49 protein-coding genes and 1 riboswitch (1 of these 50 running past the window's edge) are annotated in these 57,671 nt (G+C 64.7%); of the genes, 22 read left to right on the forward strand and 27 right to left on the reverse strand.

Annotation, left to right across the window (positions count from 1 at the left end; translation table 11 throughout):
* Positions 1-85: 85 nt before the first annotated feature.
* Positions 86-607, reverse strand: a complete 522-nt coding sequence (locus JHC57_RS02115; RefSeq protein ID WP_294028250.1) for a sigma-70 family RNA polymerase sigma factor — start codon at positions 605-607, stop codon at positions 86-88.
* A gap of 16 nt (positions 608-623) precedes the next feature.
* On the opposite strand from JHC57_RS02115, the gene JHC57_RS02120 reads away from it, so the two are divergent.
* Positions 624-764: a hypothetical protein gene (locus JHC57_RS02120; protein ID WP_294028251.1), complete on the forward strand. Its 141-nt coding sequence runs from the start codon at positions 624-626 to the stop codon at positions 762-764.
* Between the two features lie 69 nt (positions 765-833).
* Positions 834-1,850: a UDP-glucose 4-epimerase GalE gene (gene galE, locus JHC57_RS02125; protein ID WP_294028253.1), complete on the forward strand. Its 1,017-nt coding sequence runs from the start codon at positions 834-836 to the stop codon at positions 1,848-1,850.
* On the opposite strand, the gene JHC57_RS02130 is transcribed toward galE, so the two are convergent.
* The 6 genes from JHC57_RS02130 to JHC57_RS02155 all read right to left on the reverse strand — a co-directional run bounded on the left by JHC57_RS02130 (position 1,847) and on the right by JHC57_RS02155 (position 12,309).
* A complete protein-coding gene (locus JHC57_RS02130; RefSeq protein WP_294028254.1) occupies positions 1,847-2,419 on the reverse strand; it encodes a TMEM165/GDT1 family protein in 573 nt (190 codons plus the stop codon). The two genes, galE and JHC57_RS02130, sit on opposite strands and share 4 nt — an antisense overlap.
* 21 nt (positions 2,420-2,440) lie before the next feature.
* Positions 2,441-2,614: riboswitch (yybP-ykoY riboswitch) on the reverse strand.
* Positions 2,593-2,814: a hypothetical protein gene (locus JHC57_RS02135; RefSeq protein WP_294028256.1), complete on the reverse strand. Its 222-nt coding sequence runs from the start codon at positions 2,812-2,814 to the stop codon at positions 2,593-2,595. It overlaps the preceding riboswitch by 22 nt.
* The gene (locus tag JHC57_RS02140) at positions 2,814-7,055 is read right to left on the reverse strand and encodes a translocation/assembly module TamB domain-containing protein (protein ID WP_294028257.1); all 4,242 of its coding nucleotides are present in this window, start codon (positions 7,053-7,055) and stop codon (positions 2,814-2,816) included. Before JHC57_RS02140 ends, JHC57_RS02135 begins: the two co-directional genes overlap by 1 nt.
* Entirely contained in the window at positions 7,055-9,394 is a 2,340-nt protein-coding gene (locus tag JHC57_RS02145; RefSeq protein ID WP_294028259.1) for a BamA/TamA family outer membrane protein, read from the reverse strand. Before JHC57_RS02145 ends, JHC57_RS02140 begins: the two co-directional genes overlap by 1 nt.
* A 160-nt stretch (positions 9,395-9,554) precedes the next feature.
* Entirely contained in the window at positions 9,555-10,769 is a 1,215-nt protein-coding gene (locus JHC57_RS02150; protein WP_294028260.1) for a nucleotide sugar dehydrogenase, read from the reverse strand.
* A 76-nt stretch (positions 10,770-10,845) separates the two neighbouring features.
* The gene (locus tag JHC57_RS02155; RefSeq protein WP_294028261.1) at positions 10,846-12,309 is read right to left on the reverse strand and encodes a YdiU family protein; all 1,464 of its coding nucleotides are present in this window, start codon (positions 12,307-12,309) and stop codon (positions 10,846-10,848) included.
* Between the two features lie 180 nt (positions 12,310-12,489).
* Between JHC57_RS02155 and JHC57_RS02160 the strand changes: the two genes are divergently transcribed.
* The gene (locus JHC57_RS02160) at positions 12,490-13,494 is read left to right on the forward strand and encodes an NAD-dependent epimerase/dehydratase family protein (RefSeq protein ID WP_294028263.1); all 1,005 of its coding nucleotides are present in this window, start codon (positions 12,490-12,492) and stop codon (positions 13,492-13,494) included.
* 15 nt (positions 13,495-13,509) lie between these two features.
* On the opposite strand, the gene JHC57_RS02165 is transcribed toward JHC57_RS02160, so the two are convergent.
* From JHC57_RS02165 to JHC57_RS02180, 4 genes are all read right to left on the reverse strand, one after another.
* The gene (locus JHC57_RS02165; RefSeq protein WP_294028265.1) at positions 13,510-14,448 is read right to left on the reverse strand and encodes a GDP-L-fucose synthase; all 939 of its coding nucleotides are present in this window, start codon (positions 14,446-14,448) and stop codon (positions 13,510-13,512) included.
* 4 nt (positions 14,449-14,452) lie between these two features.
* Positions 14,453-15,550 (reverse strand): GDP-mannose 4,6-dehydratase, encoded by a 1,098-nt coding sequence (gmd, locus tag JHC57_RS02170; protein WP_294028267.1) that lies wholly within the window; start codon positions 15,548-15,550, stop codon positions 14,453-14,455.
* Positions 15,551-15,626: 76 nt separating this feature from the next.
* A complete protein-coding gene (locus JHC57_RS02175; RefSeq protein ID WP_294028269.1) occupies positions 15,627-17,552 on the reverse strand; it encodes a nucleoside-diphosphate sugar epimerase/dehydratase in 1,926 nt (641 codons plus the stop codon).
* Between the two features lie 74 nt (positions 17,553-17,626).
* On the reverse strand, positions 17,627-18,187 hold the full coding sequence (locus tag JHC57_RS02180; RefSeq protein WP_294028270.1) for a sugar transferase: 561 nt from the start codon (positions 18,185-18,187) through the stop codon (positions 17,627-17,629).
* Positions 18,188-18,289: 102 nt separating this feature from the next.
* Between JHC57_RS02180 and JHC57_RS02185 the strand changes: the two genes are divergently transcribed.
* Positions 18,290-19,153: an NAD-dependent epimerase/dehydratase family protein gene (locus JHC57_RS02185; RefSeq protein ID WP_294028272.1), complete on the forward strand. Its 864-nt coding sequence runs from the start codon at positions 18,290-18,292 to the stop codon at positions 19,151-19,153.
* Positions 19,154-19,168: 15 nt separating this feature from the next.
* Positions 19,169-20,401: a glycosyltransferase family 4 protein gene (locus JHC57_RS02190; protein ID WP_294028273.1), complete on the forward strand. Its 1,233-nt coding sequence runs from the start codon at positions 19,169-19,171 to the stop codon at positions 20,399-20,401.
* Positions 20,402-20,405: 4 nt separating this feature from the next.
* On the opposite strand, the gene JHC57_RS02195 is transcribed toward JHC57_RS02190, so the two are convergent.
* Positions 20,406-22,238, reverse strand: coding sequence for a hypothetical protein (locus JHC57_RS02195; RefSeq protein ID WP_294028275.1), 1,833 nt, complete (start codon positions 22,236-22,238; stop codon positions 20,406-20,408).
* Between the two features lie 338 nt (positions 22,239-22,576).
* On the opposite strand from JHC57_RS02195, the gene JHC57_RS02200 reads away from it, so the two are divergent.
* Genes JHC57_RS02200 through JHC57_RS02215 form a run of 4 tightly spaced genes read left to right on the forward strand, consistent with a single transcriptional unit; the run spans position 22,577 to position 26,691 of the window.
* Positions 22,577-23,521, forward strand: a complete 945-nt coding sequence (locus tag JHC57_RS02200) for an NAD(P)-dependent oxidoreductase (RefSeq protein ID WP_294028276.1) — start codon at positions 22,577-22,579, stop codon at positions 23,519-23,521.
* Between the two features lie 7 nt (positions 23,522-23,528).
* Complete coding sequence (locus JHC57_RS02205; protein ID WP_294028278.1) at positions 23,529-24,761, forward strand: glycosyltransferase family 4 protein; 1,233 nt, start codon at positions 23,529-23,531, stop codon at positions 24,759-24,761.
* Positions 24,762-24,783: 22 nt separating this feature from the next.
* The gene (locus tag JHC57_RS02210) at positions 24,784-25,476 is read left to right on the forward strand and encodes a bifunctional 2-polyprenyl-6-hydroxyphenol methylase/3-demethylubiquinol 3-O-methyltransferase UbiG (protein ID WP_294028279.1); all 693 of its coding nucleotides are present in this window, start codon (positions 24,784-24,786) and stop codon (positions 25,474-25,476) included.
* 54 nt (positions 25,477-25,530) lie between these two features.
* On the forward strand, positions 25,531-26,691 hold the full coding sequence (locus tag JHC57_RS02215) for an acyltransferase (protein WP_294028281.1): 1,161 nt from the start codon (positions 25,531-25,533) through the stop codon (positions 26,689-26,691).
* 44 nt (positions 26,692-26,735) lie between these two features.
* On the opposite strand, the gene JHC57_RS02220 is transcribed toward JHC57_RS02215, so the two are convergent.
* The 14 genes from JHC57_RS02220 to JHC57_RS02285 all read right to left on the reverse strand — a co-directional run bounded on the left by JHC57_RS02220 (position 26,736) and on the right by JHC57_RS02285 (position 43,829).
* The gene (locus JHC57_RS02220; RefSeq protein ID WP_294028283.1) at positions 26,736-27,647 is read right to left on the reverse strand and encodes a hypothetical protein; all 912 of its coding nucleotides are present in this window, start codon (positions 27,645-27,647) and stop codon (positions 26,736-26,738) included.
* On the reverse strand, positions 27,641-28,138 hold the full coding sequence (locus tag JHC57_RS02225) for a DapH/DapD/GlmU-related protein (RefSeq protein ID WP_294028285.1): 498 nt from the start codon (positions 28,136-28,138) through the stop codon (positions 27,641-27,643). Before JHC57_RS02225 ends, JHC57_RS02220 begins: the two co-directional genes overlap by 7 nt.
* A 128-nt stretch (positions 28,139-28,266) precedes the next feature.
* Entirely contained in the window at positions 28,267-29,352 is a 1,086-nt protein-coding gene (locus JHC57_RS02230; protein ID WP_294028286.1) for a glycosyltransferase, read from the reverse strand.
* 6 nt (positions 29,353-29,358) lie between these two features.
* On the reverse strand, positions 29,359-30,711 hold the full coding sequence (locus tag JHC57_RS02235; protein WP_294028288.1) for a hypothetical protein: 1,353 nt from the start codon (positions 30,709-30,711) through the stop codon (positions 29,359-29,361).
* The gene (asnB, locus tag JHC57_RS02240) at positions 30,708-32,549 is read right to left on the reverse strand and encodes an asparagine synthase (glutamine-hydrolyzing) (RefSeq protein ID WP_294028290.1); all 1,842 of its coding nucleotides are present in this window, start codon (positions 32,547-32,549) and stop codon (positions 30,708-30,710) included. Before asnB ends, JHC57_RS02235 begins: the two co-directional genes overlap by 4 nt.
* 2 nt (positions 32,550-32,551) lie before the next feature.
* The gene (locus JHC57_RS02245; RefSeq protein WP_294028292.1) at positions 32,552-33,826 is read right to left on the reverse strand and encodes an oligosaccharide flippase family protein; all 1,275 of its coding nucleotides are present in this window, start codon (positions 33,824-33,826) and stop codon (positions 32,552-32,554) included.
* Positions 33,827-33,838: 12 nt separating this feature from the next.
* Positions 33,839-34,945 (reverse strand): DegT/DnrJ/EryC1/StrS aminotransferase family protein, encoded by a 1,107-nt coding sequence (locus JHC57_RS02250; RefSeq protein ID WP_294028294.1) that lies wholly within the window; start codon positions 34,943-34,945, stop codon positions 33,839-33,841.
* 52 nt (positions 34,946-34,997) lie between these two features.
* Positions 34,998-35,711 carry a formyltransferase family protein gene (locus JHC57_RS02255; RefSeq protein ID WP_294028295.1) on the reverse strand — a complete coding sequence of 238 codons (714 nt, stop codon included), beginning with the start codon at positions 35,709-35,711 and terminating at the stop codon, positions 34,998-35,000.
* 25 nt (positions 35,712-35,736) lie between these two features.
* Complete coding sequence (locus JHC57_RS02260; protein WP_294028297.1) at positions 35,737-36,795, reverse strand: Gfo/Idh/MocA family oxidoreductase; 1,059 nt, start codon at positions 36,793-36,795, stop codon at positions 35,737-35,739.
* 70 nt (positions 36,796-36,865) lie between these two features.
* The gene (locus JHC57_RS02265) at positions 36,866-39,040 is read right to left on the reverse strand and encodes a polysaccharide biosynthesis tyrosine autokinase (RefSeq protein ID WP_294028298.1); all 2,175 of its coding nucleotides are present in this window, start codon (positions 39,038-39,040) and stop codon (positions 36,866-36,868) included.
* Positions 39,041-39,298: 258 nt separating this feature from the next.
* A complete protein-coding gene (locus JHC57_RS02270; RefSeq protein ID WP_294028299.1) occupies positions 39,299-40,621 on the reverse strand; it encodes a hypothetical protein in 1,323 nt (440 codons plus the stop codon).
* Position 40,622: 1 nt separating this feature from the next.
* Positions 40,623-42,023 carry an O-antigen ligase family protein gene (locus tag JHC57_RS02275; protein ID WP_294028301.1) on the reverse strand — a complete coding sequence of 467 codons (1,401 nt, stop codon included), beginning with the start codon at positions 42,021-42,023 and terminating at the stop codon, positions 40,623-40,625.
* A gap of 108 nt (positions 42,024-42,131) precedes the next feature.
* Positions 42,132-42,833: a polysaccharide biosynthesis/export family protein gene (locus JHC57_RS02280; RefSeq protein ID WP_294028302.1), complete on the reverse strand. Its 702-nt coding sequence runs from the start codon at positions 42,831-42,833 to the stop codon at positions 42,132-42,134.
* A gap of 222 nt (positions 42,834-43,055) precedes the next feature.
* The gene (locus JHC57_RS02285; RefSeq protein ID WP_294028304.1) at positions 43,056-43,829 is read right to left on the reverse strand and encodes a metallophosphoesterase family protein; all 774 of its coding nucleotides are present in this window, start codon (positions 43,827-43,829) and stop codon (positions 43,056-43,058) included.
* A 330-nt stretch (positions 43,830-44,159) separates the two neighbouring features.
* Here JHC57_RS02285 and wecB point away from each other — a divergent pair, with 330 nt between their 5' ends.
* The 12 genes from wecB to JHC57_RS02345 all read left to right on the forward strand — a co-directional run bounded on the left by wecB (position 44,160) and on the right by JHC57_RS02345 (position 55,947).
* Positions 44,160-45,230, forward strand: coding sequence for a non-hydrolyzing UDP-N-acetylglucosamine 2-epimerase (gene wecB / locus JHC57_RS02290; RefSeq protein WP_294028397.1), 1,071 nt, complete (start codon positions 44,160-44,162; stop codon positions 45,228-45,230).
* Complete coding sequence (gene wecC, locus JHC57_RS02295) at positions 45,220-46,515, forward strand: UDP-N-acetyl-D-mannosamine dehydrogenase (protein ID WP_294028306.1); 1,296 nt, start codon at positions 45,220-45,222, stop codon at positions 46,513-46,515. The genes wecB and wecC overlap by 11 nt, the downstream gene beginning before the upstream one ends.
* Before the next feature lie 45 nt (positions 46,516-46,560).
* Entirely contained in the window at positions 46,561-47,367 is an 807-nt protein-coding gene (locus JHC57_RS02300; protein ID WP_294028308.1) for a class I mannose-6-phosphate isomerase, read from the forward strand.
* Positions 47,368-47,423: 56 nt separating this feature from the next.
* Positions 47,424-47,990 carry an ATP-dependent protease subunit HslV gene (hslV, locus tag JHC57_RS02305; RefSeq protein ID WP_294028309.1) on the forward strand — a complete coding sequence of 189 codons (567 nt, stop codon included), beginning with the start codon at positions 47,424-47,426 and terminating at the stop codon, positions 47,988-47,990.
* Positions 47,991-47,992: 2 nt separating this feature from the next.
* On the forward strand, positions 47,993-49,294 hold the full coding sequence (gene hslU, locus JHC57_RS02310) for an ATP-dependent protease ATPase subunit HslU (protein WP_294028311.1): 1,302 nt from the start codon (positions 47,993-47,995) through the stop codon (positions 49,292-49,294).
* Between the two features lie 175 nt (positions 49,295-49,469).
* Complete coding sequence (locus JHC57_RS02315) at positions 49,470-50,318, forward strand: helix-turn-helix domain-containing protein (RefSeq protein ID WP_294028313.1); 849 nt, start codon at positions 49,470-49,472, stop codon at positions 50,316-50,318.
* A gap of 120 nt (positions 50,319-50,438) precedes the next feature.
* Positions 50,439-51,380, forward strand: coding sequence for a tetratricopeptide repeat protein (locus JHC57_RS02320; RefSeq protein WP_294028315.1), 942 nt, complete (start codon positions 50,439-50,441; stop codon positions 51,378-51,380).
* Complete coding sequence (tilS, locus tag JHC57_RS02325) at positions 51,334-52,338, forward strand: tRNA lysidine(34) synthetase TilS (protein ID WP_294028317.1); 1,005 nt, start codon at positions 51,334-51,336, stop codon at positions 52,336-52,338. The genes JHC57_RS02320 and tilS overlap by 47 nt, the downstream gene beginning before the upstream one ends.
* Positions 52,339-52,420: 82 nt before the next feature.
* Complete coding sequence (gene ftsH / locus JHC57_RS02330) at positions 52,421-54,364, forward strand: ATP-dependent zinc metalloprotease FtsH (protein ID WP_294028319.1); 1,944 nt, start codon at positions 52,421-52,423, stop codon at positions 54,362-54,364.
* Positions 54,365-54,503: 139 nt separating this feature from the next.
* Positions 54,504-54,812 carry a hypothetical protein gene (locus JHC57_RS02335; RefSeq protein WP_294028320.1) on the forward strand — a complete coding sequence of 103 codons (309 nt, stop codon included), beginning with the start codon at positions 54,504-54,506 and terminating at the stop codon, positions 54,810-54,812.
* Between the two features lie 37 nt (positions 54,813-54,849).
* Entirely contained in the window at positions 54,850-55,332 is a 483-nt protein-coding gene (locus JHC57_RS02340) for a hypothetical protein (protein ID WP_294028322.1), read from the forward strand.
* 9 nt (positions 55,333-55,341) lie between these two features.
* Positions 55,342-55,947: a DUF3800 domain-containing protein gene (locus tag JHC57_RS02345; RefSeq protein ID WP_294028323.1), complete on the forward strand. Its 606-nt coding sequence runs from the start codon at positions 55,342-55,344 to the stop codon at positions 55,945-55,947.
* 53 nt (positions 55,948-56,000) lie between these two features.
* Here the strand turns inward: JHC57_RS02345 and rpoZ are convergent, their stop codons facing one another.
* Positions 56,001-56,345 (reverse strand): DNA-directed RNA polymerase subunit omega, encoded by a 345-nt coding sequence (gene rpoZ / locus JHC57_RS02350; RefSeq protein ID WP_294028325.1) that lies wholly within the window; start codon positions 56,343-56,345, stop codon positions 56,001-56,003.
* A 140-nt stretch (positions 56,346-56,485) separates the two neighbouring features.
* On the opposite strand from rpoZ, the gene JHC57_RS02355 reads away from it, so the two are divergent.
* Positions 56,486-57,671: the 5' portion of a phosphatidylserine/phosphatidylglycerophosphate/cardiolipin synthase family protein gene (locus JHC57_RS02355; RefSeq protein ID WP_294028327.1), read on the forward strand. 5 nt of this gene lie beyond the right edge of the window; 1,186 of the gene's 1,191 nt are visible here — the first part of the coding sequence; the start codon lies at positions 56,486-56,488; its stop codon lies off the right edge, out of view.

The following is a 57,671-nucleotide window of genomic DNA, read 5'->3' on the forward strand; positions in this document are numbered from 1 at the left end:
CCCCGCGCCACACGCCGCGGGCGTATGGGCGTCAGATCCCCGGCAAGGTCGTCGATCAGATCGTCGATCGATGCGTCCTTCATCGTCATTCACTTTCAATCAGTTCGGCGAGCTTCTTGAGCCCGCGATGGATATTCACCTTAACGAGGGATTCGCTCTGGCCACAGATTTGCGAGGCTTCGGCGATCGAGGCCCCCTCGATCTTGACCAGCATGATCGCCTGCGCCTGCCCGGGGGGCAACAGGGTCAGCAGATGATCGATGCTCAGCCGCGCGTGGACCGCCTCGTCGTCGGCGCCGACCGCGGCGTCATTGTCGCCCAGTTCGGCCTCGTCGCGCTGGCGGCGCAGCATATCGATCCAGCGATAGCGCGCAATGGCGGCGAGCCAGGGCAGAAAGGCGCGCCCCGCATCCCATGTCGCGAGCTTGCGGTGCATCGACACCAGGGTTTCCTGCACCAGGTCGTCGATATGGTGCGGCGCGATGCGGCGGGCGAAATAGCGTTCGAGCCATTTGCGGCAGGCAGTCAACAGCGCGCGATAGGCCGCCCGGTCGCCGCGCTGCGACGCCGTCATCAGGCGCGCCAACGACGGTTCGTCGATGCTCATGGCATATGCGTGCCGCATGAGCGCGCCGGGAACGGCAAGGACAAGCGCGGTTGCAAACAACGATCCCTTCATGAAGCGGGTGATGGCGTTTCATGACCTGTTCGCCGATATCACCGCAAAGGTTACATCGAAACCGGCCATTGGCGGCGGACAATGATTTGGCAGTCCGTCGCGGATGGAATAGGGCCGCGAACAAGGCTGCGGACGAACGGAGGCAGGTCGACGCATGAACATTCTTCTGACGGGCGGCGCGGGGTATATCGGCAGCCATGTCGCGGCGCCGCTGGTATCGGCCGGCCACAATGTCGTGTGCTTCGACAATCTGTCGAACAGCGATCCTTCGGTCATGGAGCGGCTCGAAGCCATCACCGGCCGCGCCGTCCCGCTCGTCACGGGCGATATCCGCGACGGCGACGCGCTGCGCCAGACAATCCGCGACCATGCGATCGAGGCCGTGATCCATTTCGCCGGCCTGAAAGCCGTCGGCGAATCGGTCGCCGAGCCGATGAAATATTACGACAACAATGTGCGTGGCACGCTGTCGCTGCTCGAAGCGATGGCCGATTGCGGTGCAAAGACGCTCGTCTTCTCGTCGAGCGCGACCGTCTATGGCCATCCGCAATATCTGCCGCTCGACGAAAATCACCCGACCTCGGCGACCAATCCCTATGGCCGCACCAAGCTGATGATCGAGGAAATGCTTGCCGACGTCGCCGCCGCCGACCCCGAATGGCGCATTGCGATCCTGCGCTATTTCAATCCCGTCGGCGCGCATGACAGCGGGCTGATCGGCGAGAATCCGAACGGCGTCCCGAACAATCTGATGCCCTTCATCAGCCGCGTTGCCGCAGGGCGGCTGGGTGAGCTGTCGGTGTTCGGCAACGATTACGACACGCCCGACGGCACCGGCGTGCGCGACTATATCCATGTCGTCGATTTGGCCGACGGCCATGTCGCCGCGCTCGACGCGATTGCGAAAAGCGACCGGCCGCTGTCGACCTGGAACCTCGGCACCGGCCAGGGCTATTCGGTACTCGACATGCTCAAGGCCTTCGAGCGCGTGAACGGGGTCTCTATCCCCTATCGCATCGCCCCGCGCCGCGACGGCGACGTCGCGAGCTGCTTCGCCAGCCCCGAACTCGCCGCGAACGAGCTCGGCTGGACGGCCGAGCGCGATCTCGACGCCATGTGTTCGTCGAGCTGGCGCTTCGAACGCATGCTCGCGACGCGCAACGCCGACTAGCCCAGCCAGCCTGCCGTCTGCACGAGCACCCACAGGCCGATCACGAAAAACAGCCCCGCCGCGACGAGGCGTACCTTTGCGAGGTCGACCCGCTTGAGCAGCTCGTGACCAAGGAAGATCGCGGGCACATTGGCGATCATCATCCCGAGCGTCGTGCCCGCGGTGACCAGAAGAACATTATGATATTGCGCGCCGAGCGCGATCGTCGCGACCTGCGTCTTGTCGCCCATCTCGACGAGGAAGAAGGCGACGAGCGTGGTCAGGAAGGCCCCGAACCGGGGCTTCGGCGCCTCATCGTCGTCGAACTTGTCGGGGATCAACGTCCACGCCGCCATCGCGATAAACGACGCGCCGATCACATAACGGAAGATGTCGCTGTCGAGAAACGCGGCCGCCGACGCACCGAGCAGCGCCGCGAGCGCATGATTGGCGAGCGTCGCGACCAATATGCCGAGAATGATCGGCATCGGCCGGTTGAAGCGCGTCGCGAGCAGGATCGCAAGCAACTGCGTCTTGTCGCCGATTTCGGCGAGCGCGACGACGGCGGTCGAGGTGAACAGGGCTTCCATTAATAGACTCCGGGGCCGGACGGCTTCGCGATACCAAGTGACATCGAACCCGCCGCCCGGCCCGGACGTAGGTCGACGCCATTGGTCTCGCCCAAGCGGTATCCCGCTTCCACCGCGCCACGACCTCTCGGCCGAGTATGTTGACACGGTGGCCCGCCCCGAAGGACGGCTGGCTACTCCCCAGATGACGGAGGCGCGTTAGACGGCCTGGCGTCCGGAGGCAAGCCCTCCGATGCCGACGCTGCTGCCCGGTCGGATTCAGCGATGTCGGCATCCATCGCCTTCGCGCGCGCCTCGATCTCCTTCGCCGCCTTCTCGTAGCGCTCCTCGAAGCGCGGCTCGTCCTTGCACGCCGCAAGCAGCAACAACGGCACGAGCAGGATCGCAGCGCGCATCAATAATCCTTGCGGTAACGGACGCTGAGATTCGATCCACCCGATCCGCCCGCCTGACTCAGCAGCGACAGCGCCGGGGTCAGGCTGATTTCGAGCTGGGTCGCGGTATAGCCGCGCGCGTCGGTTATCACCTCCAGATAGATATCCTTGGTGATATACTGCCCCGCCGCCAGCGCCGCGCCGCGCCCTACCGTGTCGTCGGGACCGAGTACGCGCAGCCGGTCGATCCCCGTCGCCGACTGGAGCGAGCCCAGCGGGCTCAGCCCCCCGCCCCCGCTGCTCAGCGTGTTGAGCGACGAGGCCAGCTGGACGGCCTGCAGCGGCGACAGCGTCGTGATCGAATCGCCGAACAGGATGCGCGAGACGATTTCATCCTGCGGCAGGCCGGGAACGCTCGAGAAGGCGATTTGCGGATTGCTCGCGCGACCGGTGACGCTGATACTGACCGTCACGGTCTCGATCGTATCGCTGGCCAGCAGGCGGATCGCCGGGTCGAAGGCTTCGCCGGTCGGGAAGGTCACCCTGCCCTCCTCGAGCTCGAACGAGCGACCCGCGAAACCCAGCGTCCCGCGCACCAGTTGGATCTCGCCGGTCACGCGCGGGTCCTGCGTCGTACCGCGCAGCACGACGTCGGCCTTCCATTCGGATTCGAGCCCCATCCCGCTGACATAGATTTCGTCAGGGGCCTTCAATGCGATATCGAGACGAATGAGGTCGAACAGGCTGCCGCCGACGGCCGCCAGCCCGTCGCCGCTGACGCGGGGGCGCCCTGCGGGAGGCTTGCGCCGCACGCCGGTGAGCACGGGAACCTGCGCCGCCCCCTCGCGCACGATGCGATAGCGTGTTTCGGGAAGGCGCAGGCTGCCCGACAGCAAGGCGGTCTGCCCCGCAACCTTTTCGAGCCGTAAATTGCCTGTCGCACGCGCCGCGATATTTTCGCTCCGCGCGAGCCGGGCATTGTCGAGCGTCGCGCTGATGTCCATCGGATAGCCGTCGGCCGACGCGAGGCTGACATAACCCTTGGCCTGGATAGTGCCCTCACCGGCACTCGCCGTCAGCTGCTCGATCTCGAGCCGGTTGCCGGTGAAGCGGCCGTTGACGACCATGCCCGTCAGCCGCGTGCCGAACGCCTGATTCTCGTAGACCATGTCCTTGCCGCGCACGACGCCCTGCAGGCACGGATTCGAAACGCTGCAGCTGAAATCGGCGGCGACGGCGATCGGTCCCGTCACATGCTGGTCGGCGGGGCCGAAAAAGGAATAGAGCGTGTCGGCGGGGCCGTTGTAGCGGATGCCGCCGCCGAGCGGGGCCGCCATCAGCCGTTCGGTCCAGCCGCCCGCGCCGGCGCCGAGCGGACGGAGCGACGCCTGCAGCCGCCCGATCACGCTACCGCGCTTGCGCATCACCGCGCGCGCTTCGCCGCCGTCGGCGAGCAACTTTCCGGCGAAATTGACGTCGACCGGCTGGCTGACCGACGCCGCGGTGGTGCGCGTGAAGTCGGTGATCGTCAGCCGCGCGTCGGCGCGCGGAAAGCTCTCCGAATCCCTTTGCTCGAAATCGAGGCTGCCCGTCGCACGGCCGCCGAGCCCCATGTCGGGATAGACGGCGTTGAGGATCGCCATGTTGACGCGCTCGAGCCGGCTCTGGATCATGATCCCGTCGCCGAAACGTCCCGCGATGCGCGCGCTGCTGCCGCGGCCGAGGCTGACGTTGGTCGGCAGAAGCTCGTAACCGTCGGCACCCGGGATAATGCGCGCGGGCGAGGTGGTGCGGAAATTGATGCCGGTCGCGCGACCCTGCACCGACGCGCGCCACAGCTTGGGCTGGAGGTCGGCATTCGCCGCGATCCGGAAGGGTACGCCGCTGGTACCCTCAACCAGCGCCTGCGCGCGGCCCGCGCCGTCGCGATAGTCGATCTTCGCGCGCGCGACGGCGATGTCGAATTCGCGGATCTGCGTTTCGGCGATCTGGATGTCGGCGACGATATGCGGCGTGTCGTAAAGCGTGACGTCGGCATCGACGATCGCCGAACCGATCGCGAGCTGCGCCGCTCCGGGCAATACGACGTCGTTCGCGCGGACGTTGATCGCCGCCGCCTGATATTGCCCGGCCGCACTCAGCCGGACGAGACCGCCAAGCCCCTGCCCGGCGGCGTTGAGCTCGCCGACGAACGGCCCGGCGTCGCTCTTCACCAGCCGCCCGTTGAAGCCGATCCCCGACAGGTCGCCCCGCTCGACATCGATCGTCAGCGGGCCTTTGGCCGTGAGCAGCACGACATCGGCGGATAGCGGCCCATAGTCGGTTTCGCCCGTCGCCGCGAGGCGGTAACCGTTCGGCGCGCCATTGATCCGCGCGACGAGATTGGCGAGCCCGATCCCGAGCCCCGGCCGGGCGGCGGTCACCACCGCGCGCGGGTCGCTGATCGTTCCCGCCAGCCGGACGCCGACCGGACCATAGTCGGTCGAATTGGCGCGCGCGGTCAGCCGGATCTGGCCGTTCGGGGCGTAGCTGCCCTCGCCGCCGGTCACGCGCAGACGCGGCGCCGACAGGCGCAGACCGGAAAAGCGGATGATGCCATCGGTGCCATAGCGTACCGCGCTCGACGCCGTCGCGTTGCCGCCGAGGAAATCGCGGACCCCCGAATTGAACAGGCGGGTCGAGCGGGCGCGAACATTGCCGACGATCTCGAAGCCGCCGCGCGGCGCGGTCTTCAGGTCGGCATCGGTGTCGATATCGAAGATGCCGACGCTCTCGATACGATAATCGTTGATCCGCCCGTCGATCGCGCCCGTGTAGAATCCCTTGTTGAGGTCGGCGATGACGATCGCCTTCGCGTCGATCCGCGGCGAGCGCAGGCGCAGATTGTCGCTGAGGATACGGCCGTTGCTGTACGCGAGGTCGCCGTCGAGCCGCACCTGCGCCAGCGTCCCGCCCGCGACGGTATCGAGCCCGCGAATGCGCGCCGCGCGTCCGGCGACGGGGATCACGATCTGGTCGGCATCTACCCGGGCCTTGCCGGCAAGAACGATCTGCTCGACGATGATATCGTTGACCGCGAGGCTGTTCGCATTCGCCTGATAGTCGACCGTCGGCAAGGCGAAGGCGCCGTCGAGCGTCGCGGTGGCGCGCAGGCCGTTCGCACGCACCGCCGGCGCGATCGCGCCGGGGCGGAGGATATTGGCGGCAAGTTTCAGGCCTTCGTAGCGGTTGGTGCCGAGGTCGACCCCGCCGCTGATCCCGAGTTGCGCGGCGTCGGAAGACAGTCGCCCGTCGATCGCCGCCTTGCGCTTGTCGAGCCGCGCGGTCAGGTCGATCGTCGTTTCGTCGCCCAGCAGCTCGGCGGCCGGCCCATCGGCCAGCATGCGCGACGCTTGCGCCGCGCCCTTCGCGGTGAAAATGCCGTCACGCCCCGTCAGCGCGACACGCGCGAGCGGCGCCGCGCCGAGGTTCGCGGTCAGATCGCCGTTCCACGCCTTCCAGTCGCCCCGCCCGTCGAGCTTTGCGGTCAGCGTTTCCTCGAACCCGCCCATCGCCGCGAACACGCCGCCCTTCGGCGCGGCGAGGTCGAGCTTGACCGCGAGCCGGTTCGCCTCGGGCACCGCATCGAGCACCAGCTTGAGCGCATCGCCCTGGCCGCCGCCGCCCGCAATCGTTTCGGCATCGGCGGTCACCTGCGCGCGGCGATCGGCGATCGCGACCTTGCCGTTCAGTCGCGCGACCTGCCGCGTTCCGGCGACCGGTGGTTCGAAGATGAAGCGGTCGACGCGAACCAGTCCGACGTCGATGTCGATATCGGGGAGCAGCGGTTCGCCCGTATCGGGCACGGGTTTGAACTCGGGCAGCTTCCGCATCGTCATCGTCGCGGCAGTCGCCGAGCGGACATCGACATGGTTCGCAAGATAACGGATCGGCCGCCAGTCGACCCTCACCTCGGGCGACGCAAGGAAAACGCCCTTGGGATCGGACAGCGTGAAATCGCGAATGATCATCCGGCCGTAAAGCGACCCGTCGAGCCGGCCGATGCCGATCTTCATCCCGTTTTCAAATTCATATTTCTCGACCTGGGTGACGACGAAGCGCCGTCCCGCATCGCTGTTGAGACCGACGAGAAACAGCGCAAAGAGCAGAACGAGGCCAAGGAACGACAGGCCGACCCAGCGCAGGATCGTGAGCGGCCAGGACCGCGACGTCTTCGCCGGCGCAGCACCGATGTCTTCGGCGAAGGGCGCCTCGTCCGCCATCAGAAGGCCTGCCCGATCGAGACATAGACACTGACGCGCGCCTCACCCGGCTTGCGGCCGATCGGTGTCGCGATATCGAAGCGCATCGGGCCGAAATTGGTGTAGTAGCGCGCACCGATTCCCGCGCCGAAGCGCAGATTCTGGAAGGTCGGCGCCGACGAGCGATAGACTTGTCCCGCATCGACGAAACCGACGACGCCGAAATTGCCGAACCGATAGCGCGCCTCGAACGCCGCTTCGTTGACGCTGCGCCCGCCGATCGGGTCGTTGTTCGGATCCTTTGGCCCCAGTTCCTGATAACCGAAGCCGCGTACGGACCCGCCGCCGCCGGCATAGAAGCGCCGTGATGGCGCCAGCCGTTCGCGCGCCGCGCCAAGGATCGAACCGAGGCGGATGCGTCCCGCGAGCACGATGCTGTCGGTGACGGGGTAATAACCGCTGATGTCGGTCCGCAGGCGCGCATAGGGCGAGAAGCGACCGGCGAGCGAACCCTCGGGCTGGATCAGGCTCGTGATACGAAAACCCTTGGTCGGATCGAGCAGGCTGTCGGTCCTATCCATGCCGACCTGCCCCGTCAGGCCAAGGATCGTGTAGAAGTCGTAGGACCGCTCGCCCTTCGTGAAATCATAGTCGTCCTCGCGCGTCGCGATCAACTCGACACCATAGGCATAGGTGAATTTCTTCTGCCAGATCGGCGTCGAGTCATAGCTGACGCGCGCGCCGACGCGGCCCGTGATCGCATTGAACGCGTCATAGGTGCTGCGGGTGATTTCGGTGGTGAGTTCGAAGGTCCGGTCGCGGCGCCCCGCATTCGAGCGGCGCAGCGTCGCGCCGACCCCCTGCTCCTGCGTCCCGAGCACGCCGCGAAAGGTCAGCGCCCCCTCGGGTGGCAGGAAATTCCGGTGCGTCCAGCTACCCTCGAGGCGAATGCCCTCGCCGGTGCCATAGCCCGCGCTCGCCGCGAGCGTCCGTGGCGGCCCCGCCTGCTGCGTGACGAGCATGGTGACATATTCGGTGTCATCGCCCGCGCTCTCGCCGGTCGGCTGCGGTTCGGCCGCGATGGTCGAGAAGAGCCCGGTCGCAACGAGCGCCTGCCGCAGATCGTCAACCTTGCGGCTGTCATACAGGTCGCCGCGCTTGAAGCGCGCCAGCACCTCGACATGCTCGGCGTCGAAAGCAAGGTCGCCCGTCGTTTCGATCCCGCCGAAGCGCGAGCGTTTGCCGATATCGACCGGCAGGGTGTAGACGCCATCGCCCGTCGCACCGTCGAGCAATATGTCGCGCTGGCCGACCTTGGCGAAGGGATAGCCCTCCTGCGGCAGCTTGAGTGCGATCGCCGCCTCGGCTCCCTGAATCCGCTGCGCCACGATCGGCTCGCCCACGCTCAAAGGGAAATTGTCGGCGATCAGATTCGGCGGAACCGTCGGCGCCGCATCGACGATGATGTCGGACAGCGTGTAGCGCCTGCCCGGCTTTACATCGATCACCGCGGTGATCGCGCGGCGCTGGCGCGGCTGTCCTTCCTGGCCTTCGACGCGCTCGCCGCGATCGATCCGCGTATCGACGATCGCGTCATAATATCCCTCGGACGCGAGGATACGCTGCATCAATTCGCCGTCGGCGGAGAGGCGCGCGCGGATCATCGCCGCATTCTCGGCCTTTCCATCACCGTCATAGAGCGCCGACAGGTCGCCGAACAGGTCGGCAAGATCGATGTCGGTGCTGTCGTCGGCAGCGTCCAGCCCATTGACCTTCACCGAATAGGCGACCTCGACATTATCCTTGTCGGCCTCGGCCTCGGCGAACTGAACCGGCTCGACATCGAAATTTTCGAGCGGTGGCAACGGCGCGGCGAGTTCGACGTCGCTGATCGGCGCATCGCCGATAGCCTCGACGGCATCGCCGTCGGCAAGCGCGGGAACGGGGACGCCCCCCACCTCCGGCGGTCGCGCCTCGACCCCGGACTCGGCCGCCTGCGCCGGCTTGGCCGCGGCTTCGGCGGCTTGGCGTTTTTCGAAATCTGCGATCGATTCGAGCGGGCGGTCGAGTTCGGGATCATCCTCGGCACCGATCGGCGGGATCGCCTTGTCGAACTCGTCATCCTCGATGATCGGTTCGACCGCGGGGAGCACGACATCGGGCGGCGGTGGTGAAGGCGCGGCGATCGGCTCGTCGGGACTGGTCTGGATCGTCGGGACGACCTTCGGCGGCTCGACCTGCCCTGCGTGCGCTATCGCGGTAGCGCCGAAGCAAATTGCCGAAACCGGGATCGTCGACAGAAAACGCCACCGCGCCGATCGGCGGAACTGGAACTCGCAGGGTTTTTCAGGTTTCCGCATCTTGGGTCCGCCGGTGATGCATCTGTGGCTTGGGTGCGTCGGCGGCGCAACCGGTTTCTCCGGCAATTCGGTCCTGATACGCCCTCATATCCACGAATATCCCCTGCCCGGTCCGTCGGTTACCTCGTTCAACGAGCCCGGCGGGATCAAGTTCCTTCGGTCAGCTATCGACCCCGAACAGATCGCGGCTGTAGACCTTGTCCGCAACGTCGGCCAGTTCGCCGGTCACCCGGTTCGCAATGATCACGTCGGCCTCGGCCTTGAAGGCGCCCAGGTCGCGTACCACGCGGGAATTGAACAGCATGTCATCCTCGATCAGCGGTTCGTAGACGATGACTTCGATGCCCTTCGCCTTGATCCGCTTCATCACCCCCAGAATGCTGCTCGCCCGGAAATTGTCCGACCCCGCCTTCATCGCCAGACGATGGATACCCACCACGCGCGGCGCGCGCTTCAATATCTCCGACGCCACGAAATCCTTTCGTGTGGTGTTCGACGATACGATTGCCTGGATCAGATTCTGGGGAACTTCCTTGTAGTTCGCCAGCATCTGCTTCGTATCCTTGGGCAGGCAATAGCCGCCGTAACCGAAGGAGGGATTGTTGTAGAACTGGCCGATGCGCGGATCGAGGCAGACGCCTTCGATGATCTGCCGCGAATCCGCGTCGTGCATGGCGGCATAGGTGTCGAGTTCGTTGAAGAAGGCGACACGCATTGCGAGATAGGTGTTCGCGAACAGCTTGATCGCCTCGGCCTCGGTATTGCCGGTCTGGAGGACCGCCGCATCGGGAGTCAGCGATGCCTCGAGCAGCAGTTGGGCGAAGACGCGCGCGCGGGAGTGCGTATTGCCGACGATGATCCGCGACGGATGCAGATTGTCGAACAGCGCGCGCCCTTCGCGCAGGAATTCGGGCGAGAAGACGATGTCGTCGGTACCAAGCTCGGCGCGCAGCCGCTCGGTGAACCCGACGGGTACGGTCGATTTGATGACGATCAGCGCGCCAGGCGCCAGTTTCAACGCATCGGCAACGACCGCCTCGACGGTGCTCGTGTTGAAATAGTTGCTCTCGATATCATAGTCGGTCGGCGTGGCGACGATCACGAAGTCGGCGCCGGCATAGGCGGCTTCGCGATCGGTCGTGGCTACGAGGTTCAACGGCCGGTTCGCCAGATAATCCTCGATTTCGGGGTCAACGATCGGCGACTGTTTCGCGTTGATCTGCTCGACCTTGTGCGCATCGATGTCGAGCGCGACGACTTCGTTGCGCTGGGCCAGCAGGACCGCATTCGAAATACCGACGTAGCCGGTACCGACGACCGTGATCCTGGCCGGGGCCGCGGCTCCGGTCGTCTGCTGTGCTTGGGTATCGGACAAATTCATCTTCCTCTAGGAGCAGGGGCGCGACCACTCCCCTAGCAAGCGTCGGAGACGCGCTCAACCACGGCGGCCCTCAGGTGCCGCAGAAGGTCGTATAAGGGCCCGCGTCGGCCGGGGCCGGCTCCGCAAAACCGGCCCATTCCGCTCGCTCGACGAAGGGATTGCGTACAACTTCCAGCAGTTCGAGCCACGGCGCCATATCGCCCGCCTCCGCGCTCGCGAGCGCGGCCTCGACCCGGTGGTTTCGCGGAATATAGACCGGATTGACCGCATCCATCGCGTCTGCCCGTTCGAGCGGCGCGTCGGTTTCCTGCGCCAGCCGCGCCCACCAGTCCGCGATCCATGGCGCCATCGCCTCGGGATCCTCCGACAGGCCTTCGAGCATCGCTCCGTCGCCGCGCAGCATCATCGCCAGCCCGCGAAAGAAGCCCGTGAAATCGATCTGGCGCTTTTCGAGCTCGTCGAACAGCGCGTCGATCAGCACCTCGTCGCCCTCGCCGGCTTCGAGAAGGCCCAGCTTTCGCCGCATGGTCACCACCCATGCCGCGCTGAACCGTTTGGGGATCGCCTCGACCATCGCCTTCGCCGTGTCGACGCCGGCGGGCTCGACGGCATGGATCGCCGGCAGCAGGGCTTCGGCGAAACGTGCCATGTTCCAGTGCATGATCTGCGGCTGGCGGCCGTATGCATAGCGGCCATTGGCGTCGATCGAGCTGAAGACGGTGTTGATCGCAAAACGGTCCATGAAAGCGCAGGGGCCATAATCGATCGTTTCGCCGCTGATCGCGACATTGTCGGTGTTCATCACGCCGTGGATGAACCCGATACCGAGCCAGTGCGCCACCAGCTCGCATTGCAGGCCGATGACCCTGTCGAGAAGCGCGAGCGGCGGGTTCGCGGCCTCGGCCAGATCGGGAAAGTGGCGGCGAATGCTGTACGCCGACAGCTGCGCGACATGCTCGGCGCCGAAATGCGCCGCAAAGAACTGGAAGGTGCCGACGCGGATATGGCTGCTCGCGACCCGCGTGAGCACGGCGCCGGGGTGCGCGCGTTCGCGCTGCACGCGGTCGCCCGTCGCTACCGCCGCCAGTGCCCGCGTCGTCGGCACGCCCATCGCGGCCATCGCTTCCGACACCAGAAACTCGCGCAGCACAGGGCCGATCGCCGCCCGGCCATCGCCGTTGCGCGAGAAGGCGGTGGGCCCCGATCCCTTGAGCTGCAGGTCGAACCGCGCGCCGTCGGGCGCGACCACCTCGCCGATCAGCAGCGCACGGCCATCGCCAAGCTGCGAGGAAAAATGGCCGAACTGGTGTCCGGCATAGGCGAAGGCGAGCGGATTGGCCCCCTCGGGCAGGTCCTGCCCCGAAAAGATCCGCGCCAATTCGTCGTCGCCGGTATCGCCAACCGCAATGCCGAGCCGCGCGGCGAGCGCATGGTTGAAAGCCAGCAGCGTGGGCGACGACGGCTTCGCAGCCTCGGCCGGCGCGTAAAAGCCTTCCATCGAATCGTGAAAGCTGTTGTCGAACGCAAAATCCATCACGGCTCCTTCACCCCTATTTCGAGCGTTGACGCCATGAATGCAAGATGCCGAGCCGCTCTGTGCGGCAGCGGCCGACGCGGAAATATCCACCGCCCGGCAACCGGTTTTTCATTTCTGCCCCGCTAGACAGCGGCGCGCGCCGGAATAGAGTGCCCAGCCAGAAGGAAAGAAGGCAATATGGCGATCCTCGTCACGGGCATTGCAGGCTTCATCGGCATGCATGTTGCAGCTGGCCTGCTCGCGCGCGGCGAAACCGTGATCGGTATCGACAATTTCAACGACTATTACCCGCCCGCGCTCAAGGAGGCGCGACTTGCCGAGTTGCAGCGTATCGACAGCGAACGGCTGACCATATATCGCGCCGATATTGGCGACGAAGCGGCGCTGGCGGCCGTCTTCGCGGGAACCGCCTTCGATCGCATCGTCCATCTCGCCGCGCAGGCGGGCGTGCGCTATTCGATCGACAATCCCGCCGCCTATCTGCGCTCCAACCTCGCGGGCCATCTCAACATCCTGGAGCTCGCGCGCCATCGCGGCGTTCGGCATCTCGTCTACGCCTCTTCCTCGTCGGTCTACGGCGCCAACAGGACGATGCCCTTCCGTGTCGAGGACCGCGTCGATCGTCCGATCTCGCTCTATGCCGCGACGAAGCGCGCCGACGAGCTGATGAGCGAAACCTACGCCCATCTATTTCGGTTGCCGCAGACGGGTCTGCGTTTTTTCACCGTTTACGGCCCTTGGGGCCGGCCCGACATGGCGCTCTGGAAATTCACCGCCAACATCCTCGCCGGCAGGCCGATCGACGTCTATAATCGCGGCGATATGAAGCGCGACTTCACCTATGTCGACGATATCGTCGCGGGTGTAATCGCCAGTCTCGACAATCCGCCCGCCGACGATGGCGCTGAGAAGACGGGCGGCTTCACGACGCCGCACCGTCTCTACAATATCGGTAACAACCGCCCCGAGCCGTTGATGGACCTGATCGGCGAGATCGAGCGGGCATGCGGACGCAAGGCCACGCTCAATCTGCTCCCGATGCAGGACGGCGACGTTTATGAAACCTTCGCCGATATCGAGGCGATCCAACGCGACCTGGGTTATGCGCCGCGAACCGGGATCGCAGTCGGCGTTCCCGAATTCGTCGACTGGTTCAGGAGGATCGGCAGTCGCTACGCGTGAAGCCGCGCCCCCGCGTTATGCCCGATTTTCCAGATACCAGCGATAGACGCCCCTGATTCCCTCATCGAGGTCGATCGAGGCGCGCCAGCCGAGGCCCTCGAGCTTCGACGTGTCGAGCCGTTTGCGCGGCGTTCCGTCGGGCTTCGACGCGTCGCGCAGGATCGCGCCTTCGAAGCCGACGGCGCGGCCGATCATTTCGGCCAGATCGCCGATCGCGATTTCGGCGCCGCTGCCGATATTGACGATTTCGGGCGCCGAATAATTTTGCGCCAGGAAGACCAGCGCATCGGCGAGATCGTCGACGTGCAGGAATTCGCGCAACGGCGTGCCGCTGCCCCAGATGGTGAAATCGCTGGCGTTCGCCAGCTTCGCCTCATGCGCCTTGCGGATCAGCGCCGGCAGCACGTGGCTTGAGGTCAGGTCGAAATTGTCGAACGGACCGTAAAGATTCGTCGGCTGCGCCGAAATGAAGTCGAGGCCATATTGCTGACGATAGGCCTGGCACAGCTTGATGCCCGCGATCTTGGCGATCGCATACCATTCGTTGGTCGGCTCGAGCGGGCCGGTCAGCAGCGCGTTCTCGCCGATCGGCTGCGGCGCGAATTTGGGATAGATGCACGACGAGCCGAGGAAGACGAGCTTCGAGGTGCCGGCATGCCGCGCCGCCTCGATGATGTTCGCCTCGATCATCAGATTGTCGTAGAGGAATTCGGCCGGGCGCGTGTCGTTGGCGTGAATGCCGCCGACCTTCGCGGCCGCCACGAAAACGAGGTCGGGCCGCACCTCCGCCATCCATGTCTCGACCGCTGCCTGCCGGCGAAGGTCGACGCGTTCGCGGGGAGCTTCGATCAGTTCGCATCCCTCGCGCGCCAGCCTGCGGACGAGCGCCTGCCCGACCATGCCCCTGTGTCCGGCCACCCATACGCGGCGACCCGTCAGATCGAATTGCGACATGGCGTCAGGCCACCGAACGGGGCAGCAGGGATTGTTCCTCGTCGACGCGCCGGTGCTCGGCTTCGCGCGCCACGGTCCTGAGGTCGGCCTCCATCATGTCGGTCACAAGCTGTTCGAAGCTCGTTTCGGCGACCCAGCCGAGTTCGGCCTTGGCCTTGGCGGGATCGCCGATCAGCAGGTCGACCTCGGTGGGGCGGAAATAGCGCGGATCGACCTCGACCAGCGTTTTCCCGCTCTTCGTGCAGACGCCGCGTTCTTCGACGCCGCTCCCCTGCCAGTCGAGTTCGACGCCGACATGCGCGAAGGCGCGCTCGACGAAAAGCCGGACGGTCTGCGTTTGCCCGGTCGCCAGCACGAAGTCGTCGGGTCGGTCGTGCTGCAGGATGCGCCACATCCCCTCGACATAGTCGCGCGCATGGCCCCAGTCGCGCTTGGCGTCGAGGTTGCCCAGCCACAACTTTTCCTGAATGCCCAGATGGATCGCCGACACCGCCCGCGTGATCTTGCGCGTCACGAAGGTTTCGCCGCGGATCGGACTTTCGTGATTGAAGAGAATCCCGTTCGAGGCGAACATGTCGTACGCCTCGCGATAGTTGACGGTGATCCAGTATGCATAGAGCTTCGCCGCGGCATAGGGCGAGCGCGGATAGAAGGGCGTCGTTTCGCGCTGCGGCACTTCCTGCACCAGCCCGTAGAGTTCGGACGTCGACGCCTGATAGAAACGCGTCTTTTGCGTCAGGCCGAGGATCTTGATCGCCTCGAGCAGCCGGAGCGTGCCGATCGCATCGGCATTGGCGGTATATTCGGGCGTATCGAAGCTGACCTGGACGTGGCTCTGCGCCGCGAGGTTATAGATTTCGTCGGGGGCGACCTCCTGCACGATGCGGATCAGGTTGGTCGAATCAGTCATGTCGCCATAGTGAAGATGCAGTTTCGGCGCACTCTCGTGCGGATCCTGATAGATATGGTCGATCCGGCCGGTGTTGAATGACGAAGACCGGCGCTTCACTCCGTGCACCTGATAGCCCTTGGCGAGCAGGAGCTCCGCCAGATAGGCGCCGTCCTGGCCGGTGACACCGGTAATGAGCGCGGTTTTGGTCATATATTTTTCCGATTTTCGATACGGTTCGTAAGGGTATATTTCGGCGCGCGCGCTAGCACAGGCGCCGACGGAAGGTCTAGCTGCTAACCGCCCCTTCGTCGCGCCGGAGCGCCACGAAATCGACGAGGTCGCCATTCTGCTCGAATTCCACCACGAGCTTGCGGAGAAGCTCGCGCGCCGGCAGCGATTCACGGCGCCCGATCATCGCATCGAGCTGCTCGAGGGCGAGACGCAGCTCGGCCCAGGCGATAAAGGGTTCGCTGGCGCGCAGGATGCGCGGATGCGCCGACGGCATGGGATCGTTGCCGATCAGCAGCTCTTCATAGAGCTTCTCGCCCGGCCGCAGCCCGACATATTCGATCGCGATGTCACCGTCGGCCTGCCCCTCTTCGCGGACACTGAGGCCCGAGAGTTCGACCATCGAGCGGGCGAGATCGACGATCTTCACCGGCTCGCCCATATCGAGGACGAAAACATCGCCGCCATTCGCCATCGCACCCGCCTGGATGACGAGCTGCGCCGCTTCCGGAATGGTCATGAAATAGCGCGTGATCTCGCGATGGGTGATCGTGATCGGCCCCCCCGCCGCGATCTGGTTGCGGAACAGCGGCACGACCGAGCCGCTGGAGCCGAGCACATTGCCGAAACGGACCATCGAGAATTTTGTCGGAAGCCCGTCGGCGTTCAGCGCCTGAAGGATGATTTCAGCGAGCCGCTTGGTCGCGCCCATGACGTTGGTCGGGCGAACCGCCTTGTCGGTGCTGATCAGGACGAAGGCCGACACGCCATGTTCGCGCGCAGCCAGCGCGGTGTTCAACGTTCCGAAGACGTTGTTTGCGACCCCTTCGAGCAGATTATGCTCGACCAGCGGAACATGCTTGTACGCCGCGGCATGATAGATGGTATGCGGGCGCCAGGCCCCGATGATCTCGTTCAATCGGCAGCGATCGCGCACGGTCGCGAGCAACGGGACGACCGACCGAACCGTCGCGAGGCCGCTCTCCATGTCGCGCACCAGTTCCTGATGCATCGCATAGAGATTATATTCGCTTGAATCGACGAGCAGCAGGACATCGGGCGACAGCCGCGCGATCTGGCGGCAGATTTCGCTGCCGATCGAGCCCCCGGCGCCGGTCACCATGACCACCTTGCCCGTGACATTCTTGCGCAGCAGTCCGTCGTCGGGAGGGATGGGCGCACGACCGAGCAAATCCTCGATATCGAGATCGCGAAGATCGCCGAACGACACGATCCCGCGCGCCAGCTGATCGACGCCCGGCATGGTGCGGATGTGCAGCCCCGATCCCTTCAGGCGCGATATGATCGACGCGCGCTGCGCACGGCTGGCCTGGTTGATCGCCAGCAGCACATCGGTAATGCGATGACGCGCAACGAGTGCATCGAGCTTGTCCGGCGAATGGACGTTGAGACCGTTGATCGTCGCTTTCCACAAGGTCGGATCGTCGTCAAGGAAGCCGACGACGTGCACCTGCGCGCTGAGCTGCAAGGCCGATGCCAGCTGGCGGCCCGACGCGCCGGCGCCATAGATGATCGCCTGCGGCCGGTCGGCATCGGCAATCGCGCTCCGATAACTGCCGCCCAGCCAGCCGCTGACGATACCGCGCGACCCGACGACGAAGAACATGAGCAATATCGGCTGGATCAGGCCTATGGTCCGCGGCACCGGCGGCATGCCGATGAACGTGTAGACAACCGCGAAAGGCACCGCATAGATTGCCACCGCCTTGACGATCGCGAGCAGCGCAGCGCCGCCGCTGTAACGGAAAATAGCGCGATAAAGTCCTGAAATCACGAAAATCGGTAGTGCCAGAAACACCGATGTGATCGCCGGATACAACATCGGCCCCTGAAGATCGGCCCACTCGTTGGTGCGAAGATAATAAGCGACATGAACGCTGATCACGCAAAGCAACGCATCGGCAGCAAGGGCGATCGTCCGCTTGGCGGGGCGCGACAGACCCAGAACCTTTTCAGAAAACATAGCTATCACGGGAAAAATATCTGTCCCTTCTGACAGGCGGCATTTCAAATAGTTACGCGGCCGAGCAGCGATGTTTAGTGCATTACGGACTTGTCGCCAAGCAACTTCCCCGCCGTACGCAATATGATGCCGAGATCGAAAAGCAGCGATTGGCGATCGAGATACTCGCGGTCGAAAGCCACTTTCACGGGTATGGGAAGCTCGTCGCGACCATTGACTTGCGCCCATCCGGTGATGCCCGGACGAAGCGTGTCCACGCCCTGCTCCCGACGCAGCGCGATCAGATCGTCCTGGTTGAACAGCGCCGGACGCGGACCGACGAAACTCATGTCGCCGGCCAATACGCTCCAGAGCTGCGGAATTTCGTCGAGGCTGGTGCGGCGAAGGAAGCCGCCGATCGGCGTCAGCGCGGAAGCGGCATCGACCATCAGATGCGTCGGCACGGCGGGCGTGCCGACCTTCATCGTGCGGAACTTCGGCATGCGAAAGATTGCCCCGCCGCGCCCCACGCGGTCGGACCAGTAGAGTGCGGGCCCGGACGAAGTGAATTTGACGGCCAGTGCGACGCCAAGAGCGATCGGCAGCAACAGGAATCCGCCCGCAATCACCAGCACCAGATCGATTGCACGCTTCACCTTGACCCCATGATATCGGTACCGGACGGGCGCTCGCATACGCGCTTCCTTCCGGCCGGGGAAGGGCTGTTTTTGTCGGGCGGCCTGTGTATAGCGACCGCCATGGCGGCGCGGCGCGACAACATCCTGATAGTCGGAGGAGGCAGCCGTATCGCGACGTCGCTCGCTCCACTGCTGGGCGAACGCGCGCGCATTGTATCGCGCCGGCCGTCGGGACTGGCCCGCGAAACAACGGTCGAAGACTATGGCCTGCTTCCGGAACCGATATTCGACGGCATCGGATATGTGATCAATTGCGTCGGGACCAGCGTCGGCGACGCAGCGCTGCTGCAGCGGGTCAATGTCGAGATCCCGCTCGCGCTCGCCAGCGCGGCGCGAACGGCGGGCGTGCGGCGGATGATCCACATCTCATCCTTCTCGGTCTATGGGGGCGCGCGGCTGATCGACGCGACGACGCCCGCCGCTCCGACAAGCGTCTATGGCTGTTCGAAACTCGAAGCCGATACCGCCCTGCTGGCGATGAACGGCGACGGTTTCGCCGTGGCGACGCTCCGCCTCCCCCTGATCTACGCCCCGGATTCGCTCGGCAAGCTGGGGCAGCTCCTCAGACTCTGGACGCGCCTGCGCGTGCTGCCGGTCCCCGCTGCCGATGTTTCGCGCGCAATGATCAGCGCCGACCTGTCGGCCGAAGTCGTCGCGGCGCTTTGCGACGATTTTCGCCCCGGCGTCCGGTTCGCTGCGGACCCCGTGCCCTTCACCTATGCCCGGGCGGCCGTGTCACGGCCGGAAACGCTCTTCCGTCTCCCCTTGCCTCGCATCGCGACACGCACGGCGGAACGGGTTGCGCCTGCCCTCGCCGCGCGGCTATTCGCCGACAGCCATCTCGCCGACGCGGACAATCTTGCGATCGGCTATGGCATCGCGTCGCGGCTGTACCGCGACATCGCCGAAGCCGCCCTCCGCTGATCACCGAAGGAAAATATGACGTCTGACCGCCGCCTCTGGGTCGTATCCGAACTCTATTATCCCGAACAGACATCGACCGGCTATTTCCTGACGCGCATCGCCGAGGGCCTTGCCACGTCCATGCCGGTCGAGGTCGTCTGCGGCCAGCCGACCTACAGCGAACATGGCGTGCGTGCGCCGGCGCGCGAAGAGCGGGGCGGCGTACGGATCCACCGCGTGCGCGCGACGCATTTCGGCAAGGACCGACTGCTCATGCGCGCGCTCAACATCGTCACGCTGACGCTGTCGGTAGCCTGGTTCGCGCTTTTCCATTTCCGCCGCGGCGACCGCCTGCTCATCGTGACCAATCCGCCGACGCTGCCCCCGCTGGTGGGGCTCATCGCGCGCTGGAAGGGCATGGATGCGCATCTTCTGGTTCACGACGTTTACCCCGAAGTGCTTGCGGCGACGGGCTTCATGCGACGGGACAGCCTGCCCTATCGCCTGCTCGAGCGGCTGTTTTCGGCGACCTTCGCGCTGTACGGATCGATCGTCGTTCTCGGCCGCGACATGGCCGACCTCGTCCACCAAAAGCTGCGCGGGGCCCATCGGCGGATCACGATCATTCCCAATTGGGGCGACGTCGACGAGGTTGTGCCGCTTGTCCGCGAAGAAAATCCCTTTTTCGATCTGAACCGGATCGACGCTCCTTGCGTGATCCAGTTCTCGGGCAATATCGGCCGCACGCATGACGTCGAGACGATCATCGCCGCGGCCCGGCGGCTCGGGACCCGCGACGACATCCTCTTCGTCTTCGCGGGTTATGGCGGCAAGACCGACGTCATCGGACAGGCGATCGCATCCGGCGAACTGCCGAATATCCGCCTCTTGCCGCGCCAGCCGCGCGAACTGCTCGGACCGATGCTGGCCAGCGCGACGGCAACGATCATCTCGTTCGTCGACGAAATGAAGGGCCTCTCGGTGCCCAGCCGCATGTATAATGTGCTGTCGGCGGGCACTCCGATCATCGCTATTGCCGATGCGGATTCCGAACTCGCGCTCGTGGTCGGAGAGGAAAAAGCAGGCTGGGTGCTGCCCACCGGCGATGCCGAGGCGCTGCTGACGCTGATCATGCGCATCGCCAGCCCCGCGGGCGCCGAAGAAGCCGCACGCTTCGGTGCCAACGGACGCGCCGCGGTCGAAGCGCGCTATACGTTCGAAAGCGTGGTGGCCCGGTTCCGTTCCCTGATCGAGGCGGAACCCGTCTGACCGGCTAGCCGGCGCCCCACCGGTGGCCGCCCAGACATCGCCACGCCGCGGGTTCGCCCGACGCGCGTTCGAGATTCTGGATCGACTGGCCCGTGTCGCATGCAAAAGCCGGACGTCCGCGACCGAGTTGCGATACGTCGCGTCCAGCCGGCAGCGTGCGCGACGCGCCGAAGAACTGCAGTCCGCGAACCGCCCCCTTCGACCCGCCGAGATCGATTCCGATGCCCTGCTGCCCCGGCGACCGGAAGGTCGCGTCGCTGAGGTCCAGCCGGGCGCAGTTCCGGAGCGACGCGGCCGGCATGCCGGGCATCGTTCCCAGGTCGCGCACGTCGCATTTCCGTATGCGGAGCGATCCTCCGACATCGAGGGCAAACAGGGGGTTGGTGCCCGAAAGGATGCACTCCTCGATGACGAAATTGCCAGCCGGCAATCCCGGCGCACCCCAGATTTCAATGGCACGAGCGCCGGCGCCCGCATCGAAGCGGCAGTTTTGAAAGGCGATGTCGCTGACATAGCCGGCATTTGCCGCGGCCGTCTGCGCGTCCTGAATATTGTCGACGAGCACGGTGCGACCGCGCGTTCGCCATTGACAATCGCGGATCGCGATCCCCCTTGCCGCATGGCCGCGCGCGTGATGGATCAGAATGCCGCTTTCCCCGCCTTCCGCACGGATGCCGCGCACGCTGCCCTCGACGATCGCGGGCGCTGCAGCATCGCCCGAGGCATGCGGCACGATATGCAGGTCGCGCCAGTTGCCGCTGAGGCGCCCGCCCTCGACCGACCATTGCCGCGCGCCATTGAACACGATCGCGGCCTTGGGCAGGTTCGTGTCGCGACGATCGGTCTGCCCGATGACAACCGGATCGACGATCGATACTCCGGCGGCGCTCGCGACATATATGCCGGCCGACCGCGGCGCGGCGAGAACGGGGTTTCTTACGGTGATCCCCTGCATGCGAGAGACATTGTCGTAAATCTGGATCGCATAGGCGCCGACATCGTCGCTTATCCCGTCGCGCCCGGCGTTCGCGACCGTCACGCGATCGAGCACCGCGTCGAGTACCGCGTGGTAAAGGATGACGCCCGACTTGATGTGGCGCGCGTCGCCGCTGAACAGGCTGACATTGACGTCGCGGATCACCCCCGAATGACCGTTGACGCAAAGCACCGCCGCGTTGAGGCTGATATTGTCGGTTCCGACGCAATTGCCCGGCCGGCTGCGAAATGTGACATCGGCGATATCGATGCCGCGCATTTCGCGCCCCGTATCGAACCCCGCGGCGTTCTCGATCGCCACCCAATCGGGGCCCCGGAAATTCTCCAGATGTACCCGGCGGAGTGCAAAATCCGATACGTCCGCCGTCGCCTGCGCGTCGAGAACCCAGCGGATCGCGCTGCCGCTGCCGTAGATGGTTGCGCCGGCCATCGCGACATTGTTGCCGATGATCGCCAAATCCTCGACGGCGATCCGGCCGGCATTGGTGGCGACGAACAGGTTGCAGACCTTGTCGCCCGTGATCGCGAGAATGGTTCGCTCGCGCCCGGCGCCGCTGAGCGTGACGCCCGAGGGCAGGACGATGCCCCCCTGGCCGAGCGACGACGAGAGAAAGCGGTGGGTGCCCGCCGCCAGGACAAGGGCACCGCCGCCGGTGCGGGCGAGCTCGGCGAGCGCCGCCCTCAGTGCCGCGCTATTGTCGCCGACGAGCGGCCCGCCCCCGAAATCGGCGAGCGCAATCCGGCGGACGGGGCCGGCGGGTGCGGGTTCCTGCGCAGCGGCGCCGACGAGACCTGCCAGCCCGGCGGCCAGCGCGCCGTGGACCATCGCGCGCCGGCTCATTCCGAAGGATCTGGCGGGCGCACCCGCAGGGCCAGCTTTCAACACCGGGAAACTCCGCATCCATCTGACAGTCCGCGCCGGTCATCAAACCGTCCCGCGCGGCGTGCATCTGCAGTAGCTTGGGCGCTGTACGTCCGCGAGGCAACCGCTTCATGCTCCGGCCCCGTCCGCGCCGGCAAATCCCCTTCGCTCCACCATAAAGCCGGTTGTAAAGTCAAATCCAATGGATCATGTGGGCGCGCCTTGCAGAGCGTTTCCGGTTCGGCAACGGTTAGTCGATTCGGCCAGATAGCCGGACGGACGATGCAGATTTTGAACTTGGAATGCGACGGAGCAGCATGCAGAAAATAGTGATCACGGGCGGCCTCGGCTATGTCGGCCATGAACTCGTCCGCCAGCTGGCCGCAAAGGGCGATGCCGAACTCCACGTCATCGACAATCTCGACAGCGGCGGCCAGCGGCTGCAGATGGTTCCGCTGAACGCGTTCAAGCTCCATATCGTCGATATCCGCGATCGTGAGGCGGTCGCAAAGGCGATGGCCGAAATCCGGCCCGACATCGTCTATCACCTCGCCGCCATCCATTTCATTCCGCTTTGCGAAAGCGATCCGGGCAATGCCGTCGCGGTCAACGTGTCGGGCACGGTCAACATGCTCGACGCGACGCCGAAGGGCGCGCGTTTCGTCTTCGCATCGACCGCCGCGGTCTATGCACCCGAAGACGATGCCCATGTCGAGGGCAAAAGCGTCGAACGGCCGATGGATATCTATGGCTGGACCAAATATCACGGCGAACAGTTCGTCCGCTATTACCACGAAAGCGGCAAGATCGACGGCGTGATCGTCCGTCTGTTCAACGTCGTCGGCAGCGGCGAAACCAACCCCCATCTTGCTCCCGCGATCATCGAGCAGCTCGATCAGGGCGACGCCAACGTCAAGCTCGGCAATCTCTTCCCGCATCGCGACTATATCGACGTGTCCGACGCGGCCGAGGGCTTCCAGCGCCTCGGCGCCGCAGCCAACGGAGGCGATGCCCCGGTACTCAGCAATCTCGGGACGGGGCGCAGCCGCGAAGTGGGCGACGTCGTCAAGCTGATCGCCAGGGCGGCCAATATCGATATCCGCATCGAACAGGATGCGACGCGCGTGCGCGCCGTCGACCGGCCGATGCTCAAGGCATCGACCGACCGGCTGAAGTCACTGACCGGCTGGGTGCCCGCCATCGAACTCGACCAGAGCATGGCGAACGCCTGGGCGACACGGGCCCAGGACCGGCTCTCCTGAGCGCCTCATGACGATCGGGGTTGCCGGCATCGCCATCACCCCGCCGGGCATCAAGGCCAGCGGCGGGGTTTCGGCGGGCATTCAGCTGATGAAACGCGTCGCCGAACGCGCCGAAACGCACATGCTGGTAATGGCCGATGCGGACGGTGTCGAACAGGATGGCGCGCTCTCGATCCATCGGTTGAAGGCGACCAACGCCGTTCAGCGCGCCGGTATCGGTCGCGTCGTTCCCCGCGGCCTGGTGACGCTGTTCTGGCGCGTCGATTTCGGCGCCTGGCTCGACAAGATAAAGCCCGATATCGTCCACATCCATAATCCGCACCCGCCGGGCGCGCTGCTCGCCGCCGCGCGCGCCTGCGATGCCCGCGGCATTCCCTATGTCATTTCGACCCACGGCTTCGTCGAATTCGACGACTATGCCACCGCCTTCGGGGCCAAGCCCTGGCAGGGGCCGATCATCGACCGGTTGATCCGCGCGCCGCTGGTCCGCGCGACACGCGGCGCCGCGCGCGTGTTGATGCTCTCGCCCGAGGAAACGCCGATCTTCGACGGCATGGATATCGCGCCGGACCGCCTCGGCGTCGTTCCCAACGGCGTCGATCCCTGGTTTCTGGACAATCTTGACGAGTCCGACCGGATTGCCGCGGTCGCGCGCTTCAACCTCCCGGCTGACAAGCCCAAGATCCTGTTCGTCGGCAATCACACGCCGAACAAGGGTATCGATGTGCTGCTGAAGGCGATGACCCGCATGCGCGAGGACGCCGTCGCGGTGATCGGCGGCGGTATCCGGTCGCCCGAGGAACATCGGGCGATGCTGGCCGACGCGGGTTTCGACATGGCGTCGGGCCGCGCCATCTTTACCGATTTCCTGTCGCGCGACGAGCTCAAGGGGCTTTACCAGTCGTGCGACATTTTCGCTTTCCCCTCGCGCGCCGACACGCTGCCGCTCGTCATTCTCGAGGCGATGGTCAGCCGGCTGCCCGTGGTCGCGACGCGGATCGGCGGAATCCCGTTCGAGGTGACGGAAGAGACCGGTGCGCTCATCGCCTCGGGCGACGCCGACGGCCTCGCGCGCGAACTCGACCGGCTCGCTGCCGATCCGGCGCTGCGCCGCCGCATGGGAACGGCGGGCCGCCAGCGCGCGATCGACATTTTCAACTGGGATCGGTCGGCCGAAGAATCTATCCGGATATATTCGGAAATATTGGGCGAGCGGTCCGATCCGGCACCGCACGCCTGAAAGCCATAGTGGGACAATCCGCATGAACATGTACACTGACGGACGCTATCTCGACAGCAACCCGACCTGGCACGAAGAGCATTCCGAATGGAAAGCCGACTTTACCAAGCGCATGCTGCAAAAGCATGGCATCGCGCCGCGCCGGCTCGCCGAGATCGGTTGCGGCGCCGGCCAGATTCTGATCGAGCTTGCGGCCAAGATGCCGGCGATCGAACAGCTCGACGGCTATGAGATCTCGCCTCAGGCCTTTGCCCGTGCGAAGACCAAGGCGACCGACCGTGTCGCCTATCACAATGCCGACATTCTCGCGAACCCGCCGGCCGAGCCCTATGACGTCGCGATGGCGATGGACGTGTTCGAACATGTCGACGATTATCTTGGCTTCATTGCGAAGATGAAGAGCGTCGCCCGCTACAAGATCTTCCACGTCCCGCTCGAGCTTTCGGTATCGAGCATGCTGCGCCCCGGCACGCTGACGCGCGCACGCGAAGAGGTCGGGCATATCCATTATTTCACGCGCGAGACGGCGCTGGCGACGATCGAACATGCGGGCCTCAAGGTCGTCGACGAACACTATACCAGCGTGTCGCTCGACCATGCCGTCGAACTCAGGACGAAACTCATGCGCCTGCCGCGCCAGCTCGTCGCGGCAATGTCCAGGGGGCTCGCCGCGCGAACGTTCGGCGGTTTCAGCCTGCTCGTTCTGGCGGAATAATTCCCGGGCGCGGACCTCGCAGCGGTGGGATCATCAGGTGGCGATAGAATGCACGTGAACTCGAACAGCGACGCGGGGAAAGAGCCGGTCACCGGCCAGCCCTATCTGAAAACGATAGCGGCAAGTTATGAGCATGTTCCGAGCCTCGACGGGCTGCGTGCCATATCGATCGCCGCGGTGCTCTTCACACATTTCGTCGCGCCGCACGGCCCTGGCGGTTACGGGGTCTTCCTGTTCTTCATCATCAGCGGCTTCCTGATCACCCGCCTTCTGTTCGCCGAACAGAACCGGCGCGAGATAAGCATAAAGGACTTCTATCTCAGGAGATTCTTCAGGCTTTATCCGGTGCTGGTGGTCTTCACTCTGTTTGCCGTCACCGTGAGCTATTTCCGGTACGGGCATTTCAGCCTCGACGAAGCCTTTGCCGCGTTGTTCTATTACGCGAACTTCCTGATCGTTCACAAGGAGCTGACCGGACAACCACTGGATTTCGAGGCATTTCAGGTTTTCTGGTCGCTCTCGGTCGAGGAGCATTTCTACCTCTTCTTTCCGGTGATTTTCTTCTTCCTCAAGAAGGCCGAACGGGTCGCCATTCTCGCGATCGTCGTGATCGTGGCGTGCACGGCGGCGCGCTATCTGATGGCAAGCGCCCATCCCGAACTCATCGGAACGCACTATTTCGGGATGCTGACGCAGTACCGGATCGACTCGATCGCGCTCGGCGTCCTGCTCGCTGCCATGTGTGAAATTCCGGCGGGCCAGCGGATCGTGATGCTGGCCGACCGCTACTGGATGCTGGCGCTCGCGTTCGTCGTCCTGGCCGCAGGCTTCATCCTGATACGCGACCCCGCTTTGAAGACGGCACTCCGGTGGCCGATGCTCGGCTTCCCGATATTGGTCATGATTGCGGCGGTGGTCTTCTCGCCCCGGCATCGCCTCGCAATTGCCGCCCTGAATCACCCCGCCGCCGTCTGGACCGGCAAGCTCAGCTATTCGCTCTACGTCTGGCACACGCTGGCCGGTTACGCGGCGCACGACCTTCTCGCGAACCCGGTTCTCGCGACGGCGGGCGCCGTGTTCTTTTCGTACCTGTTCGCCGCCCTGTCCTATTTTCTCATCGAGCAACCGATGATCCGGGCCGGCAAGCGTATGCGCAAGAAGACCGGACCTCACGTCCCGCCGGGCGGGCCCGCCGAAGCGACGCTGGCGGGGTGACACCGGCGCGCTGATCCGCGGGCCGGTCGCAACCGCGCACGCGATCAATCCGGTGGAAGATCCGCCACGCGCAGCATATCCCCGCTCGCCACATCGACGAGCGGCAGGTCTGCAACCAGATTCCGCCGATCCTTCCCGCGAACGAGATTCAATGTACCGTCGGTATCGCGCCCTTCTGCGAAGGGAGTCTCGCGGAACGCCGCCGCCACCGGAACGGCGCGAATCTTGTCGTTGAGCAAGTCGTTGCGGACGAAGAAGGCGTTGTTGCCGCCGGAATTGCCGCCGACCAGCGAATAGCCGCGCCCGGACAGCAGATGGTCGAACGCGGCAATGCTCGCGCCATAATAGAGGTTCGAATGATGTGCCTTCGACCGCTGGAATGCGGGATCATAGGGCACCGATACCCGGGCCGTCGGGCCGAACAGCCCGTTATATTCGACGATGATGATCGAAGGCTGCAGATGACCGAGCGCTTCGAGGACGAAATAGTCGACGCCGTCGATATCGACCGACAGGATGCCGACGTCGCTGAACGGCGCGCGGGCTATCAGTTCGGCGATATTGTCCTTTGAAATAAAGGCTTCGAGCGCCGTGAGCCGGTATTTCCAATGGATTTCCGACTGCCGGATCTTGGCTATATTTTCGGGCGACCCGTCGATGACCATGCCTTGCCAGAAATCCTTGAGCATCAGGTAACGGCAATTGGCTTCGATGAAGGTCTCGACGCCGAATTCGACGAAGGTCTTGTGCTCGATCGCCAGATTCCGGACCAGATACTGGATGATCCCGTCCTCCCCCCATTGCGAGAAAATCTGGAACTCGGCCTCGCTGATGTCGGCGAAACGGCGTTCGGCATAGTCGCGCGAAAGGATGCGGCCCTGATTGATCAGAATCTTGTCCAGATCGCGCAGATTCCGCGCGAGGCGACGGACGAGATTCAGTTGACGGCTCAGCATTGGGTTTCTTCGCTTTCGTTGAGGGGCTCGGCCTGGATTTCACGGATTACGGCGGCGGGATTGCCTCCGACGATCGTATCGGCGGGAACGTCGCGCGTGACGACCGATCCGGCGGCGACGACCGCGCGCGGTCCGATGGTCACACCGCGCAAGACCAGTGCATGCGCACCGATCCAGGCGTCGTCCCCTATGGTCACGGGCCGGTCGCCGAGATCGATATCGTGCGGATGCCCTGCAAAGGCGATGGATTCAAAGTGACGACGACGCGACCGCCAATCCATGGGGTGGGTCAGATTGTCGAAAATCGAGACGTTGTGCGCGATCAGCACATGGTCGCCGATCGAGATGCTCGCACCCGACCAGATCCGGCTGCCTTCGCCGATGTAGCAATGTCGGCCGATCGTGATGCGGCCGCCGTGCGCGAAGCGAAGCAGTTCGCCCCGAACCAGCGAGCCTTCGCCAATCGAGATATCGCTGTTCTCGGTTCCCATATTGTATATCCGCGCCGTCGGGAACAGACGCGCGCCGGCCCCGAGGGCGGCGGTCGGTCGCCCCCGGAGGCGCGCGATGAGGCGCTGGAACGCCCCGGCGTTGAGCTTATGCAACATACCGCTTCCGATCAGCTCGCCAGAAGCGCGAACGCTTCCCATTGCGCTGTCTTGGAATAGGCGGTCGAAATCATCGCATAGCCCTCCCCGGCCATTTTCTGCCGGCGGCTGTCATCTGCCAGAAGACCCAGCGCCTTTTCGACGACTTGTTCGGAATTGGCATAGGTTTCGAAATGCACATCGGCGCGCATATGCTCAGGATAGCTTCCGGTGTCGCTCAGCAACGCGGCGCCGCAGCCCATTGCCTCCCATACGCGCATGTTCCCGCGCTCGGTACCCACCATGTCGATGGCGCCGTTCACGACGATTTTTGCGCGGCCGATGGCGCTTAACAGGTCGCGCCCGAATACGGGACCCTGCGCTACCCGCCGGATATTCGGGGGACGGCGGTGCTCGCGCAGCGGCCCCACCCAGCCCAGCGGCGTTTCGGCAAGCCGCGTGAAACGCGACCGGTCGAGAAACATCACGACATTGGCGGTTCCGCGAAGGCTCGCAATGGCCTCTAGCATTGCGGCGCGCCTGAGATGGTATCGCGAATAGCTTCCGACGAAAAGCAGATCGATGTCCCGGTCCTCCCGTGCGGCATAACCGTCCATTACGGGATCGTGCGCCGGAAAGAAGGCGGCCGTGTTCGCCCCTTGATCGCGATAGGCAGCGAGGATCGCGGGGAAGTTGTTTACGACCAGATCATGCTTCAGAAACTGGCCGCCTTCCGACGGCGCTGCTCGCCACGCGATCGTCCTTCGAACGCTCCCCGGCAAACGCGCAAGGAAGCTGTCGCCATAGCGCATCGGGTCGATGTTGTAGAAGACCTCGGTGCGATGCTCCTCGATCTGCGCCAGCAGGATATCGGACAGCGTCGCCGATACCGGCAGCCCGTTTTCCTTTGCCCACAATCGCTGCGAATATTCATCGTCGCCATTGGCGAAAAAGGCGGACGGATCGCGTTCGAGGATCGGTTTCAGCAGATGTGCGGCGCCGAAACGATCGTCGAGGAACGCCGATATGGCGGCGTCGAAGGTGCCGCAATCGCGCGTCAGCCGATCGAGGCGCGGGCGGTAGGAGCGATACACTCCGCTATTCTGGAACAGACGCATCGGAAGCTACTTTCGCTTGAGCGGCGCGGCGGCGACGAGAGCCGTCAAAATAAGACCGCCGCCGGTCACGAGCGAGGTCAGCAAGCTGGTATTGGCGAGCGAAAGAAGAAAACCGGTGCCGCACGCGGTGAACAACATGGTTCTTTCCTCGGGAAGAAATTTCGACATGAGCCGCAGGATCAGCGCACAGAAGGTTGCGGCGATCGGCACCCCCCACAAGCCGAGCGCCGCCACACCGTCGGTCGCAAGGAAATTCGCGTTGAGCTCGCCGATGTCGGCGCTGGTCGGCGCGATGAGCGAACTCTGGACCGCCTGCCCGACGCTGAGGTCGCCGTAGGGGTAGGTAATAAACCACGAAATGATGTTGTTGTTCGAAAAATAGGTCAGCGGGTAGATGGCGAAAAACTGTTCGTACACGCCGAATGTCGCGCCCGAGATCAACAGCGTGCGCATATAGATCAGCGAAGTGAGCTGATCGAGATCGGTGCCGATCGGATTATAGGTAGCGAGCAACGGGCTGGTAACGACGAAGACGCCGAGCAAGCCGACAAGCAGCAGGTTCCCCCGCATCCGATTCTGGCGGTCGCCGAGGAAATAGACGCCGACCACAAAGACGGGCGAGAGCAGGACGGCCTTTGCCGCAAGCGTACCGAACAGCACGACCTGCGATCCGATCCCCAGGCCGGTGACCCAATATCGTCTGGTGAAAAGGCCGAGGCCGATCATGAACGGATTGATCGAGCTGGCAAGCAGCGCGATCGAATAACGAACGATGGGATTGCCGACAACGCTCGCGCCGATGAAGCGCTGATTGTAGATATCGTCGCTACCGACGATCTGGAATGACGTGCGGAACGAGTACAGAACGAGCGTCATCAATACGAGCCATAGGCCGAGAAGGCCGAGCCAGAATGCCCGGGCCGGAATTTCCGGAATATTCCATCTGCTGACTTCGCCGCGGGCGATCACCATGAACAGCAGGCACGCGATGAAGATCGAAGCGAAAACCTTGATCACGGCGTCGGTGCCGCCCGAAAACTGCATCACCGTCACCAGCATGCACGGCAGGAAGACGAGGATGTAGAGGAACCAGGATGATGCCTGGGCGAACGTCGACGGGCGCGGCGAGAGCAACACCGCGGGAAGCGCCGCCACGATGCAGGCCGCATAGAGCATCCACTCGTCATCGAGCAGATAGGTGAAGCCGAAATAGGCCCACCAGTCCGATATCACGTCATAGGCATAGCAGAGCGCGAAGGCGTAAAGGAGTGCCAGCACATAACGCACGAGCCCGCCGGCGAGCGATCGTCCGCCCGCCGCGATCTCATCATTCGGTTTCAACTTGGCAAGCGCGGTCATGGGCATCGCCGGTCCAGATACCATTTGAGGTTGATGTAAGGCCAGAGCCTTCCGACCGAGGTCCAGTCCCAGGCTCCGCGCGCCGTCAGCGCCGAAACCCGCGCGCGCAACGCCGCACGATCGACCAGTTCGTCGAACGCACCGTGCGGCGTCGACAGCACGCCGTCCACCCAGCGCCCGAGCGATCCGTTGAGCCAGGCCGGCATCTGCGAATTGAAGCCGACCTTGCGGGTGGCGGTCCGGATCGATTCGGGCATGATGCCCGCCATCGCATGCCGCGCGACGAGCTTGGAGTGCGTATCGTCGGATTTCATGTCTGCCGGCAGGCTCATCGCGTGGGTGACGAGACGCCAGTCCATGAAGGGCATGCGGACCTCGACCCCATGCGCCATCGAAAGCCGGTCGAAATTGCGCAGGATCGTCGGCAGTACGCTGCCGTGGAACATCGCATAGAGTCGCCGGTCGAACCCCGAATAATCGGCGGGCAATTCATCGCGATAGGCCGCGATCGGCATGCGCTCGGGCGCGCCGAAACCATGGCCGCGCAGAAAATGGCTGCGATCGATGCGCAGCGCGGCGAGCTTCGCCGTGTCGCTGAACCGCGAGAAGGCCGCGCTGCCCGCCTGATCGCCGATCAGGTTGCGCAGCGCGAACGCCAGATTGCGCCCGCCCTGGCGATAGCCGCCGATCATCTCGTCGGCGCCATGTCCGTCGAGCGTGACGCGAACCCCGCCGCGACGGACCTCCTGATAGATGCGCCAGGGCGCGGTCAGCAGGCTGATGTAGACATCGTCGAGGCTATCGAGCACCACATCGGCGAGTTCGCCCCCGTCATCGTGCCCGAGATCGAAGAAATGGGGCGTGACCCCGGCGTAGCGCGCGGCTTCGGTCGCCTCCGGTGTTTCATCCTGCGGCTGTCCGCTGAAGGTCGCGATAAAGGCGTGGCGCCAGTCTTCACTTTCGCGGTCATGCGCGCCGCCGCCGGCCGCGATATGCGCCATCGCCGAAACCACCGCGGTCGAATCGAAACCGCCCGACAGGCAGCTGCCGATCGCCACGTCGCTGCGCATGCGGAGCCGCGTGGAGTCGAGAAAAAGTTCGCGAAACTGTTCGGCAGCATCTTCCATCGAAGCGGGCCGTGATCGGCCGAGATGGTCCGCCGTCACCCACCAGCGCGTGACCGACAGGCGGCCGTCCGCGAGCTTCGCATGATGGCCGCCCGGCAAGCGCCGAATTCCCTCGTGAAGCGTATATTCCGACGCTTCGATGCCAAAGGGATCGAACAGCAGGCGGCGCGCGACATCCATCGCCGGCGCGCGGTTTACCCACGGCACATCGAGCAGCGCCCGGACTTCGGACGCAAAGGCAAAGCGCTCGCCCCGTTGGGCATAAAGCAAGGGTTTGATCCCGAACCGGTCGCGCGCGAAGAAGATCGACCCGTCGGCATTGTCGCGGATCGCCAGCGCCCACATCCCGTTGAGCCTGGGCAACATCGCCGGCCCCCAGGCGATGTAGCTTTGCAGCAGAACCTCGGTGTCCCCCTCGGTGCGGAAGCGCGCACCCAGCGTCTCCAGCTCGGCGCGCAGCTCGAGGAAGTTGAAAATCTCGCCGTTAAAAACGATCGTATAGCGTCCGTCGTCGCTGACGAAGGGCTGATCGGAGCGCGCCTCGGTATCGATGATCGCCAGCCGCGCATGGACGAAGCCGCACTGCCGGTCCTCCGAAACCCATATCTGCTGGCCGTCGGGGCCACGATGCGACAGCGACACGCCGAGCCGCTCGAGGACCGCCTGATCGACGGGGCCGCCCTTGTCCAGAATACCGGCAATGCCGCACATGATCAGGCCTCCGCAGCTTCGGGCGTCGATGCGCCGCGCAGCTTCGCGATGCACAGCAGGATGAAGATCAACCCGAGCAGCGAAACCGCCGCCGCGTGGAGGCTGATCGCCGTGTAGAGGTCGAGGCCCTGCGTCACGACGAGAATCCACGCAAGCCCGATACACACCGGCCAGCCGAAGTCCCACGCCGACTGGAGCCGAAAGGCGCGCAGCGCAATCAGCGTCTGGTTGACGATCCCCATGACCAGCGCGACGGCGTAGCCGAAGATCATGATCCGGGCGATTTCGATCGCGGGTCCCCATCCCGGTCCGAAAGCGATATCGAACGCGAAGGGGATCAAGGCGCGTGCAACGAGGACACCCACGCCGCAGATGACGGCACCCGCAACCACGATCTTCACGAATATATTCAGCACTGCCGCACGATTCCCGGCCCGGATCTGTTCGGTAACCCGCCCCAGAAAGACCTGGCTCCCCGCGACGACGATCATCGCGACGGGAACGCCCATGGCGCGATCGACCAGGCCGTACTGCCCCGCGGCAGCCGCGCCGAAGACGTGAAATATCATGAACGGGGTCAGCATCGCCCCGCCCGAATTGGCGAGCGCGCCGGGCAGCGAGATGATCGCGAGCTCCCAGTTCTGCCGCACGAAGGATGGCAATCCGCGCAGCCGGACGAGCGGCGCCGTCCGCTCGGCTTTCGTGGGCTGGACCGCAAAAAGCCCGTAGGCTCCCGCCGTCAGGCGACCGATCACGTCGGCGACGATGATCCCCCACAGCGTCGGGTTCAGCGCCGCCATCGCCAATGCGACGAGCGCATATATCAGAACCTGCCCGACCTTCAGTTTTGCGAGGCGCGAAAAGCTCTGGTCGCGGATCAGCTTGTAGGACGCAATCTGGATGCAGCCGTTGCCGATCAACCCCAGGCCCAGCAACGCCGCCGGAAAGCCGAGGCTCGCACCGAACGCGCTGTACAGCGACAGCGCGGCCGTGACGAACAGCGCGACGACGAGCACCAGTCCGAACAGCGAGGCGAGCGTATGGTGGACCTCATCGTCGTGGCGCGAAACGAGCGTCAGCTCGATGCGCAGCGCGATCCCGACGCTGCAGAAGATCAGGAGCGACAGGTAGAGCTGGAAGACGCCAAAGGCTTCGGGAACGAAGACACGCGCGAGCACCGGCAGGATCAGCAGGCCGATCGCCTGTGCCCCCGCCGTTCCCGACATGACGGTCAGCAGATCGCGAACCGTCGAGCGCCTCGAAGCCGTTGCCGTCACGCGCCGTCCGTTCTAGGCCGCCGCCTCGCGCACCGACGCCGCGACATGATCCTGCTGCGCTTCGGTCAGTTCGGCGAAGATCGGAAGCGAGAGGATGCGGTCCTGCAGGCGATGCGCGACCGGAAAATCCTCCGGCCGGTGGCCGAGATGCGCATAGCATGGCAGGAACGGAAGAGCGCGCTTGTAATTCACGACGGTCGGAACCCCGCGATCCTTGAGCGCCGCGGCAAGACCGTCGCGATCGTCGGCTTCGATCACATAAAGGTGATAGACATGCTCGCGCCCCGCAACCTCGGTGGGAAGCGCGACGCCGGCTATGCCCGACAACAGTCCGTCATAACGTTTCGCGATCGCGCGGCGCCGCGCCGTCCAGCCCGCGAGGCGCGGCAGCTTCACGTTCAGGATCGCCGCCTGCAGCCCGTCGAGGCGCGAATTGATGCCTTCCATCTCGTGATCGCCCTTCACCAGCCCGCCGTGGCGCGCGAAGCACGCCATGTGGCGCGCCAGCGCGGCGTCGTCGGTCGTGATCGCGCCCGCATCGCCCATCGCGCCCAGATTCTTGCCCGGATAGAAGGACCAGGTCGCAATGTTGCCGAAGCTGCCGGCCTTGCGGCCGTCGATCGCCGCGAGATGCGCCTGCGCGCAATCCTCGATGACCCACAGGCCGCGCCTTTCGGCAATCGCCATGATCGCGGGCATGTCGGCCATCTGGCCATAGAGATGGACCGGGATGATGCCGACGGTGCGGCTCGTGATCTTTTCCTCGATCTTCGACACGTCGATCGTCGAGGTGACGGGGTCGATATCGACGAAGATCGGCTTCGCGCCGTGCTGCCCGATCGTCTCCGACGTCGATATCCACGTCTGTGCGGTGGTGATCACCTCGTCGCCGGGCTTGATGCCGAGCGCCTTCATCGCGATGTAGATCGCGTCGGTGCCGTTCGCGCACGACACCGTATGTTCCGCTCCCATCAACCGCGAATATTCGGCCTCGAAACTTTCGACGTCGGGACCGCGCACGAAGCTGCTGGTCGCGATGACGCGCGCGATCGCCTCGTCGATCTCGGTCTTGATCGACAGATATTGCGCGTGAAGATCGACAAAGGGGACAGCAACCATAAAATCTCCGTGAATGAATGCGGGGACGCGCGAACGGTGGCGAGGAACCGCCTTATTTCCGCCCCGCGGCAAATCGGGCCTTATAGTCTTCGAATGCCGGCCGGAGCTGTTCCTGCACCGCCAGCGGCATGCGCATCCGTGCGGGACGAACGTCATATGCCCCGGGATCGGCAGCGCCGGCCACGAACTCATCGAAATTCACGGCCATCATGATTTCGATTTCATAGTGCCGCTGCGCGAAGGATTCCAAGGTGTCGGTCTCGAACAACGGCGTCTCGACGATCGACAGCACCTCGCCCGCGTCGGCTTCCTCGTCGATCGTGTGCATCGTCACGCCCATCGGCATGCCGTCGACGATCGCCCATTTGAACGCGTCGAGGCCGCGAACCAGCGGGATGATGCCGGGATGGATATTGATCACTCTCCCCCGCGTCGCGCCGACAAAGGCGGGCGGCAGGATACCCGCGCCCGCCACGAGGAACAGATCGGCCTCGTCGGCAGGAATCTGATCGGCCGCCGCGCAGGCAACGAAGCGGGCGCCGACCGCTTCGGCAACCGACCGCGTATGCGCACCGCCACTCATGTCCGGGCGGTGCTCGAACAAAATCTCGCGGCCCGGACGCGGTGCGAACGGCAGCGTATAGAAGGTCAGCGCTTCGAACCCGCGCGCATGCAGGCCCAGCGCGACCTGCTCGGTTTTCAGATGGCGATAATCATACGAAATGATGCCAAGCTTTGTCCGCTTGGTGATCGGTGCCAGACTCATCGCAACATTCCCCGGCCAGACCGTCTCAAATCCGGCCCAGCTTCGCGACCTTGGGACTGAAGCGCAGGTCGACCCGCCGCCCGGTCTCGATCGATTCATAGATGGCGGAGATCAGTTCGAGGCTGCGCCGTCCCTGCATTCCGTCGACCAGCTGGGGGCCGCCGTTACGGATCACATCGACGACATGTTCGTAATATGCCTGGTGGCCGAAGCCATAGACGCTCGGCGGGTTGACCGAGTATTTCTCGATCACCTCGTCGTCATCGGCATCGGCGTCGAGGAAATTCCATGTCTCGAGCTTGTTGACCGCGAAGCCGCCGATCACGACCGTCCCGCCCTCGCCGAGGATCGAGATCGACCCCTCGAGATCCTTGGGCCGCGTGCCGCCGGTCGCCTCGATGATGCCGAGCGCGCCGTTCGCAAAGGTCAGGATCACCGCGGCGGTATCCTCCGCCTCGATATCGACGAGCCGCGTCGCGCTCATCGCCGAAACCGAAACAACGTCGCCCATCATCCATTCGAGCAGATCGACATGGTGGCTCGCCTGGTTTGTCAGCACGCCGCCGTCGAACGCCCAGGTACCGCGCCACGCGTCCTGGTCGTAATAGGCCTGCGGACGGCACCAGCGCACCCGCACGGTGCCCATCACGAGCTTGCCGAAGCGGCCCGCTTCCAGCGCCTCGCGCAGCTTGACGACCGGTACGTTGAACCGGTTCTGCTTGACCACGAACAGCTTGACGCCGGCCTTGTCGCACGCGGCGATCATGCGGTCCGCATCGTCCAGCGTCAGCGCCATCGGTTTTTCGACGACGATATGCTTGCCGTATGGCGCAAGGTCGATGACGTTGCGCGCGTGATTGCCGCTCTCGGTCAGAACGACGAAGGCATCGATTTCGGCCTCGCGCGCCATTTCGTGCATGTCGGTGAACCAGGGCACGCCGAACTGCTCGCCGATCGCCCGTGCTTTCGCTTCGACGACATCGCAGACGGCGGCAAGCCCGGCGTTCGCGATCTGCTGGTTACCGAGCAGTTCCGAGTGCCGTTTCGCGATCCGGCCGCATCCAACCAATGCAAATTTAATCATCGCTAACCTTCAAAGAAAGAGGACCATATCGCGAACCTGAAACGGCCAGCGTCACCCGCCCGGGCTTCGATCAGCGATCCTTGGCCCCTTCGGAATCCTGCCCGTAGCCATAACCATAGCCATAACCATAGCCATAGCCGGCCTGGCGGGTCTTGAGCTTGGTCAGGATCAGGCCGAACACATGGGCGTGGACAGCGTGCAGACGTCCGAGCGATGCCTTGATGCCACGAACCGCGACGCCCTCGGCCTCGGCGACGAAGATGCAGCCCTCGACCGACCGCGCCAGCAAGGGTGCGTCGGCAAGGCCCAGAATCGGCGGAGAGTCGATGATGACATGATCATATTGCTTGAGCACGTCCTCGACGAGGAGGAGCATGCGGTCGCTGCTGAGCAGTTCGGCGGCGCTCGGCGGCATCGGTCCCGCGGGCATCAGGGTAAGCCCCTTTGAATCGACCGGAACCACAAGCTGGCGCCAGTCGTTCTCGCCGGCCAGGAAATTGCTGAGACCGGCCTTGTTCGGCTTGTCAACGAACTGGTGCATCGACGGCGAACGCATGTCGGCGTCGATCAGCAGCACATTCTTGCCCGTCCGGCCCAGCACGGTCGCGAGGGCGAAGCTGGTCGTGCTCTTCCCTTCGGCCGGCCGCGTGCTCGTCACCATCAGCGACTTGGGCACGCCATGATCGGTCGAAAAGGCCAGGTTGGACCGGATGCTGAGATAGGCTTCGGACAATGGCGACTTCGCATCGCGCAAAAGATCGAGCGCGAAGCCGTCCTCGGCGTCGGGAATGCTGCCGAGCAGCGGCACCTGCAGCAAGCGGTTGACCTGGCTCGGGTCGCGCAATCCTTCGTCGATCTGGTCGAGCGCGATCGTCGCCACCGCCGCGAGGGCAAGGCCCGCCAGTAGCGCGAGCGCGAGGTTCAGGATGAGGCGCGGCGAGGATGGCTTGTCGGGGACCCCGGCCGTGTCGACGATCGAGATATTGTTCGCGCCGACACCGGCGACGCCGATTTCCTTGTAGCGCTGGAGCAGGCCATCATACAGTTCGCGGTTCGTATCAACTTCGCGCTGCACGATATTGTACTGGATATTGTCGCGCTGCTGTTGATTCATGCGCCCCTTGAGCTGTTCGACGCGAGCGCGCAGCTCATCCTCGCGGATCGAAGCTTCGTCATACTCCGCCGACCGGCTCGACAGCACGCGCCCTTCCTCGCGCTTGATGCTCGCATCGAGCGCGCGGATCTGTTCCGACAGGGCCTTCGCAGGGGGATAATCGGGCTCGAATTGCACGAGCATCTTGGCATATTCGCCCGCGATCTCGGCACGCTGCTGACGAATCTGGTTAATCGCCATATTGTCGAGGGCATCGCTGCTGACGCCGCGGCTGCGCGCCTTGCTCTCCGCTGCGATACGATCCGCGGTCGCCTTTGCGAGCGCCTCGTTGAGCGCTTCGAGGTCGCTCGATACCAGCGTACGGTCAATTTCGGTCCGGCCGTCGAGACTCTTGCTCTTGCCGAGCGCGACGATCCCCTTCTTTGCGGCGTAGCTGACCAGTTCGCGCTCCGAGCTTTCGAGACGGAGGCGAAGGTCGGCCAAGCGTCCTTCAAGGAAGGTACGGGCATCGGCAGTCGAGGCGAAGCGGCGATCCATGCTCTGCACGATGAACTGCTGCGTCCATGCGTTGGCGATTTCGGACGACAGTTCGGGCGATGCGCTCGAATAGCTGACGTCGACCAGCGACGACCCGCGAATCGGCGACACCGCAATATGTTCAAGGAGCGTGTCGACGGTCAGCTTTTCGCGCTTCTGGCGCGCTGCGGCGCTCAACTGCCGGCCCGAGTTGCCCGAAAAGAGCAGGCTGTCGTCCGGATCGACGCCATGCGCGGCAAAGAAGGCATCATTCGACGCGAGCCGCATTTTCCGCGACACCCGCTCGGCCAGTGATCGCGCCGTCAGCAGCGAATATTGCGTCTGGTAGAACTCGATATCGCGGCCGGCATCTGCCGATTCCAGCCCTTCCACATTGGTGATCTTCTTCTGGTCGCGGCTGATCTCGATCCGCGACGTCGCGGTATATTGCGGCGTGGCGAGCAGGGTCGCCACCAGCCCCAGCGCGAGCACGGCAACGACGATGCCCGCGATGACCCACTTCCACCGCAGCACAACCTGCCAATATTGAAGCAGGATCGGCGGCGCCAGATTGAACTGCTCGCCGGCCGCGTCTCCCGGGTTGTCGCCGGTCACTGCCGACCGGTCCGCCTTCGAATTCATTGATTGCAACATTCTGTTCCCTGCCTCGAAGGCCAATATTCTGCAGGATGGCCAAGAAGGATCACCCGCCATCCGAAGCCGCGACGATGCGCCCGACAGCGCCCATGTTTGGCGGCTCAGCTAGCTGATAACCAATTTCATTGCCACTCTTTTCCTTGTCCGGCCGGCGCATCCCCAAAATATCGACAACACGCTGCACGAACCACTAAGCCACGACAATTACTCTGTTTTCTACGTGTCCGGTCTTTGCGCCGCCTTGTCGACAACGCGCTCCCCGGACCGAGGAGAAGCGCGCGCGCCCGACCGCGCGAGCGCGACGTCCGACAGCACCGCCTCCATGCCCGTCTGGCCGCGACCGCCTGTTGCGACGATTTCGAGAAGTTGCACCGGACAGCCCTGCCCCACATTCCATTCCGCACTACCGCTCGCCATGACGCCGTCGAGACGCCACAGGGTCGAGACTTTCGGCTGAATGCATCGCAGATGCCATCCTATCGCCCCGCCCTCACCTCGGTCGAGGGGGGCCAGCCTGAACGAGAAGCGATATCGCCCGGGTGAAAGGAGGAGCAGCTTGCGCGCCACCGGCCGCGACGTTTCGGGGTTCGCGTAGATCGTCATCGTCGCCGCTTTCGCGTCGACCTGGCCCGACGCGCCGACCTCGGCATCGTTGAGCAATTGCCATCCCGCCGGGCCAAGCCCCTTCGTCTGGTCCAGCGTTTCGAGGCCGACGCCGGTCAGCGCAGCCGTGCCGCCGGGCGCCGGACGCAGCAGCCGGGCTATCTGGGTATATTGCTGCCGGTCGTTGAGCGCCGAAACGACATTGGCGCGCAACGCGCGCGCGGTAGCGGGATCGGGCGAACCGCCGGTTTCGAGCATCAGATCGACAAGAGCCGTCAGATCCTTGCCCTGATCCTTGGAAAAATTGACGAAGTCGGTCGTCCATTGCTCGCCGTCGCGCATATAGGGCCTGAGCGCGGTACGAACCTCCGGAAGCTCGATCGCCTTCAACAGCCGGGGAAACAATATTTGCGGCGCGATCGAGCTGGTTCGCAGCGCGAGATCATAATGAACCAGTGCTGTTTTGAGGTCGTCGCGACGCGCCGCTTCCTCGATCAGGAACACATGCGTCAGCGCGTCGCGGCGCGTCAATGCCGCCGCCTTGTGAACCAGCTTGCTCGCCCGGTCTTCATCGCCGTCCATCGCCGCCGAAATCGCGAGCAGCCGGACGGCCTTCGGGTTGAGCGGCGCGCTACGGAGCGACGCCCGCGCCGTGTTGGCCAGCACCTTCGCCGGAATCTTTTTCCCCGACAGCAATGCGATATCGGCCTTGTTCGCCAGCGCATTGCCTTCCGAGGGAACGAAGGCCAGCGCCCGGTCGGGCGCCTTCGATCGCGCAATGCCCGAAACCGCTAGCGCGAAAGCGAACCAGGCCCCGATCAGGCCCAGGACTGCAATCACCGCATATTTCGCAAGCGCCGCGCCGCTGAGCTGAATGCGCGGCGCTTCGGGTGCAGCGCTGCGCCGGCTCTTTCGCCTTTTGAAACCAAGCGCCATGTCATGCATCCCCTGCGGATTTGTTGCGCCCGCCCTGATCGGGCCCCGCGAGCCAGATCAGGAATATGGCCGCGACACACATCATGCTGGGAATCCGCGCCGGATAATCGGGAATGCTCGCCAGTCCGAGCATGACGATCAGCACGGTAGCCAGCCGCGCAAACTGCGTCGCGCGCCCGGTTCCCGCTCCCTTGCTCCAGACGTGGACCGAACGGCGGAGGAACGCCACGAGCGCGACCGCCAGCAGCAGAAGCCCGGGCAAGCCATAGGTGACGGCTATTTCCAGCCAGTCGTTGTGCGCCCGGTTCACATAAGCGAGCTTCAATATCCGCGCCGGCTCGAGAATCTGGAACGCCTCGACAAAAGATCCGGACCCCGATCCGAACGGGAAGTAGCGCCAGACCAGATCGGCCGAAACCTGCCAGAAATCGCTTCGTGATCCGTCGGCCGCATTCGGCCTGAGCAGGCGATCGAGCGCCTCCGCGCGCGAGAAGACAATGAACAGGATCGCCAGCGAGGCAAGGCCCACGACCGCGAGGACGGGAAGCAGGGTGATCTGGAACTTGCGGCCGCCGCGGCGCACCGTCAGCCCCTCGGGCGGGCGCCGGTAAAGCAGCGCGGCCGATGCCAGCCCGACAAGCGCGAAAATCAGCCCGGAGCGCGAGCCGCTGACGAGTATCAGCGGAATCAGCACGGCCGCGACAGCGACCGCCAGAACCCGCCGCCCCCTCTGGCGATCGGCCGTGCCGTCGGGGTTCGCAGCGAACACGGCGAGCATCGGAAACAGCATCGTCAGCAGCACCGCGGAATGGTTGCGGTTGGCAAAGAAGCCGACCGCGGAACCATGGTTGGTCAGCCGGTAAAGATAGAGCGGTCCTTGAGATCCGCCGATCACCTGAAGCAAGCCAAGGATACCCGAAGCGACGCCGAGGCCGATCACCACCAGCAGCAGCGCATAGCGCTCCTGCCGGCGCAACTGCACGCCGAGCAGGATCACCGCGAGCGGCGCGAAAAGCGCGCTCAGCGCATGCCATCCGTTCATCGGCGTAAGCGTCAGCGGACGCCAGATATCGCCGAGCCCGGCCAGCCGGTCGGTCGCGGCGACGTCCGCCCGCCCGGGCAGCGACTGCCAGATGCCGGGCGGCAGCGGAATGAGGTGAAGCAGGTTGAGACCGATTATCGCGGCCGCGAGCGCCAGCAGCCAGCGCCGCCCCTCGAAATGCTCGCGGCGCAGCGTCGCCAGCGCGACCGCGCACATCAGAACCGAAGCCGGCCGCAGAATGACCAACGAGGATACATCGACCCGCGACGACCCGCCGGTCAGAAAGACGAGTATCAGAAAGCCCGTCAGGAGCCAGAATTGAAGCGTCCAGGACTCGCGCGAATGAGAGGAAGGCTGCAAGCGGTGTATCCGTTCGATAACAAGCGGCCGGCGCGGCGCCGAACCGGAATCACAGTATTGCCCGTCCCCTCCGGCTCTACGCCGTCAGGAGCGGCGGCGCCCCCGCCATCAATTCTGGAAAGCCACGATGATCGGCGTGGTCAGCAACGGAATGATCTGGATGAAATCGCGGAACAGACGGCGAGCGGCGGAATCGCCGATCACGATCCGGTCGTCTGCAAACACCGCGGGGTCGGCATAATTGCCCCGCCGTATCGCACTCAGGTCATACAGGGCGGCATATTTCTGGCCGTTCACCGTACGGAAAATCACGACTTCGCGCTGCCGCGCATTTTCGGTCGTTCCTTCGGCGCTGGCTACCGCCTCGATCAGCGTCATGTCGGGCGTAACCGGATAACGGCCCGGCTTCGTCACCTGACCGTCGAGGGTCAGTTTCGCACTCTCGACCTCGATCAGATTCACCGACACCTGCGGATTGCGGAAATAATTCGCGCGCAGACGGGCTTCCAGCTGGTCTTCGAGTTCTTCGATCGACAGGCCGTTCGCATTGACGACGCCGGCGACCGGTGCCGACAGGCGCCCGCTCTTGTCGATCCGCACCCGATCGACGCTCGCATCCTCGCTTCCGAAAACCTTGATCGAAAGCAGGTCGTCGGCACCGAGCCGGAACGGCATGAGCTGGCCGGATGCGTCGCGAACGACGGGCTCGGGCAGTTCGCTGACGACTTCCATCTTGCCGCCGGCATTTCCAACCGCGGGCTTGCCGCCGCAGGCCGAAACTGCCGTGAGCGTGGCGGCGACCAAAATCATGCGAAAAGCCTTAGCCGCGGCCCATGTCGAAATCGGCTTCATGAGGTGACTGCTCTTCTCTCTGATTCCAGATAATAATGTCATGAGCGGCTTTGCCAGAGAATATCCGGCACCGAACGACGAATGCTGTCCACTAGCCTGCGCGGCCTTCGGGTCAAGCCGTTATTGAGCGCGAGCGGCCAAAAACACCGCTTGCCGGTCGATCCGAACGTCGATGTCACACTATACTTTTTGCTGAACCTGTACGAACCACTGATCGGCCTCGCTCAATCCGATCGCGGTCAACTTGCCGGTGGCGTAGGCGCCCGTATCGATACCGATTCGATTGCCCCGGTTCTCGACGTCCTCGCTGATCGTGTGCCCGTGCACGACCGTTCGGCCATGTTCGAATTCGCTCGCCAGGAAATCCTCGCGAATCCAGCGAAGGTCGCTGGTCTTTTGGCGATCGAGCGCGACCCCGGGGCGCACTCCCGCGTGGACGAAGACATAATCGCCATATTCGACCATATCCTCGCCGCGCCCCAGGAAATCGATATGCGACTGCGGAACCCGTCCCGGGAATATTGCCGCGAGTTCCTCAAAGCTGGTCGCATCGTACAGCACATCGTCGCGCAAATAGCTGCGCACCGTCGCGTCGCCGCCGATGCGGATGAAATAGCGAAGCGCGCGAACCTCGCCGGCGAGCGCCGCCAGCATGCATTCCTCGTGATTGCCGATCAGATGGTGCACGCGGTCGAACCGCTCGCGCAGGCCGATCGCGCGGTCGACGACCTTGTCCGAATCGGGGCCACGATCGACGAGGTCGCCGAGGAGTATCAATATGCAGCTCGCGTGCGGACGCCGGGCCCGATCGGCGTCGATTTCGTCGAGCAACGCGGCGAACAGATCATCGCGGCCGTGAATATCGCCGATGGCGTATATCAGCAGGCCCTCGGGAACGCGGCGCGAAACCGGCGGCGTGGGCTGCTTTTTGGCAAAACGCGAAAAGAAACTCATGATCCGATCAAAATCCCTGTCATGCCGGTTCGATCCGGCAGACGTCGTAAAAGGCGCCGGCCCATAGCAATCACGGCTCGCCTATGCCACACTTTCCGCCCCTTCCCGCCACCCCTTCCTGCAGGTTCGGCCTTGCCCGGAGCTGAACGATTCGGCACGATGATCGACGCCGCGCGCATAGTTAAAGCTATTACAACGGTTTCGCGCTATCCGAAGGAACAAGTTCGGCACCCTTGGGGCGCGCCGACAGGTAAACCGACAAGACAGGGCGAGATCCGCGTGCCATCCAAGGTCATAGTCATATTCGGCACCCGGCCCGAAGCGATCAAGATGTTCCCGGTCGTGCACGCACTGCGCGCGCAGCCCGGCATCGACGCGCGGCTCTGCGTGACCGCCCAGCACCGCGAGATGCTCGACCAGGTTCTGGAAATCGCCCGGATCTCGCCCGACATCGACCTCGATATCATGACGCCCAACCAGTCGCTCGACGCGCTGCTCGCGCGGCTCGTCACCGGTCTCGGCGAGGCGCTCGATACCGAAAGGCCCCACCGCGTCCTCGTCCATGGTGACACGCTGACCACCATGGCGGCCACGCTCGCCGCCTATTTCCGCAAGATACCCGTCGGGCATGTCGAGGCAGGCCTGCGCAGCGGCAATATCTACCATCCCTGGCCCGAAGAGGTGAACCGCAAGGTCGCCGGCGCCGTCGCCGATCTGCACTTCGCGCCGACGGAAACCGCCGCCGCGGCACTACGCGCGGAAAATGTCGATACCGGCCATATCCACGTCACCGGCAACACCGTCATCGACGCCCTGCTCGCGACCAACGCGCGGATCGCGGACGAGCCGTCGCTTGCCGCCAAACTCGACCCGCTGGTCGCGCGTTTTGCCGGCAAGCGGATCATCGCCGTCACTTCGCACCGGCGCGAGAATTTCGGCGACGGGATGAAAGCCATCGCCGATGCGATCGCGGCGATCGCGGCGCGCCCCGACGTCGCGGTCGTCTTTCCCGTTCATCCCAACCCCCACGTCCGCAGCGCGATGGAGCCGATCCTCGGCGATCTCGCCAATGTCGCGCTGACCGATCCGCTCGATTATCCGCACTTCGTCCGTCTGCTCGGCATTTCTACGCTCGTCCTCACCGACAGCGGCGGCGTGCAGGAGGAGGCTCCCTCGCTCGGCAAGCCCGTCCTCGTGATGCGCGAGACGACCGAGCGCCCCGAGGGCATAGAGGCCGGTACCGCGCGGCTCGTCGGCACCGACAAGAATCGCATCGTTGCCGAAATTTTCAGCCTTTTGGACGATGAAGCGGCCTATAATGCCATGGCCCGCGCCCACAATCCCTTCGGCGACGGCAAGGCTGCACAGAGAATAGCGGAGATTGTTGCGCGTGCCCATTGATAGCGAACAGAAGGTTACCGTCCTCGGGCTCGGCTACATCGGCCTCCCCACCGCCGCGCTGATCGCGCGCTCGGGCAGCAAGGTGACCGGGATCGACGTCAGCCGGCATGTCGTCGACACCGTCAACAACGGCAAGGTGCATATCGAGGAGGTCGATCTCGATGGCCTCGTCCAGGGCGTCGTGTCGCGCGGGTTGCTTGTCGCCTCGACCGAGGTCGCCCCCGCCGACGTCTTCGTGATCGCGGTTCCGACGCCGCACGACGAGGAGCACCGCCCCGACATCAGCCATGTCCTGTCGGCTGCGCGCGCGATCGCCCCGAAGCTCGAGGCCGGCAATCTCGTCATCCTCGAATCGACCTCGCCCGTCGGCACGACCGAAAAGGTCGCCGCGCTGCTCGCCGAACTGCGCCCCGATCTGAAAGTCCCCGGCACGTGCACCGGCGCCGCCGACATCTTCGTCGCCTATTGCCCCGAGCGGGTGCTTCCCGGACGCATCCTCGTCGAACTCGTCGACAACGACCGCTGCATCGGCGGCATCACGCCGCGCTGCGCGCGCCGCGCGATGACCTTCTATCGCCAGTTCGTCCGCGGCGCCTGCGTCACCACGTCGGCACGCGCCGCCGAAATGGTCAAGCTGGTCGAGAACAGCTACCGCGACGTCAACATCGCCTTCGCCAACGAACTGTCGATGATGGCCGAACATATGGGCGTCGACGTCTGGGAGGTGATCCGCCTCGCCAACCGCCACCCGCGCGTCAACATCCTCCAGCCCGGGCCAGGCGTCGGCGGCCATTGCATCGCGGTCGACCCCTGGTTCCTCGTCCATGGCGCGCCCGAGCACAGCCGGCTGATCCGCACGGCGCGCGAGGTCAATCTTGCCAAGACCGCGCATGTCATCGGGGCCGCCGAAATGCTCGTATCGCAGCATCCGAAGGCGCGCGTCGCGTGCCTCGGCCTCGCCTTCAAGCCCAATATCGACGATTTCCGCGAAAGCCCCGCGGTCGAGGTGGCCGCCGCGCTCGCGCGCCGTTTCGGCAAGCAGATCGAGATCGTGGAGCCCTACGCCCGCGGTCTGCCGATGGAATTCGCCGGTACCGGCGCCGAACTGATCGATCTCGACAGCGCGCTCGCCGAATGCGACCTGCTCATCGTCCTCGTCGACCACGACCTCTTCAAATCGATCCCGATCGAGGAGCGCGGCGACAAGATCGTTTACGACACGCGCGGCCTGTGGCTCGACCAGCCGAACGGCGGCGGCAGCAATCGTTTGCATCGCGCGGCCTGACGCTCTTCGCTTGACCCCCTCGCGTCGCGCCCGCATCTGTGCGCCATGCTGACTCGTCTCGAAACCATCGTCGTCGAAAAACCTTGGGGCCGCACCGACATTCCCGAAGCTTTCGGGGATTTCGAAGGCCGCCGCATCGGCGAGATCTGGTTCTCGAACCCCGCGGGCGACGACGCCCCGATCATGGTCAAATTCCTCTTCACCTCGGAACGCCTGTCGATTCAGGTTCACCCCGACGATGCCGCGGCGCAGGCAGCCGGCTATCCGCGCGGCAAGGAGGAATGCTGGCTGATCCTCTCGGCCGAGCCCGAGGCCGAACTCGGCGTCGGCCTCAACCGCCCGAGCAGCCGCGAAGAGCTCCACGCCGCCGCACTCGACGGATCGATCGTCGACATGATCGACTGGCGCCCCTCGAAGACCGACGATTTCGTCTATAACCGGGCCGGCACGATCCACGCGATCGGCCCGGGCCTCACCGTCGTCGAGGTGCAGCAGAATGTCGACTGCACCTACCGCCTCTACGATTACGGCCGCCCGCGCGAACTGCATCTCGACGCGGGGCTCAAGGTCTCGAACCCCGGCCCCGTCCACGATCCGCGCGACACCGTCGTCGATCCCGCCGCGAACCGCATGCTGGTGAGCGGCCCGCATTTCCATCTCGCGCAGCTTGCTGAGCCAATCGATCCGTCCTTGCTCGAACAGGCGGCCGGTGAGCTGACCTTCGTCCCGCTCTCGGCGGGCTGCAGCGTCGCGGGCGAACGCGTAGCGCTCGGCGAAGCGGTGCTGCTCACCGACCCGTCGGCGATCGAAATCGACAGGGGTGGCCGCGCGCTGCTGACCTGGCCCGCCTGACGGCCCTGCACCCCCTCCCCTTGCGGGGCGCGGACCCATCGCCCATATCCCGCCGCATGACCAATCCCCATGCGCAAAGTGCCGCGCCCTGGCACGGAACCACCATCCTCTCCGCCCGCAGCGCCGACAAGGTCGTCATCATCGGCGACGGTCAGGTCTCGATGGGCCAGACGGTGATGAAGCCCAACGCGAAGAAGGTCCGCCGCCTCCACGACGGTAGCGTGATCGGCGGCTTTGCGGGCGCGACCGCCGACGCCTTCACGCTTTTCGAACGCCTCGAAGCCAAGCTCGAGCGCCACAACGGCCAGTTGCTCCGCGCTGCGGTCGAACTCGCCAAGGACTGGCGCACCGACAAATATCTCCGCAACCTCGAGGCGATGATGATCGTCGCCGACAAGGAGGTGACGCTCGTCATCACCGGCAACGGCGACGTGCTCGAACCCAAGGGCGGCATCGCCTCGATCGGCTCGGGCGGCAACTTCGCACTGTCCGCAGCGCGCGCGCTCGCCGACTATGAAAAGGATCCCGAGGTGCTGACGCGCAAGGCGATGGAGGTCGCGGCCGATATCTGCGTCTACACGAACGACCAGTTCACCTCCGAAACCATTGAAATCCGGAAATAAGAATGAACAAGAACCTGACTCCGAAGGCGATCGTCGCCGCCCTCGACACGCATATCATCGGCCAGAACGCTGCGAAGCGCGCGGTCGCCGTTGCGCTCCGCAACCGCTGGCGCCGCCAGCAACTGTCGCCTGATCTCCGCGACGAGGTGAGCCCCAAGAACATCCTGATGATCGGCCCCACGGGCTGCGGCAAGACCGAGATTTCGCGCCGTCTGGCGAAGCTCGCCGACGCGCCCTTCATCAAGGTCGAGGCGACCAAGTTCACCGAGGTCGGCTATGTCGGCCGTGACGTCGAGCAGATCGCACGCGACCTCGTCGAGGAAGCGGTGCGGCTCGAAAAGGACCGCCGACGCGAAGCCGTGCGCGGCGCCGCCGAGGAGGCCGCCATGGAACGGCTGCTCGACGCGCTCACCGGCAAGGGTGCGAGCGAGGCGACGCGCGAAAGCTTCCGCCAGCGTTTCCGCGACGGCCATCTCGCCGACAGCGATGTCGAGATCGAGGTCAGTGACGCCCCGTCGATGCCCTTCGAACTCCCGGGCCAGCCCGGTCAGGTCGGCATGATCAACCTCTCCGATATGCTCGGCAAGGCGCTCGGCAACGCGCCGAAGAAGCGCCGCCGCATGAAGGCGATGGACGCGTGGAAGCGCCTGCTCGAAGAAGAGCAGGACAAGCGCCTCGACCAGGACGATGTCGCGCGCGTCGCACTCGCCGACGCCGAGGCGAACGGCATCGTCTTCCTTGACGAGATAGACAAGATCGCGGTGAGCGACGTGCGCGGCGGCTCCGTGAGCCGCGAGGGCGTCCAGCGTGACCTTTTGCCGCTGATCGAGGGCACCACCGTCGCGACCAAATATGGCCCGATGAAGACCGACCATATCCTCTTCATCGCTTCGGGCGCCTTTCATGTGGCGAAGCCGAGCGACCTGCTCCCCGAACTGCAGGGCCGCCTGCCGATCCGCGTCGAGCTCGGCGCGCTGACCGAGGAGGATTTCGTCCGTATCCTCAGCGAGACCAAGGCCGGCCTGCCCGAACAATATGCCGCGCTGCTTGGCACCGAGGGCGTAACGTTGAACTTCACCGATGACGCAATCGCGCGCGTCGCGAAGCTCGCGGCGGACGTGAATGAAAAGGTCGAGAATATCGGCGCCCGCCGCCTCCAGACGATCATGGAGCGACTGGTCGAGGAGATCAGCTTCACCGCCGAGGACGCCGGCGGCACAACGCTCGATATCAACGCCGCCTATGTCGACAGCCAGCTTTCGGAGGTCGTCGGCGACACCGACCTCAGCAAGTACGTCCTTTGACGAGCCCCTCCCCGTACCGGCGGCACGGGGAGGAAGCGAGCGCAGCCCAACAGTCTCGAATCTGCATCTTTTCAGCCGTCCTTTTGCCGAACTTCATTTGACTTTCTCGCGCCGTCAATGCGATGAACGGGTGACACGGTCGAACCTGGGTCACACGGCCGGCACGGAGACAGCAATGACGGATGAGGACGTCGCCCCCGAGCAGGGCGAGCTGGCGATCACGCGCACCGGCGATCGGCTTCGGCTGGCGCGGGAGGCCGCGGGGCTGTCGCTCGCCGATGTGGCGACGCGGACGCGCATCACCCAGCGCCACCTCGCCGCGATAGAAAAGTCGGATTTTTCGGAGCTTCCCGGCCGGACCTACGTCACCGGCTTCGCGCGCGCATACGCCCGCGCCGTCGACCTGCCCGAAGCCGAAATCGGCGCGGCGGTACGACAGGAACTCGAAGAGGACGCCTATGGCTCGCGTCCGCTCTACGAAGCCTATGAACCGACCGATCCGGCGCGCCTGCCGACCGCCCGGCTGACCTGGACGCTCGTCGTCATCGCGCTGGTCCTCGTATCGGCCTATGGCGTCTGGCGCTTTCTCTCGGTCGAACCCGACGAAGCACTGATCGCGGCGCAGAACCGCGCAGCCGAGGCATCCGAAGCGCCGCAGAGCGACGCGGCGGCAACGCCCGCGACCAGGGCGGGCACCGCCGCCGTCGCGGCGAATGCGCCCGTCGTGCTGACCGGCCTGTCGGAAGTCTGGATAGGCTTTGACGATGCGCAGGGGAAAACCGAAAACTGGCGCACGCTCGACGCAGGCGAAACCTATCAGGTTCCGCCCGAATATATCGAACAGTTCACGCTGCGCACGAGCATCCCGCAGGCACTGAAGGTCACGGTCGGCGGACGCGACGTCGGCGCGATCGGCCCCGCGGACACACTCGTCAAGGGCGTCTCGCTGAAACCCGCCGATCTGGTGGCCAGCACCGAAGGTGGCGGCTCGGCGCCCGCGACGGGACCGCGCCCCAAGGGCTGAAATACCGGTCGGCCGGGCCAGCCCACGCTGCAGCGCGCCGAAATGGGTTTGCGCTGCGGCGCTTCGCCGCGTTATGAATGGCAAAATGGTTAATAGTCGAGGACCCAACGGCAGATGAAGATGCGTCAGATCACTTTTCTCGGAGCGGCAACGGTTGCGCTCGTCGCGGCCATGCCCACGGCGGCGCAGGACAATACGATCGGCAAGCGCGTCGAGCGGCTCGAAAAGGAAATGCGCGCGGTTCAGCGGTCGGTTTTCCCGGGCGGCAGCCCGACCTTCTTCGAGGGCGAGATCGCGCCCGACAACACGCCGGGTGAACGCTCGCGCACCAGCGCGCCGGTGATCGATCTGACCGCGCGTGTCGATGCGCTCGAATCGCAGTTGCAGACGCTGACGGGTCAGACCGAGCAGAATGCGTTCCAGCTTCGCGAACTCGAAAAGCAGTTTACAGCCTACAAGGCCGAGATGGAAAAGCGCTTCGCCGATCCCGCGACCGAGGCCGTTCCGGGCGCGACCCCCGCCAGCCTCGCGCCGACCGTGAAGCCGCCCGCAACAACGTCCACGACCGCCGCGGCTCCGGTCAGGAAACCCGCAGCGACACCGGCGGCCAAGCCCGCTACCTCGGATGCGGCGCGGCTCGCGCTCGTCAAGAAGGTCGAGGTTCCGGCCAGCGGCAACGAGACCCAGGACGCCTATGATTATGGCTATCGCCTGTGGGACGCCAAACTCTATCCCGAGGCGCAGGCGCAATTGAAGACCGTCGTCGCCAAATGGCCGAAGACCAGCCAGGCGAGCTTCGCCCAGAATCTGCTCGGCCGCGCCTATCTCGACGAAGGCAAGCCCAGCCTCGCCGCGGTCGCCTTCTATAATAATTACAAGGATCGTCCGAGCGGCCCGCGTGCGCCGCACAGCCTGATGTATATGGGCGTCGCGCTCGACAAGCTCGGCCGCAAGGCCGACGCGTGCAAGGCGTTCCGCGAACTCGACGAAGTCTATGGCGACAAGGCGCCGCAGGATGTCCGGACCGATGCTGCCGCCGCAAAAACAAAAGCAGGCTGCTGACCGCGACGTCGCCGGCGGGCTTGCCGGCGACCTTCGCGCGCTTCTGGGGCCCGACTGGCATCGCCTCCACTATGGCGTCGCGGTTTCGGGGGGGCCCGACAGCATGGCATTGCTCTGGCTGATGGCGTCGCTGCTGCCCGGACAGGTCTGGGCGGCGACGGTCGATCACGGCCTGCGCCGGGGTTCCGACGAAGAGGCGCGGATGGTTGCGGGTTTTTGCGAGCGCGAGCATATCCCGCATTCGACGCTGCGCCCGCCCAAACCGATCAAGGGGTCGCAACAGGCGGCAGCGCGGGCCGAGCGCTACCGCCTGCTCGAACAATGGCGCGAGGCGAACGCGCTCAATCATATCGTCACCGCGCATCATGCCGACGACCAGCTCGAGACGATCGTCATGCGCCTCAACCGGTCGAGCGGTGTGGGCGGCCTTGCCGCGATCCGCGTAAAGAACGGTGCGGTGCTGCGCCCCCTGCTTCACTGGCGGCGTCACGAGCTCGTCCACCTAGCGCTCGAAAACGACCTGCCTTTCGTCGAAGATCCGTCGAACAGCGACAACCGCTTCGACCGCGCGCGCCTGCGCCACGCGTTGCGATCGCAGACCGCGCTCGATCCCGTCGCGGCGGCGAAATCGGCCGCGTGGCTTGCCGAGGCCGACGAGGCGCTCGACTGGGCGGTCGAGCGCGTGATCGCCTCCTGGCCCGATGCCTCCGACATCGCGGTGATCCGCAACGACGATTACCCGCCCGAGGTGTTTCGCCGCATCGTCGCGCTGCGCCTCCGAGCCAATGCGCCGCAACTCGTCCTCCGCGGCGCCTCGCTCGACGGCGTGATTGCGGCGATGCACGACGGGCGCCGCGCGATGGTCGGCGCGCTGCTGATCGATGCGGTGCGCGGCCTCGAAGGGACGATCTGGCGTATTTCCGCGGCGCCACGGCGGAAAGCGACGAAAAAGGCCTGATTGCCTCATTGTCATTTAACCCGATTATCCTATCTTGTTCGGAACAGGAGCGCAGCGCTGCGCCGTTGAAGAAAGAATCCGAATGCAGGACGACAAGGAACCGCAGGGCAATCCCTGGATGAAGAGCGTGATGATCTGGAGCGGCATATTGCTCGCCATGCTCCTCGTCGCCTCGATGTTCGGCGGCGCATCGCAGCCCACGGGCAACCCGCTTGCCTATTCGGAATTCCGCCAGAAGGTCGAGGAAGGAAGCGTCAAGGACGTCGTACTCTCCGAAGACAAGGTGACGGGCACGCTGTCGAACGGCGACCGTTTCACCGCCAACGTCGTGCGCGACCCCGACCTCCTCAAGATGCTCAACGACAATGGCGTCAAATATGACGGCAAGCCGACCGAAGTACCGAATTTCTGGATGTATATGCTCGTCCAGTCGCTGCCCTTCCTGCTGATCCTCGGCATCGCCTTCTTCGTCTTCCGCCAGGTGCAGAAGAACAACGGCTCGGGTGCGATGGGCTTCGGCAAGTCGCGTGCGAAGATGCTCACCGAAAAACAGGGCCGCGTGACGTTCGACGACGTCGCGGGCATCGACGAAGCGCGCGAGGAGCTCGAGGAAATCGTCGAATTCCTGAAGGACCCGACCAAATTCTCGAAACTCGGCGGCCAGATTCCGAAGGGCGCGCTGCTCGTCGGCTCGCCGGGCACCGGCAAGACGCTGCTTGCCCGCGCGATCGCGGGTGAGGCCGGCGTCCCCTTCTTCACCATTTCGGGTTCGGACTTCGTCGAAATGTTCGTCGGCGTCGGCGCCAGCCGCGTCCGCGACATGTTCGAGCAGGCGAAGCGCAACGCGCCCTGCATCGTCTTTATCGACGAAATCGACGCGGTCGGCCGCCACCGCGGCGCCGGCCTCGGCAACGGCAACGACGAGCGCGAGCAGACGCTGAACCAGCTGCTGGTCGAAATGGACGGCTTCGAGGCCAATGAGGGTATCATCATCGTCGCGGCGACGAACCGCCCCGACGTGCTCGACCCTGCCCTGCTCCGTCCGGGCCGCTTCGATCGTCAGGTCGTCGTGCCGCGTCCCGATATCGAGGGCCGCCAGAAGATCCTCGAAGTCCACACGCGCAAGAAACCGCTCGCGCCCGACGTCGACCTCCGCCGCATCGCCCGCGGCACCCCGGGCTTCTCGGGCGCCGATCTGGCCAATCTTTGCAACGAAGCGGCGCTGCTCGCGGCGCGCAAGGGCAAGCGCCTGATCGCCTCGAACGAGTTCGAGGAAGCCAAGGACAAGGTGATGATGGGCGCCGAGCGCCGCTCGATGGTGATGACCGAGGACGAGAAGAAGGCGACGGCCTATCACGAGGCCGGTCACGCCCTCGTCTCGCTCCACGTCGAGCATAACGACCCGCTGCACAAGGTCACGATCATTCCGCGCGGCCGCGCACTGGGCGTGACGTGGAACCTGCCCGAGCGCGACCGCTATTCGCAGAATATGAAGCAGATGAAGGCGCGCCTCGCGCTTTGCTTCGGCGGTCGCATCGCCGAGCAGCTGATCTACGGCAAGGACGAGCTCAACACCGGCGCGTCGAACGACATCCAGCAGGCCACCGACATGGCGCGCGCCATGGTCATGGAATATGGCATGTCGGAAAAGCTCGGCTGGCTGCGCTATCGCGACAATCAGGACGAGGTGTTCCTCGGCCACAGCGTGTCGCGTGCGCAGAACATGTCGGAAGAGACCGCGAAGCTGATCGACGCCGAGGTCCGCCGCCTCGTCGAGGAAGGCGAAAAGGTCGCGCGCAAGGTGCTGACCGACCATCTCGACGAACTGCACCTGCTTGCGGGCGCGCTGCTCGAATATGAGACGCTGTCGGGCGAAGAGGCGAAGCGCGCGATCAAGGGCGAGGATATCGGCCGCGAGGACGATGCCGGCAAGCGCGGCACCCCCGTCTCGGGCCATGCCGGCGGCATCCCGCAGATCAAGCGCAAGCCGCGCCCGTTCGGCGACGCCAATCCGCAGGGGGCCTAGGCGGGACGCCTAGCCCTTTCGATTCAGGCGCTATTCATTGGGTGAGGGCAAGTTGCGGCATATGACCAGACGGACATATGCGCGCCTCTTGCCTGCCCTCCTCGCCGCGCCTTTTCTCTGTGCGATGGCGCCCGGTGACATGAGCATCGCGGCATTCTTGGCACGCGCCGCCTCGCTCGAACGGCTCGGCCCGCTCGCGCTCGCGACACCACAGGGCAATCAGCTCAAGAGCGAAGTCGTCGCGGCGGGCAAACGCTACAAGGCGCGCATCGACGCCGAACGCCGCGCCGGCCGCAAGACGACGAGCTGCCCGCCCGAATCAGGGAGCCTGACCCCCGATCAGTGGCTCGCGCACTTGCGCAGCTATCCCGTTCCGATACGCAAGAAGGTCAGCGTCTATTCGGCGTTCGATGCGCTGATGAAGAAACGCTATCCCTGTCCCGCCTGATGCGCCAGAAGTGCTGCAAGGATCGGAGGAGAGCGCGATGATCGGCAAGGCATGGATTGTTCTGGCGATGGCATCTGCTGCGACCGCATCTGCTCCGGCGGCGGCACAGGGCGATGGATCGCTGACCAGCAAGATCGAGCTCGAGAAATCGACGCCGACAACCGCGGAAGGCCGGCCGGAGCAAAAAATCTATGTTGCACCCGATGTCGTCGTCCCTGGCGACCGGGTCCGCGTCACCCTCACCTTTACCAACAAGGGCGCAGCGCCCGCTTCGGGCGTCAATCTCGTCAACCCGATCCCCGAGGGCCTCACCTACGACGACACCGCCGATGCCGCGGGCTTCGGGGTTTCGACCGACGGCAAGATTTTCGGCGAACTCGCCTCGCTGACGGTGCCGGTCGAGGGTTCGGGTTCACGTCCCGCAACCGCTGCCGACGTCACTCATGTGCGCTGGCAGTGGCCCGATGCGATCGCGCCCGGCCAGAGCCGGTCGGTCGCTTTTTTCGGACGAGTGCGGTAACCCCTCGGAATGACGATCTATTGCGATGAATCGGGCGGCCTCAACGCCGGCGCGATGACCTTCTCCGCGGTGATGTTGACGCCTAGGGCGGCCACGGAGATCCATGAACGATTTCGCGGTGTCACCGGCTTGCGCGGCGAACTCAAAGGCAGCCGTATCAGCATCGTCGAGCGCGCCTATCTGCTCGAACTCTTCGATCGTGCCGGGGGACGCGCATGGGTCGCGGTCGCGGAGCGCGACAAGCTTGCGCAGAATCCCGGCGGCACCCTGCCCAGCGATCTCGCCCTCTACGGCGCCCTGCTCAACAGCGCGGTGGGCCGCTGGCTTCCCGAAACCGGCGGCGTCTGCACCGATGTCGTGATCGATGACGGGCGCTATGACGCCAAGATTCTCGCGCATGTCCGCGAGGAGATTCAGGCGGGGCTCGGCCAGTGGGGGCGCGCCTCGCTCGCCGACAGTCGCCGCAGCGACGGCGTCCAGATCGCCGACGTCATCGCGAACAGCCTGTTCAACATCACCATCGGTTCGCCGCGCGCGCACCGCATCCGGCGCATCCTCGAACCGATGCTCCAGTCAAAGGCGATCCGGATCGCCGAACTCACGCAGGTTGAATAACAAAAGGGCCGCAGTTTCCTGCGGCCCCCTTGGTGATCGATTGTCAGCAGCGCTTATTCGAAATCGCCGCCGCCACCTGCGGGGCTGCGCGGCGGCGCGGCGGCGGTCAGGCGAAGCGCTTCGGCCGAACGGCTGATCGAGCTGATTTCATCGGGCGTATCGTCGTCGTCGACGACAACCTTCTGCATCGAGCCGACGAGCGTTTCCTGCAATTCCTTGGGGCGGATCGTCTGTTCGGCGATTTCGCGCAGGGCAACGACGGGGTTCTTGTCGCGGTCGCGGTCGACGGTCAGTTCCGAACCGCCCGAGATTTCGCGGGCGCGGTGCGCCGACAGCAGAACCAGGTCGAAGCGGTTGGGAACTTTGTCGACGCAATCCTCGACGGTAACGCGGGCCATAGTGTTTCCTTAAGGTATAGGAGAGGCCAGCCCTTTGGCGGGGCATGGCAGCAAGCGCTGCGCGCTAGCAGGCCGCCCGCCCGATGTCAATAAAAGCGCTACCCTTGCGGGGTTTGCAGCTGCCAGCCTATGAGCGGGTCATGAGCGACGCCTGCCCTCCCGCCGATCTGCATCAAAGGCTGACGGCGGATGTGGCCGGCCACCGGCTGGAACTGCTCTTCGACGGCGGCGACCGGCTGACCCGGCTGCTCGACCTGATCAACGGCGCCGCGCACAGCATCGACATCATCATGTATATCTTCGAGGGCGATACCGCCGGGCTGCGCATCCTCGATGCCTTGTTGACCGCCGCAAGGCGCGGCGTCCGCGTGCGTGCGGTGATCGACAGTTTCGGATCGGGCGATACGCCCGACAGCCTGTTCGCACCGCTTCGCGAGGCCGGCGGCAGCGTCACCTTTTTCTCGCGCCGCTGGCGCTCGACCTATCTGATCCGCAATCACCAGAAGCTGATCCTGGTCGACGAATATATCGCCGTTACCGGCGGGTTCAACATCGCCGACGACTATCTGAGCCCCCCGCGCAGCGACTGCTGGTTCGACATCGGAATGATTATCAAGGGACCGAGCATCGCGCGTGCCGCGCAATGGTTCGAGGAAATCCATGATTATGCCGTCAATGACGACGGCAAGGTGCTGACCCTGCGGCGGCTGATCCGCGAGTGGCCCATCGACGGCGGAGCGGTATCCTGGCTCGTCGGCGGGCCGACGCAGCGGCTTTCGCCATGGGCACGCGCGGTCCGCGCCGACCTCACGGATGCCCGGCAGCTCGACATGGCGATGGCCTATTTCTCGCCGGGCCAAGGCATGCTCCGCCGCCTCGGGCGCGTCGCGCAGCGGGGACGCGCGCGCTTCGTGATGGCGGGCAAGTCGGACAATCCCGCAACGATCGGCGCATCACGGCTGCTCTACGGCTACCTTCTGCGCAAGACCGCCGATGTCTGGGAATATCGCCCCTGCCGGCTGCACATGAAGCTGATCGTCATCGACGATGTCGTCTACATCGGATCGGCCAATTTCGACGTCCGCAGCCTGTTCGTGAACGTCGAGGTGATGGTGCGGATCGCCGACGCCGGATTCGCCGGAAAAATGCGCAATTTTCTCGCGAGCTTGCGGCCCGATTGCGACATCATCACGTCCGAATCGCACAAGGCGCGCGGCAACTGGCTCACGCGGATACGCTGGACGCTCGCATGGTTCGTCGTGGGCGTTGTCGATTATACCGTGTCGCGGAAGCTCAACTTCGGTCTCGGCGATCCGGATCCGGAGG

The organism is Sphingopyxis sp., from assembly GCF_016463645.1.
GTDB lineage: Bacteria > Pseudomonadota > Alphaproteobacteria > Sphingomonadales > Sphingomonadaceae > Sphingopyxis.

Coding starts and splice junctions, on each gene's coding strand:
- gmd (WP_294028267.1), bottom strand. CDS start 15,550: ATGACCAAAACCGCGCTCATTACCGGTGTCACCGGCCAGGACGGCGCC.
- JHC57_RS02335 (WP_294028320.1), top strand. CDS start 54,504: ATGAGCATCGCGGCATTCTTGGCACGCGCCGCCTCGCTCGAACGGCTC.
- JHC57_RS02145 (WP_294028259.1), bottom strand. CDS start 9,394: ATGCGGAAACCTGAAAAACCCTGCGAGTTCCAGTTCCGCCGATCGGCG.
- wecB (WP_294028397.1), top strand. CDS start 44,160: ATGTTCCCGGTCGTGCACGCACTGCGCGCGCAGCCCGGCATCGACGCG.
- rpoZ (WP_294028325.1), bottom strand. CDS start 56,345: ATGGCCCGCGTTACCGTCGAGGATTGCGTCGACAAAGTTCCCAACCGC.
- JHC57_RS02225 (WP_294028285.1), bottom strand. CDS start 28,138: ATGGGAACCGAGAACAGCGATATCTCGATTGGCGAAGGCTCGCTGGTT.
- hslU (WP_294028311.1), top strand. CDS start 47,993: ATGAACAAGAACCTGACTCCGAAGGCGATCGTCGCCGCCCTCGACACG.
- JHC57_RS02250 (WP_294028294.1), bottom strand. CDS start 34,945: ATGGTTGCTGTCCCCTTTGTCGATCTTCACGCGCAATATCTGTCGATC.
- asnB (WP_294028290.1), bottom strand. CDS start 32,549: ATGTGCGGCATTGCCGGTATTCTGGACAAGGGCGGCCCCGTCGATCAG.
- JHC57_RS02270 (WP_294028299.1), bottom strand. CDS start 40,621: ATGGCGCTTGGTTTCAAAAGGCGAAAGAGCCGGCGCAGCGCTGCACCC.
- JHC57_RS02185 (WP_294028272.1), top strand. CDS start 18,290: ATGGCGGCGCGGCGCGACAACATCCTGATAGTCGGAGGAGGCAGCCGT.
- JHC57_RS02230 (WP_294028286.1), bottom strand. CDS start 29,352: ATGCGTCTGTTCCAGAATAGCGGAGTGTATCGCTCCTACCGCCCGCGC.
- JHC57_RS02315 (WP_294028313.1), top strand. CDS start 49,470: ATGACGGATGAGGACGTCGCCCCCGAGCAGGGCGAGCTGGCGATCACG.
- JHC57_RS02280 (WP_294028302.1), bottom strand. CDS start 42,833: ATGATTTTGGTCGCCGCCACGCTCACGGCAGTTTCGGCCTGCGGCGGC.
- JHC57_RS02320 (WP_294028315.1), top strand. CDS start 50,439: ATGCGTCAGATCACTTTTCTCGGAGCGGCAACGGTTGCGCTCGTCGCG.
- tilS (WP_294028317.1), top strand. CDS start 51,334: ATGTCCGGACCGATGCTGCCGCCGCAAAAACAAAAGCAGGCTGCTGAC.
- JHC57_RS02345 (WP_294028323.1), top strand. CDS start 55,342: ATGACGATCTATTGCGATGAATCGGGCGGCCTCAACGCCGGCGCGATG.
- JHC57_RS02160 (WP_294028263.1), top strand. CDS start 12,490: ATGGCGATCCTCGTCACGGGCATTGCAGGCTTCATCGGCATGCATGTT.
- JHC57_RS02140 (WP_294028257.1), bottom strand. CDS start 7,055: ATGGCGGACGAGGCGCCCTTCGCCGAAGACATCGGTGCTGCGCCGGCG.
- JHC57_RS02220 (WP_294028283.1), bottom strand. CDS start 27,647: ATGCTGAGCCGTCAACTGAATCTCGTCCGTCGCCTCGCGCGGAATCTG.
- JHC57_RS02285 (WP_294028304.1), bottom strand. CDS start 43,829: ATGAGTTTCTTTTCGCGTTTTGCCAAAAAGCAGCCCACGCCGCCGGTT.
- JHC57_RS02340 (WP_294028322.1), top strand. CDS start 54,850: ATGATCGGCAAGGCATGGATTGTTCTGGCGATGGCATCTGCTGCGACC.
- JHC57_RS02190 (WP_294028273.1), top strand. CDS start 19,169: ATGACGTCTGACCGCCGCCTCTGGGTCGTATCCGAACTCTATTATCCC.
- JHC57_RS02165 (WP_294028265.1), bottom strand. CDS start 14,448: ATGTCGCAATTCGATCTGACGGGTCGCCGCGTATGGGTGGCCGGACAC.
- JHC57_RS02195 (WP_294028275.1), bottom strand. CDS start 22,238: ATGAGCCGGCGCGCGATGGTCCACGGCGCGCTGGCCGCCGGGCTGGCA.
- JHC57_RS02130 (WP_294028254.1), bottom strand. CDS start 2,419: ATGGAAGCCCTGTTCACCTCGACCGCCGTCGTCGCGCTCGCCGAAATC.
- JHC57_RS02300 (WP_294028308.1), top strand. CDS start 46,561: ATGCTGACTCGTCTCGAAACCATCGTCGTCGAAAAACCTTGGGGCCGC.
- JHC57_RS02120 (WP_294028251.1), top strand. CDS start 624: ATGAGCGCGCCGGGAACGGCAAGGACAAGCGCGGTTGCAAACAACGAT.
- JHC57_RS02210 (WP_294028279.1), top strand. CDS start 24,784: ATGAACATGTACACTGACGGACGCTATCTCGACAGCAACCCGACCTGG.
- JHC57_RS02115 (WP_294028250.1), bottom strand. CDS start 607: ATGAGCATCGACGAACCGTCGTTGGCGCGCCTGATGACGGCGTCGCAG.
- JHC57_RS02260 (WP_294028297.1), bottom strand. CDS start 36,795: ATGATTAAATTTGCATTGGTTGGATGCGGCCGGATCGCGAAACGGCAC.
- galE (WP_294028253.1), top strand. CDS start 834: ATGAACATTCTTCTGACGGGCGGCGCGGGGTATATCGGCAGCCATGTC.
- JHC57_RS02135 (WP_294028256.1), bottom strand. CDS start 2,814: ATGCGCGCTGCGATCCTGCTCGTGCCGTTGTTGCTGCTTGCGGCGTGC.
- hslV (WP_294028309.1), top strand. CDS start 47,424: ATGACCAATCCCCATGCGCAAAGTGCCGCGCCCTGGCACGGAACCACC.
- ftsH (WP_294028319.1), top strand. CDS start 52,421: ATGCAGGACGACAAGGAACCGCAGGGCAATCCCTGGATGAAGAGCGTG.
- JHC57_RS02155 (WP_294028261.1), bottom strand. CDS start 12,309: ATGGATTTTGCGTTCGACAACAGCTTTCACGATTCGATGGAAGGCTTT.
- JHC57_RS02235 (WP_294028288.1), bottom strand. CDS start 30,711: ATGACCGCGCTTGCCAAGTTGAAACCGAATGATGAGATCGCGGCGGGC.
- JHC57_RS02255 (WP_294028295.1), bottom strand. CDS start 35,711: ATGAGTCTGGCACCGATCACCAAGCGGACAAAGCTTGGCATCATTTCG.
- JHC57_RS02200 (WP_294028276.1), top strand. CDS start 22,577: ATGCAGAAAATAGTGATCACGGGCGGCCTCGGCTATGTCGGCCATGAA.
- JHC57_RS02175 (WP_294028269.1), bottom strand. CDS start 17,552: ATGTTTTCTGAAAAGGTTCTGGGTCTGTCGCGCCCCGCCAAGCGGACG.
- JHC57_RS02205 (WP_294028278.1), top strand. CDS start 23,529: ATGACGATCGGGGTTGCCGGCATCGCCATCACCCCGCCGGGCATCAAG.